The sequence below is a fragment of the Kutzneria chonburiensis genome (genome assembly GCF_028622115.1).
Lineage (GTDB): Bacteria > Actinomycetota > Actinomycetes > Mycobacteriales > Pseudonocardiaceae > Kutzneria > Kutzneria chonburiensis.
In genome coordinates, this window is record NZ_CP097263.1 from 1,248,147 (window position 1) to 1,304,072 (window position 55,926).

The 55,926-nt window shown below is 70.1% G+C and carries 52 protein-coding genes, 1 tRNA gene and 3 pseudogenes (2 of these 56 running past the window's edge); 36 read left to right on the top strand and 20 right to left on the bottom strand.

Features of this window, described 5'->3' with window-relative positions; all coding sequences use genetic code 11:
* Window positions 1–120 carry the 3' portion of a VOC family protein gene (locus M3Q35_RS05950; RefSeq protein WP_273940628.1) on the top strand. Its footprint begins 303 nt before the window's first position, so only the last 120 of its 423 coding nucleotides appear in the window; its start codon lies off the left edge, out of view; its stop codon occupies window positions 118–120.
* Here the strand turns inward: M3Q35_RS05950 and M3Q35_RS05955 are convergent.
* Window positions 113–3,961 carry a LamG-like jellyroll fold domain-containing protein gene (locus tag M3Q35_RS05955; RefSeq protein ID WP_273940629.1) on the bottom strand — a complete coding sequence of 1,283 codons (3,849 nt, stop codon included), beginning with the start codon at window positions 3,959–3,961 and terminating at the stop codon, window positions 113–115. The two genes, M3Q35_RS05950 and M3Q35_RS05955, sit on opposite strands and share 8 nt — an antisense overlap.
* A gap of 84 nt (window positions 3,962–4,045) precedes the next feature.
* Entirely contained in the window at window positions 4,046–4,594 is a 549-nt protein-coding gene (locus M3Q35_RS05960) for an Lrp/AsnC family transcriptional regulator (RefSeq protein WP_273940631.1), read from the bottom strand.
* Between the two features lie 111 nt (window positions 4,595–4,705).
* Here M3Q35_RS05960 and M3Q35_RS05965 point away from each other — a divergent pair, with 111 nt between their 5' ends.
* From M3Q35_RS05965 to M3Q35_RS05985, 5 genes are read left to right on the top strand one after another with little or no spacing between them, the layout of a single operon-like run.
* A complete protein-coding gene (locus tag M3Q35_RS05965; RefSeq protein ID WP_273940633.1) occupies window positions 4,706–5,902 on the top strand; it encodes an aminotransferase-like domain-containing protein in 1,197 nt (398 codons plus the stop codon).
* Entirely contained in the window at window positions 5,899–6,321 is a 423-nt protein-coding gene (locus M3Q35_RS05970; protein ID WP_273940635.1) for a cupin domain-containing protein, read from the top strand. Before M3Q35_RS05965 ends, M3Q35_RS05970 begins: the two co-directional genes overlap by 4 nt.
* A gap of 3 nt (window positions 6,322–6,324) precedes the next feature.
* Window positions 6,325–7,098: an SDR family oxidoreductase gene (locus M3Q35_RS05975; RefSeq protein ID WP_273940637.1), complete on the top strand. Its 774-nt coding sequence runs from the start codon at window positions 6,325–6,327 to the stop codon at window positions 7,096–7,098.
* A complete protein-coding gene (locus tag M3Q35_RS05980) occupies window positions 7,099–7,563 on the top strand; it encodes an HAD domain-containing protein (protein WP_273940639.1) in 465 nt (154 codons plus the stop codon).
* Window positions 7,564–7,596: 33 nt separating this feature from the next.
* The gene (locus M3Q35_RS05985) at window positions 7,597–8,397 is read left to right on the top strand and encodes an SAM-dependent methyltransferase (RefSeq protein ID WP_273940641.1); all 801 of its coding nucleotides are present in this window, start codon (window positions 7,597–7,599) and stop codon (window positions 8,395–8,397) included.
* On the opposite strand, the gene M3Q35_RS05990 is transcribed toward M3Q35_RS05985, so the two are convergent.
* Entirely contained in the window at window positions 8,394–9,266 is an 873-nt protein-coding gene (locus tag M3Q35_RS05990; protein ID WP_273940643.1) for an alpha/beta fold hydrolase, read from the bottom strand. The genes M3Q35_RS05985 and M3Q35_RS05990 overlap by 4 nt on opposite strands.
* An 87-nt stretch (window positions 9,267–9,353) precedes the next feature.
* Between M3Q35_RS05990 and M3Q35_RS05995 the strand changes: the two genes are divergently transcribed.
* From M3Q35_RS05995 to M3Q35_RS06005, 3 genes are all read left to right on the top strand, one after another.
* The gene (locus tag M3Q35_RS05995; RefSeq protein ID WP_273940644.1) at window positions 9,354–9,599 is read left to right on the top strand and encodes a hypothetical protein; all 246 of its coding nucleotides are present in this window, start codon (window positions 9,354–9,356) and stop codon (window positions 9,597–9,599) included.
* Window positions 9,596–10,891, top strand: coding sequence for a family 20 glycosylhydrolase (locus M3Q35_RS06000; protein WP_273940645.1), 1,296 nt, complete (start codon window positions 9,596–9,598; stop codon window positions 10,889–10,891). The genes M3Q35_RS05995 and M3Q35_RS06000 overlap by 4 nt, the downstream gene beginning before the upstream one ends.
* 78 nt (window positions 10,892–10,969) lie before the next feature.
* Entirely contained in the window at window positions 10,970–14,647 is a 3,678-nt protein-coding gene (locus M3Q35_RS06005; protein WP_273940646.1) for an nSTAND1 domain-containing NTPase, read from the top strand.
* On the opposite strand, the gene M3Q35_RS06010 is transcribed toward M3Q35_RS06005, so the two are convergent.
* Window positions 14,583–15,407 carry a helix-turn-helix domain-containing protein gene (locus tag M3Q35_RS06010; protein WP_273940647.1) on the bottom strand — a complete coding sequence of 275 codons (825 nt, stop codon included), beginning with the start codon at window positions 15,405–15,407 and terminating at the stop codon, window positions 14,583–14,585. The two genes, M3Q35_RS06005 and M3Q35_RS06010, sit on opposite strands and share 65 nt — an antisense overlap.
* Before the next feature lie 162 nt (window positions 15,408–15,569).
* On the opposite strand from M3Q35_RS06010, the gene M3Q35_RS06015 reads away from it, so the two are divergent.
* The 5 genes from M3Q35_RS06015 to M3Q35_RS06035 are packed head-to-tail and all read left to right on the top strand — an operon-like array spanning window position 15,570 to window position 20,138.
* On the top strand, window positions 15,570–16,484 hold the full coding sequence (locus M3Q35_RS06015; protein ID WP_273940648.1) for an NADP-dependent oxidoreductase: 915 nt from the start codon (window positions 15,570–15,572) through the stop codon (window positions 16,482–16,484).
* A 31-nt stretch (window positions 16,485–16,515) separates the two neighbouring features.
* On the top strand, window positions 16,516–17,427 hold the full coding sequence (locus M3Q35_RS06020; protein WP_273940649.1) for a LysR family transcriptional regulator: 912 nt from the start codon (window positions 16,516–16,518) through the stop codon (window positions 17,425–17,427).
* 56 nt (window positions 17,428–17,483) lie between these two features.
* The gene (locus M3Q35_RS06025; RefSeq protein WP_273940650.1) at window positions 17,484–18,377 is read left to right on the top strand and encodes an alpha/beta fold hydrolase; all 894 of its coding nucleotides are present in this window, start codon (window positions 17,484–17,486) and stop codon (window positions 18,375–18,377) included.
* The gene (locus tag M3Q35_RS06030) at window positions 18,374–19,357 is read left to right on the top strand and encodes an NADPH:quinone reductase (RefSeq protein WP_273940651.1); all 984 of its coding nucleotides are present in this window, start codon (window positions 18,374–18,376) and stop codon (window positions 19,355–19,357) included. The genes M3Q35_RS06025 and M3Q35_RS06030 overlap by 4 nt, the downstream gene beginning before the upstream one ends.
* 40 nt (window positions 19,358–19,397) lie before the next feature.
* A complete protein-coding gene (locus M3Q35_RS06035; RefSeq protein WP_273940652.1) occupies window positions 19,398–20,138 on the top strand; it encodes a dienelactone hydrolase family protein in 741 nt (246 codons plus the stop codon).
* Between the two features lie 53 nt (window positions 20,139–20,191).
* Here M3Q35_RS06035 and M3Q35_RS06040 read toward each other — a convergent pair whose 3' ends face one another.
* Window positions 20,192–21,052 carry a LysR family transcriptional regulator gene (locus M3Q35_RS06040; protein ID WP_273940653.1) on the bottom strand — a complete coding sequence of 287 codons (861 nt, stop codon included), beginning with the start codon at window positions 21,050–21,052 and terminating at the stop codon, window positions 20,192–20,194.
* Between the two features lie 68 nt (window positions 21,053–21,120).
* On the opposite strand from M3Q35_RS06040, the gene M3Q35_RS06045 reads away from it, so the two are divergent.
* Entirely contained in the window at window positions 21,121–21,993 is an 873-nt protein-coding gene (locus M3Q35_RS06045) for an EamA family transporter (protein ID WP_273940654.1), read from the top strand.
* Window positions 21,948–22,445 carry a methylated-DNA--[protein]-cysteine S-methyltransferase gene (locus tag M3Q35_RS06050; RefSeq protein WP_273940655.1) on the top strand — a complete coding sequence of 166 codons (498 nt, stop codon included), beginning with the start codon at window positions 21,948–21,950 and terminating at the stop codon, window positions 22,443–22,445. The genes M3Q35_RS06045 and M3Q35_RS06050 overlap by 46 nt, the downstream gene beginning before the upstream one ends.
* A 35-nt stretch (window positions 22,446–22,480) precedes the next feature.
* Here the strand turns inward: M3Q35_RS06050 and M3Q35_RS06055 are convergent, their stop codons facing one another.
* Both M3Q35_RS06055 and def read right to left on the bottom strand, forming a co-directional pair.
* Window positions 22,481–24,568, bottom strand: coding sequence for an ATP-binding protein (locus M3Q35_RS06055; RefSeq protein WP_273940656.1), 2,088 nt, complete (start codon window positions 24,566–24,568; stop codon window positions 22,481–22,483).
* Between the two features lie 35 nt (window positions 24,569–24,603).
* Window positions 24,604–25,146, bottom strand: coding sequence for a peptide deformylase (def, locus tag M3Q35_RS06060; protein ID WP_273940657.1), 543 nt, complete (start codon window positions 25,144–25,146; stop codon window positions 24,604–24,606).
* 56 nt (window positions 25,147–25,202) lie between these two features.
* On the opposite strand from def, the gene M3Q35_RS06065 reads away from it, so the two are divergent.
* Both M3Q35_RS06065 and M3Q35_RS06070 read left to right on the top strand, forming a co-directional pair.
* The gene (locus M3Q35_RS06065) at window positions 25,203–25,688 is read left to right on the top strand and encodes a helix-turn-helix domain-containing protein (RefSeq protein ID WP_273940658.1); all 486 of its coding nucleotides are present in this window, start codon (window positions 25,203–25,205) and stop codon (window positions 25,686–25,688) included.
* 71 nt (window positions 25,689–25,759) lie between these two features.
* A pseudogene (locus M3Q35_RS06070) lies at window positions 25,760–26,554 on the top strand (chloride channel protein); the annotation flags it as partial.
* Between the two features lie 168 nt (window positions 26,555–26,722).
* Here M3Q35_RS06070 and M3Q35_RS48755 read toward each other — a convergent pair.
* The 3 genes and pseudogenes from M3Q35_RS48755 to M3Q35_RS06080 form a co-directional block, all read right to left on the bottom strand.
* Window positions 26,723–27,070 (bottom strand): annotated as a pseudogene (locus M3Q35_RS48755) (hypothetical protein); the annotation flags it as partial.
* Window positions 27,071–27,113: 43 nt separating this feature from the next.
* On the bottom strand, window positions 27,114–27,713 hold the full coding sequence (locus M3Q35_RS06075; RefSeq protein WP_273940660.1) for a DUF4142 domain-containing protein: 600 nt from the start codon (window positions 27,711–27,713) through the stop codon (window positions 27,114–27,116).
* An 84-nt stretch (window positions 27,714–27,797) separates the two neighbouring features.
* Complete coding sequence (locus M3Q35_RS06080; RefSeq protein WP_273940661.1) at window positions 27,798–28,910, bottom strand: chromate transporter; 1,113 nt, start codon at window positions 28,908–28,910, stop codon at window positions 27,798–27,800.
* A gap of 162 nt (window positions 28,911–29,072) precedes the next feature.
* Between M3Q35_RS06080 and M3Q35_RS06085 the strand changes: the two genes are divergently transcribed.
* From M3Q35_RS06085 to M3Q35_RS06095, 3 genes are read left to right on the top strand one after another with little or no spacing between them, the layout of a single operon-like run.
* Entirely contained in the window at window positions 29,073–29,306 is a 234-nt protein-coding gene (locus tag M3Q35_RS06085; RefSeq protein ID WP_273940662.1) for a hypothetical protein, read from the top strand.
* Between the two features lie 56 nt (window positions 29,307–29,362).
* Window positions 29,363–30,274 (top strand): DUF3048 domain-containing protein, encoded by a 912-nt coding sequence (locus M3Q35_RS06090; protein WP_273940663.1) that lies wholly within the window; start codon window positions 29,363–29,365, stop codon window positions 30,272–30,274.
* Complete coding sequence (locus M3Q35_RS06095; protein WP_273940664.1) at window positions 30,247–32,184, top strand: HEAT repeat domain-containing protein; 1,938 nt, start codon at window positions 30,247–30,249, stop codon at window positions 32,182–32,184. Before M3Q35_RS06090 ends, M3Q35_RS06095 begins: the two co-directional genes overlap by 28 nt.
* A 66-nt stretch (window positions 32,185–32,250) precedes the next feature.
* Here M3Q35_RS06095 and M3Q35_RS06100 read toward each other — a convergent pair whose 3' ends face one another.
* From M3Q35_RS06100 to M3Q35_RS06110, 3 genes are all read right to left on the bottom strand, one after another.
* Complete coding sequence (locus tag M3Q35_RS06100) at window positions 32,251–33,501, bottom strand: glycosyltransferase (RefSeq protein WP_273940665.1); 1,251 nt, start codon at window positions 33,499–33,501, stop codon at window positions 32,251–32,253.
* A gap of 3 nt (window positions 33,502–33,504) precedes the next feature.
* Entirely contained in the window at window positions 33,505–34,125 is a 621-nt protein-coding gene (locus tag M3Q35_RS06105; RefSeq protein WP_273940666.1) for a TetR/AcrR family transcriptional regulator, read from the bottom strand.
* 76 nt (window positions 34,126–34,201) lie between these two features.
* Window positions 34,202–35,674: an FAD-dependent monooxygenase gene (locus M3Q35_RS06110; RefSeq protein WP_273940667.1), complete on the bottom strand. Its 1,473-nt coding sequence runs from the start codon at window positions 35,672–35,674 to the stop codon at window positions 34,202–34,204.
* Between the two features lie 115 nt (window positions 35,675–35,789).
* Between M3Q35_RS06110 and M3Q35_RS06115 the strand changes: the two genes are divergently transcribed.
* Together M3Q35_RS06115 and M3Q35_RS06120 are read left to right on the top strand one after the other, a co-directional pair.
* On the top strand, window positions 35,790–36,779 hold the full coding sequence (locus M3Q35_RS06115) for a quinone oxidoreductase family protein (RefSeq protein ID WP_273940668.1): 990 nt from the start codon (window positions 35,790–35,792) through the stop codon (window positions 36,777–36,779).
* Window positions 36,780–36,900: 121 nt separating this feature from the next.
* Window positions 36,901–37,707 carry a lysozyme gene (locus M3Q35_RS06120; RefSeq protein WP_379794134.1) on the top strand — a complete coding sequence of 269 codons (807 nt, stop codon included), beginning with the start codon at window positions 36,901–36,903 and terminating at the stop codon, window positions 37,705–37,707.
* A gap of 21 nt (window positions 37,708–37,728) precedes the next feature.
* Here the strand turns inward: M3Q35_RS06120 and M3Q35_RS06125 are convergent, their stop codons facing one another.
* Window positions 37,729–38,028: a hypothetical protein gene (locus tag M3Q35_RS06125; protein WP_273940670.1), complete on the bottom strand. Its 300-nt coding sequence runs from the start codon at window positions 38,026–38,028 to the stop codon at window positions 37,729–37,731.
* 125 nt (window positions 38,029–38,153) lie between these two features.
* On the opposite strand from M3Q35_RS06125, the gene M3Q35_RS06130 reads away from it, so the two are divergent.
* From M3Q35_RS06130 to M3Q35_RS06145, 4 genes are all read left to right on the top strand, one after another.
* Window positions 38,154–41,261, top strand: a complete 3,108-nt coding sequence (locus M3Q35_RS06130) for a transglycosylase domain-containing protein (protein ID WP_273940671.1) — start codon at window positions 38,154–38,156, stop codon at window positions 41,259–41,261.
* Window positions 41,262–41,510: 249 nt separating this feature from the next.
* A tRNA-Tyr gene (locus tag M3Q35_RS06135) sits at window positions 41,511–41,593 on the top strand.
* Window positions 41,594–41,675: 82 nt separating this feature from the next.
* The gene (locus M3Q35_RS06140; RefSeq protein WP_273940672.1) at window positions 41,676–42,398 is read left to right on the top strand and encodes a cupin domain-containing protein; all 723 of its coding nucleotides are present in this window, start codon (window positions 41,676–41,678) and stop codon (window positions 42,396–42,398) included.
* Window positions 42,395–42,592, top strand: coding sequence for a helix-turn-helix domain-containing protein (locus tag M3Q35_RS06145; protein ID WP_273940673.1), 198 nt, complete (start codon window positions 42,395–42,397; stop codon window positions 42,590–42,592). The genes M3Q35_RS06140 and M3Q35_RS06145 overlap by 4 nt, the downstream gene beginning before the upstream one ends.
* On the opposite strand, the gene M3Q35_RS06150 is transcribed toward M3Q35_RS06145, so the two are convergent.
* Window positions 42,556–43,107, bottom strand: a complete 552-nt coding sequence (locus M3Q35_RS06150; protein ID WP_273940674.1) for a flavoprotein — start codon at window positions 43,105–43,107, stop codon at window positions 42,556–42,558. The genes M3Q35_RS06145 and M3Q35_RS06150 overlap by 37 nt on opposite strands.
* Window positions 43,108–43,223: 116 nt before the next feature.
* On the opposite strand from M3Q35_RS06150, the gene M3Q35_RS06155 reads away from it, so the two are divergent.
* Window positions 43,224–43,868, top strand: coding sequence for an HAD family hydrolase (locus M3Q35_RS06155; protein WP_273940675.1), 645 nt, complete (start codon window positions 43,224–43,226; stop codon window positions 43,866–43,868).
* Window positions 43,869–43,911: 43 nt separating this feature from the next.
* On the opposite strand, the gene M3Q35_RS06160 is transcribed toward M3Q35_RS06155, so the two are convergent.
* The 5 genes and pseudogenes from M3Q35_RS06160 to M3Q35_RS06175 all read right to left on the bottom strand — a co-directional run bounded on the left by M3Q35_RS06160 (window position 43,912) and on the right by M3Q35_RS06175 (window position 47,736).
* Window positions 43,912–44,562, bottom strand: a complete 651-nt coding sequence (locus M3Q35_RS06160; RefSeq protein ID WP_420704770.1) for a zinc-binding dehydrogenase — start codon at window positions 44,560–44,562, stop codon at window positions 43,912–43,914.
* Between the two features lie 27 nt (window positions 44,563–44,589).
* Window positions 44,590–44,930, bottom strand: a pseudogene (locus M3Q35_RS48765) (alcohol dehydrogenase catalytic domain-containing protein); the annotation flags it as partial.
* Window positions 44,927–45,613, bottom strand: a complete 687-nt coding sequence (locus tag M3Q35_RS06165; RefSeq protein ID WP_273940677.1) for a TenA family protein — start codon at window positions 45,611–45,613, stop codon at window positions 44,927–44,929. The gene M3Q35_RS06165 and the pseudogene M3Q35_RS48765, both read right to left, overlap by 4 nt.
* Entirely contained in the window at window positions 45,585–46,469 is an 885-nt protein-coding gene (locus tag M3Q35_RS06170; RefSeq protein WP_273940678.1) for an FAD binding domain-containing protein, read from the bottom strand. The genes M3Q35_RS06165 and M3Q35_RS06170 overlap by 29 nt, the downstream gene beginning before the upstream one ends.
* Window positions 46,470–46,503: 34 nt before the next feature.
* A complete protein-coding gene (locus M3Q35_RS06175) occupies window positions 46,504–47,736 on the bottom strand; it encodes an MFS transporter (RefSeq protein WP_273940679.1) in 1,233 nt (410 codons plus the stop codon).
* A gap of 325 nt (window positions 47,737–48,061) precedes the next feature.
* Between M3Q35_RS06175 and M3Q35_RS06180 the strand changes: the two genes are divergently transcribed.
* The 8 genes in view from M3Q35_RS06180 to M3Q35_RS06215 are tightly spaced (at most 28 nt apart) and all read left to right on the top strand, a layout consistent with a single transcriptional unit that may run on beyond the window.
* Complete coding sequence (locus M3Q35_RS06180) at window positions 48,062–50,635, top strand: molybdopterin-dependent oxidoreductase (RefSeq protein ID WP_273940680.1); 2,574 nt, start codon at window positions 48,062–48,064, stop codon at window positions 50,633–50,635.
* Window positions 50,632–51,621, top strand: a complete 990-nt coding sequence (locus tag M3Q35_RS06185) for a thymidylate synthase (protein WP_273940681.1) — start codon at window positions 50,632–50,634, stop codon at window positions 51,619–51,621. The genes M3Q35_RS06180 and M3Q35_RS06185 overlap by 4 nt, the downstream gene beginning before the upstream one ends.
* Before the next feature lie 28 nt (window positions 51,622–51,649).
* Window positions 51,650–52,150: a nucleoside 2-deoxyribosyltransferase gene (locus tag M3Q35_RS06190; protein ID WP_273940682.1), complete on the top strand. Its 501-nt coding sequence runs from the start codon at window positions 51,650–51,652 to the stop codon at window positions 52,148–52,150.
* Window positions 52,151–52,178: 28 nt separating this feature from the next.
* Complete coding sequence (thiD, locus tag M3Q35_RS06195; RefSeq protein WP_273940683.1) at window positions 52,179–53,048, top strand: bifunctional hydroxymethylpyrimidine kinase/phosphomethylpyrimidine kinase; 870 nt, start codon at window positions 52,179–52,181, stop codon at window positions 53,046–53,048.
* Between the two features lie 28 nt (window positions 53,049–53,076).
* On the top strand, window positions 53,077–53,994 hold the full coding sequence (locus M3Q35_RS06200; RefSeq protein WP_273940684.1) for a glycosyltransferase family 2 protein: 918 nt from the start codon (window positions 53,077–53,079) through the stop codon (window positions 53,992–53,994).
* Window positions 53,991–54,401 carry a YciI family protein gene (locus tag M3Q35_RS06205; RefSeq protein ID WP_273940685.1) on the top strand — a complete coding sequence of 137 codons (411 nt, stop codon included), beginning with the start codon at window positions 53,991–53,993 and terminating at the stop codon, window positions 54,399–54,401. Before M3Q35_RS06200 ends, M3Q35_RS06205 begins: the two co-directional genes overlap by 4 nt.
* Window positions 54,402–54,410: 9 nt before the next feature.
* On the top strand, window positions 54,411–54,842 hold the full coding sequence (locus tag M3Q35_RS06210; RefSeq protein WP_273940686.1) for a cupin domain-containing protein: 432 nt from the start codon (window positions 54,411–54,413) through the stop codon (window positions 54,840–54,842).
* 8 nt (window positions 54,843–54,850) lie between these two features.
* On the top strand, window positions 54,851–55,926 hold the 5' portion of the coding sequence (locus M3Q35_RS06215; protein ID WP_273944267.1) for a class I SAM-dependent methyltransferase. Its footprint extends 124 nt past the window's final position; 1,076 of the gene's 1,200 nt are visible here — the first part of the coding sequence; its start codon is at window positions 54,851–54,853; its stop codon lies beyond the right edge, outside the window.

Here is a 55,926-nt window from a genome sequence, read left to right on the forward strand (position 1 = left end):
CCCTACCAGCGCTTTGCCGGCGAGCCGGGGGAGCAGTGGACCATGTTCCTGCACGACCCCGCCGGGAACGCCCTGGAGTTCAAGGCGTTCCGCGACGAGGCCCAGCTGTTCGCTAAGTGAGCAGGGCCGCCAGCTCGCTCGCGGACAACACACGCTGGTAGACCTGGGCTTCGCCGATGTCGCCGGCGAAGTACTGCCAGGTGGACAACGCGTCGCCGACCGTCGGGTCGACCCGTGCGGCGCCGAACTGCATATCGGTGTGGATCCCGGTCAACACCCCCTGGTTGGTGTCGTGGTGGGCCACCGTGGCACAGCCGCTGACGTACAGGTCGTTGTGGAAGGTCGTGCCGGCGGCATCGGCGGTGCTGGTGACGACGATGGTGTGCCACTGGCCGTCGGCGATCGAGCAGTCCGAGTTGAGCGGGTTGTCCATCACGTAGCTGCGAACCTTGCCGCCCACCACGCTGATCGCCGCCACCGACGCCGGACTGTTGGCGATGTAGGGATACGGCACCGACTCCGGATACGCGCCGTACTGCTCGCCGAGCACCGGGCCGCCCGCGCCGCCGACCGGCACGCGCACCCGGACGGCGACGGTCTCCGGCGCGACCACGGTGACGCTGCGCTTGGCGATGACCGGTGCCGTGCCGTTCGCGTCACCGGTGAAATGCAGACCGGTGCCGTCGGCCGGACGTGCGCTGTGCGCGGTCGTCAGGTCGTGTTCGGCGGCGCTGTCCCGGAACGTGGTGCTGCCGGCCGCCTCGTCGAACTTCCAGTCCGCGAAGGCCGGCGACGGCGGCTTCGGGGCCGCCAGCGTCTGGACGTCGGGCGCGGCCAGGGCCCGGTGATAGACGCGGACGTCGTCGAGTGCGCCGATGAACGGCATGTAGCCGCCGGTGGTGCCGGGCCAGACGAAGTCGTGGTTGCTGTGATCTGTGGTGAAGCCGGTGCCCAGCACGGCGAAGCTCTGGCCGAGCGGCGCACAGGCGTTGTTGCCCCACAGCTTGCCGTCGAGATACAGGAACGAGTCGTCGCCGAGGGTGCGGGTCATGGCCACGTGATGCCAGTTGCCGTCCCGCACGTTGACCGGCGCGACCATCTCCGGGCACACGGTGGAGTTTCCGCCGCTGTGCAGCCAACCCTTGTCGGTGTTGTCCACGTACAGCAGGGGCGCGGCGGCCGTCGGCGGATGGGAGGCCGGCCGGGCCGGATCGGTGTTGACCATGCCGTCGTTCTGCGTGCCGAGGATGACGCCGGCCGTGGAAGTGCGGAACCACAACGACACCGAGTCGCCGGTCTGCGAGGTGAACAGGTTGTCGGCCGTGGCACCGTTGGTGTTCTTGGTGAACACGATGTACTGCGTGCCGTCGAAGGACAACGCGCCGTTGCGTGGACCGCTCGGGAGCTCGGCCGGCGTCTTGGGATTCAGACCGACCCGGATTCCCCAGTGGTCGCCCGGAGTGCTGTCGGCGATGTAGCGGAAGTGCTGCCGCTGCGCGTCGAGCTTCCACCACGCCACCAGATCCTGGGTGGTGGAGACGCCGTTCCAGGTGAAGTCGCCGGCGGTGCTGCCGGTGCCGGGATCGCTGCCGTAGCGGCGCACGGTGCCGTTGCTGAACACGAAGCGCTGGTTGGTCTCGTCGCCGTCGTCCTCGGCGTAGACGTAGTGCCGGCCGTCGGTGTTGGTGAACGCGGCCATCGACAGACCCATGTCGATCTCGCCGGTGTTCTCCCGGGGCGGCGTGGCGGCGGCGTGCCCGACCGGCAGGCCGTCCCAGGTGCGCATGTCGACTTCCTGGCCGCGGTGGGTGAAGTTGGTGGTGTAGAGATAGCCGCCGGTCGAGTCGAGCGCGATGGCGTCGATCGTGTCCCGCGTCGCGACCGGCGTGCCGTCGAGCGGGGAGCGGCCCGGGATCAGGAAGCGCTTGCCGGTCGACAGGCTCACCACCGACACGGTGTTGCCCATGTAGCCGCCGAACTGGTTGAAGCTGCCGGTGTCCGCCTCGGAATAGACGAGGTCGCTGCCGGCGTTGTGGCGGACCTGCTGGCCCAACGGGGATCCCGCGCCGGTCGACGGGTCGAACTCGTGCTGGCCGGCCTGAGGCACGGCGAAGTCGGCCAGGTCGTACAACGCGGTGCCGGTGTGGTGCATCTTCAGCGTGCCGATGCCGACGGTGGCGGGCTGGCCGGTGTGGTACTGGCCGGCCTCGGCGAACCAGAGGTCGCCGTTGCCGTCCACCCACAGCGACGGATTGCCCATCACGAAACCCGAGGTGTTGGTGTGCGTCTCCGGGTCGCCGGCCTTGATGCCGTCCCGATCGGTGGTCAGCCGGAGGAAGTCGCCGTCGGGTGCGCCGGACAGCGGCGTGCCGGTGGCGATGACCCGCAGCTGGGCCACCCTGGTCGCGCCGCGGCCGCCGTTGTCGCCAAGGCGGTAGACGATGACGCCGCCGTGCGGGAACTCGGGGGTCTGGGAGCCGCCCATGTCGATCTCGTACAGGTACTGGCGGCCGTCGATGGTGCGGATCACCGAGCCGTTGGCGATGTAGGCCGCGTCGGCGTTGTCGTCCGGGGTCCAGTTGGCCGCCAGCTGCCACGGATGCCCCGGCAGGTCGTATCGCACGGCGAACTGGAGGCCTTTGCTGTTCAGCACGCCGTTGTCGACGTCAGGGGCCGGGTTGAAGACGCCGCCGAACCGCTCCGGCCGGGCCTTGCCGGTCGTGGTGTCGAAGAACAGCGTGCGCTGGTTCCAGATGTCGGTCACCACCAGGGTCGTGCCGTCCGGCGAGACCGCGATCGACGCGCCGTGCCTCATGGCCGACAAGGTGTCCAGCTGCCAGCCGAAGTGGTCGTCGTCGACCGGTCCCGGGCCGTTCATCAGGCCGAGGTGGTCGAACTGCGCCGGCTTGGTGTCGCGCGGTGCGGCCGACACGTCGAAGACGCGGATCTTGCCGGTGCCGGCGTCGGAGACGTACAGCAGGGAATGCGTGTGGTCCCAGGCGACTCCGTACGGCTGGTTCAGGCCGCTGATCGTCTGGCCGGCGGTGAAATGGCCGGCGCTGTCGAGTGTGTACTGCTGCACCGTGGTTCCGACGGCGATCCAGTAGGTGCCGGCGCCGTCGGTCGCGATCGCGTGCGGCGCGGCGCTCAGGTGCAGCGACGACTGTCCATTGAGGACTGGTGCCGGCGCGCCGGTGGTCTTGTCGTACGCCAGCAGGTTGTTCGTGTTGTTGTCCGACACCAGCAGATAGCGCTGGTCGACGGCCATGCAGCTGACCACGGGCCGGCCGTAGGTCCACTGCCCGTTCACGACGATGTACGGCGTGCCGGCCGAGAACGGCGCGTTCGCGCCGGTATGGGCATCGGTGCGGTAGATGACCAGCTGGTTCGCGTTGGCCCCGTCGAGCCGGGCCGCCACGTAGATGTGGTCGTTGTCGGCCGCGACCGCGTAGCCCCGGTGGCCGGTGCCGCCGGGCATGTACCAGGACCGCTGGCCGTCGGCGACCGTGCCCGGCGGGTACTTCCGCAGCGGGTCGAACTCCTCCGACTGGGACTCGGTGAACAGGTTGCCGGCGGGGTCGTAGGCCACGCCCGCGGTCAGGCTCGGCGTCTCGGTCGCCGCGAACGGCTTGTTGCCGACCTGCTTGCCGGGGTCGCCGACCTGGTTGTCATAGGCGCCGGTCACCGTGCTCACCGCGGCGCGCCAGCTGTACCTGCCCGGCGGCATGTCGTCGCCGTTGTCGTCCTTGCCGTCCCAGCTGACCGGGCGCTGGCCGGTGCGTTCGCTCAGGTCGGCCAGCTGGCGAACGACGTTGCCGGCTTCGTCGTAGATCGAGACGGACAGCCGCTGGCCGGCCTGCACCGGCACGGTGCCCAGCACGGTGGCGGCCGAGGCCGTCACACGCGCGACCATGGCCGCCACCGCCATGGTCGTTGTCAGTAAAGCAATGCGTGCGCGCATCTCGCTCCCGTCCGGGTCGTGATCAGGCAACGATCGCCGGGACGGGGCGGGAAATGCCGTCTGCTGCACGAAAAGGCGGTTTTGTCAGCCCTGCTCGGTCCGACGGAGCATGTCGGCCAGCAGCTCGCTGGCCGAGTTCTTGGGCTTGTTCTCGGCCACCGACAGCGAGGTGTCGGTGCGCTGGATGCCCTCGATCTGCCAGACCCCGTTGATCAGCAGTTCCCGCAGGTGGGTGTGGTCGCGCACGCGCACCCGAACCACCATGTCCACCCCGCCGGTGACGATCATGACCTCCTCGACCTCGGGCAGCGCGGCCAGCTTGGTCATGATCGTGCCCTGCTCGAAGCCCTGGCCGGCGGTGACGGTCAGGTAGGCGATGGTCGGATAGCCCAGCGCGCTCCAGTTGAGCCGCACGCCGTAGCCCTCGATGACGCCCTGGCGGTGCAGGCGGGCGATCCGGTCGGCCACGGCCGGCGCGGACATGCCGAGCTCGCGGGCCAGGCTGCGCTGGGAGATCCGCGCGTCCTGGCTGAGCAGCAGCAACAGCTGGAGGTCGATGGCGTCGAGCTGGGCCGGTTCGACGGGCCGGGCCGCGTGCTCGCCGATGCCGCCGAGCGGCTTGACCCACTCCATTGTCACTCTCCGTCACTTGATTGGCATCTGGACGTCATTGGTTGGGATATGTAAGGTCGATGACGGAACTCTCCTGGCAAACGTAACCGACTGTCAAGCGAGGGGTGACATGTGATCGACTGGACGACCCGGCTGGCCCGTCGCACGAGCACGACGCCGGACCTCATCGGCGGCATTCTGGCGCTGGCCGGCGCCAAGGATCTGATCAACTTCTCCGGCGGGTTCCCGGACCCGTCGCTGTTCGCCACCGACGTGGTCGGCGACATCGCCCGCAAGCTCATCGACAGCGACGCGGCGGTGGCGCTGCAGTACTCGTCCAGCGAGGGCATCGCCAGCACCCGCGAGGCGCTGGCCGACCGGGTGGCGCAGACCGACGGGCGTCGGCCGGCCGACGACGAGCTGATGGTCACCAGCGGCGGCATCGACGCGATCACGTTGATAGCCAAGAGCATGCTCGACCCCGGTGACGTGGTCGTGGTCGAGGAGCCGAGCTATCTCGGCGCGGTCTCCGGCTTCATGGCCTTCGACCCGGCGCTGCGTGGCGTGCCGCTGGACGCCGACGGCCTGGACGTGGACGCGTTCGCCGCCCTGCTGTCCGGGCTGCCGACGCCGCCCAAGCTCGTCTACACCATCCCCGACTTCCAGAATCCCAGTGGCCGCACCATGTCCGTCGAGCGGCGGACCGCGCTGGTGGAGCTGTGCCGGCGGCACGGGATCCTGATCGTGGAGGACGTCGCCTACAGCCAGCTCGGCTTCGACGACACGCCGCGGCCCAGCCTGTGGTCGCTCGGGCCGGACGTGGTCGTGCAGATCGGCACGTTCTCCAAGGTGTTCTTCCCCGGCGTGCGACTGGGCTGGGCCGTCGGGCCGTCGGCGATCATCGGGCAGCTGACGATCGGCAAGCAGAACTCCGACCAGTGCGCCGGGGCGTTGGGGCAGCGGATGCTGGAGGAATACCTGCGGGGCGGGCATCTCGACGAGCACCTGCCGCTGGCCCGTGCTCTGTATCGTCGGCGCGCGTCGTTGTTGACCGACGCGCTGGCACGGCATTTCGACGGGCTGGCCACGTGGACCGTGCCGCAGGGCGGGTTCTTCAGCTGGCTGCGGGTGCCCGGCGTGGACACCATGGCGCTGGCCGCCGTGGCCCGGGAGAGCAAGGTCGCCTTCGTGCCGGGCGCGGGATTCTTCGCCGCCGGCCGGGACGACGAGCATCTTCGGTTGTCCTACAGCAGGATCAGCGAGTCCGACATCGAGGAGGGCGTCGTCCGGCTGGCCGCCGCCGTCCGAACCATGCGGGAGAGGCCATGACCACCAGCTCCGAGCACTTCAAGACCGACGGCTGCGGCACGCCGACCGCGGTTGGGCGGTTCGTGGACGTCCAGGCGATCAAGGCCATGACTCTGGTGCCGGGGCTGGACTTCCAGCCTGTGTTGGGCGAGAGCCTGTTGCTGAACTTCGCCTCGTACGAGCCCAATACCGAGGCTCCCATGCACAGTCATGCCGAGGAACAGATCGTCATCGTCACCGAGGGCGAGTTCGAGTTCACCATCGACGGCGTCACGCGGACCATGCGGGCCGGCGATGTCGCCGTTGTGCCGCCGTGGGTTCCGCACGGCGCACGGACTCTTGACACCACGTGCAAGGAGATCGACGTCTTCACGCCGCCGCGGCCGACCCTCGTGGACTACGCCGCCACCCAGGTCGAGCCGTCGAAGGCCGAGGACTGACCCGTGGATCTTGGTCTGACCGGCCGCCGGGCCATCGTGACCGGCGGCTCCAAGGGCATCGGCCTGGCCGTCGCCGCCGAGCTGGTGGCCGAGGGCGCTTCCGTTGCCATCTGCTCCCGCTCCGCCTCGGAGCTTGCGGCGGCCGCGTCTTCCTTGGGCGACAACATCTTCCACCAGGTCTGCGACGTCACCGACGCCGCCGCCGTCAAGTCCTTTGTGGACTCGGCCGCGGCGGCTCTCGGCGGCGTCGACATCCTGGTGAACAACGCCGGCCGCGCCCATCCCGGCAACTTCGAGACCTTGAGCGACGAGGACTGGCGGGCCGATCTCGACGTCAAGCTCTTCTCCCAGATCCGCTGCTTCCGCGCCGCCCTGCCGCACCTTCGCGCCAGCACTTCGCCTCGGGTCGTCAACATCAACGCCGTCTACGCCCGTCAGCCCGATCCGGCGTTCTTCTCCACCACCGTCGTCCGCGCCGCGTGCCTGAACCTCAACAAGGTGCTCGCCCAGGAGTTCGGGGCCGACGGAATTCTGGTCAACAGCGTCAACATCGGCTTCGTCGACACCCCACAGTGGGGCAACATCCACGCGCGGCGGGCTCCCACCCAGGACCGCACCGAGTTCCTCGACGGCCTCGCCGCCGCCGAGGTCCCCCTCGCCCGCTTCGGCCGCGTCGACGAGGTCTCCGGCCTCGTCGCCTTCCTCGCCGGCGCCCGCGCCAGCTACATCACCGGCGCCGTCATCGACGTGGCCGGCGGCATGGGCAAGTATGTGTAGGTGTTGCTCTTCCTCGACGTCGACGGGGTCCTGATCCCGTTCGGCGGTTCCGGCTATCCCGTGTATCCCACCGATTCCGCCAATCCGCTGCTCGCACGCGTCGACCCCGCCCATGGCGCTCGCCTGTCCGCGCTGCCGTGCGACCTGGTGTGGGCCACGACGTGGTTGTCCGACGCGAACGACCAGATCGCGCCGCTGCTCGGTCTGCCGCCGCTGCCCGTCGTCACGTGGCCGGACGTGGACCCGCTGGTTCCTCACGGCGTGCACTGGAAGACGCCGTTCCTGGTCGAGTTCGCCGCCGGCCGCCCTTTCGCGTGGGTCGACGACGAGCTCGGACAAGCCGATCGCGCCTGGGTTTCCGCACGTCACCGCGGGGACGCCCTGCTGCACAAGGTTGATCCCCGGGTCGGTCTCGCCGCCGCCGACTACGCGATCTTGGCCAGCTGGTTCGAGGGGTGCGGGTAGCCGGGGGAGCGGTGGTGATCCAGAATGTCGGGCATGCCCGAGTTCGACGAGTCCGTGGACATCAGCCGGCCCAACCCGGCCCGGATGTACGACTACTACCTGGGCGGGGCACACAACTTCGCGGTGGATCGGGAGGCGGCGGACCGGGTGCTGGCGATTCTGCCGGAGACACGCGAGTTCGCCATGCGCAACCGGGAGTTCCTCCAGCGTGTGGTGCGGTTCCTGGCCGGCGAGGTCGGCATCACGCAGTTCCTCGACCTGGGCTCCGGCATTCCGACCGTGGGCAACGTGCACGAGGTGGCTCAGGCCGCGCATCCCAACAACCGCGTCGTGTACGTCGACCACGAACCGGTGGCCGTGGCCCAGTCCCAGCGCCTGCTGGCCGACAACCCCTACGCCGCCGTCATCCACGCCGACATCCGTGATCACGAGAAGGTCCTCAACCACCCGGAAACGCTGCGCCTGCTGGACTTCTCCAAGCCCGTGGCCGTCCTGATGCTCCAGGTCCTGCCGTTCATCCCGGACGCCGACGACCCGGCCCAGGTGGTCGCCGGCTATCGCGACGTCTGCGTTTCGGGCAGCTATCTGGCCCTGGCCCACAGCCTGTCGTTCGACTACTGGCCCGGCGCCGTCGCCGAGGCCGTCGAGATGTACACCAAGAGCACCCATCCGCTCAATCTCCGCACCCCCGACCAGGTCGCGGCCTTCTTCGACGGCTACGACCTGGTCGAACCCGGCGTCGTCTTCACCGCCGTGTGGCGACCGGAGCGGCCGGTCGCCGACGACGAGGCCATCGGCAGCCGCGCCGTCGCCGGCCTCGGTCGGTTGTCCTAGCCCGGCTCAACCCACTCCCGCACGACGGCCGCCACCCGGTCCGGCACCTCGATCTGCGGCAAATGTCCTACGCCGTCCAGAAACAAGGCCTTCCACTGTGGATTGCGGCGCGCGGCCTCCCGGGCCGAACCGACCGGCACGAGACGGTCCTGCTCGCCGTGGATCAACAGCACGGGAACCGTGACGTCGCGCAGGGCGGCCCAAGCGGTGCGGCGGTTGATGGCCAACAAAGTCCGTGCGGAGGCAAGGAAAGCGTCGTCGGCGCCGGGACGGGCGGCGCGGTGCTCAAGGAGCTCGGCGACGGCGGTGACAAGAGCGTCCGGAACTCGGGAAGGGTCGAAGCAACACCGCCTGTAGGTCTCCAGAACCTGCCGGCGAGCGGTACGGCCACGACGGGAGAAAGCAAGCGCGGACCGCCCCAACACAGGCAACGCCAACCGGCCAAGAGTCATCACCAGAGCGACGTCGGGACGGTAGGGCAAAGCAGGGTCGATCAACACCAGGCGGGAAACTGAGGGACCGCCGACCCGGGAAGCGATGAGCCCGCCCATGGAGTTGCCGACGAGCACGACGGGCCCACCGACGACCTCGGTGATGAACCGGCGGACCAGGTCGGTGTTGGCGGCGATCGTGGAGTGCCGGTGATCGGGGGCGTTGAGGCCGTAACCGAGCAGGTCCGGCGCGAAGACGCGGAAGCGGTCGGTGAGGTGACCGGCCAGCAACACCCAGTCCAGGTGGGAGCCACCGAGACCGTGCACCAACACGACGGCGGGCCCGTCGGCCGGGCCGCCGAAGTCCACATAGTGGACGGGGCCGTCGAGATCGACGTGCCGGCTCACGCCGCCCCAACGGCTCAGTGAGGAAACCACTCCGCCAGCATACGTTCCAGTACGTGAACACGAGATCGATCGGTCGGCGGGTATCCGGCACCGCGATCACGCCGATAGCCTGCGGCGATGACCCGAAAACTGTTGTGCCTGACGGTGTCCTGCCTGGCGGCACTGCTGTTCGCGCCGATCGCGACAGCCGCGCCGCCACCGCCACCGAAGGTGGTGCCCGAACCGTCCTCGATCGTCACGCTGCCGGGCCAGACGTTCACGCTCAAGCCCACGGCGAAGATCGTCGCGCCGGCCGGGGCGGCGGCGACGGGGAGTACCTGGCGACGCTGCTGCGGAAGTCGACGGGATTCCGGTTACCGGTGACGACAACCGGCCTCCCGGGCGACATCCGACTCACCCTCGGCGGCCCGCAGAGCCTCGGCACCGAGGGGTACCGGCTGACGGTGACGGCCGTGAACGTCGACATCAGCGCGAAGGCCGAAGCGGGGCTGTTCTACGGCGTCCAGACGCTCCGCCAGCTGCTGCCGGCCAAGATCGAGGCCAAGACGGTCCAAAGTGGACCATGGACGGTGAAAGCCGTGACGGTGCAGGACACGCCCCGTTACGCCTGGCGTGGCGCGATGCTGGACGTGGCCCGGCACTTCTTCCCGGTCCCGCAGGTCGAGCAGTACATCGACCTGATGTCGATGTACAAGATGAACACGCTGCACCTGCACCTGAGCGACAACGACGGCTGGCGCATCGACATCAAGTCCTGGCCCCGGCTGGCCCGCTACGGCGGCAGCACGGACGCCAGCCGCGGCCCGGGCGGCTTCTACACGCAGGACGACTACACCGCGATCGTGCGCTACGCGGCCAGCCGGCACGTCACGATCGTGCCGGAGATCGACACCCCTGGCCACGTCACGGCGGCGCTGGCCTCTTACGCGCCGCTGAACTGCGACGGCGTCGCGCCGCCGCTGCTGAATCCGGGCTGGAGCTCGCTCTGCGTGCCGCTGGACATCACGTACAAGTGGCTGGACGACGTGATCGGTGAACTGGCGGCCATCACGCCGGGCGATTACATCGACATCGGCGGCGACGAGGCCGTCAACACCAGCGCGGCCGACTACAAGTACTTCGTGAACCGGGTGCAGGCAATTGTCACCGCGCACGGCAAGAAACTGATGGGCTGGCACCAGGTCGAGGCGGCCGACCTCGCCGGATCGGCGGTCGCCGACTATTGGGGAACGGCCGGTTCAAAGGATGACGAGGCATTGGCCAAGGTGGCGCAAAACCGTGGAAACAAACTGGTGCTCTCGCCGGCCGACAAGGTCTATCTGGACATGAAATACGACGCCAGCACGCCGATCGGCCAGGACTGGGCCGGTTACAACAGTGTGCGGGATTCCTACGACTGGGATCCGGCGACCTTCGTGCCGGGTGTCGCCGACGATGTCGCCGGCGTCGAGGCTCCGCTGTGGACCGACGTGTTCCCGAACTGGGACGACGTGCAGTTCATGGCCTTCCCACGGCTGCCCGGTATCGCCGAGATCGGCTGGTCGGCGCAGCGGACGCATTCCTGGGACGACTACCGGGTGCGGCTGGCGGCGCAGGGACCGCGCTGGGATGTGCTGGGCGTGAAGTACTTCCGTTCGCCCGAAGTGCCCTGGTAGCGGAAATGCGGTAGAGGGGCCGCCACCCCGCCACATCCCGGCATACTGTGCGCCAGCGTCGAACCACTGGAGCATGGAATGCCGAGGAGAGAACGTCCCATCGAGACCGAGGACGTCCCCGCCCGCTTCGCCGCCGGCTTGCGTGACCTGCGGGCCAAGGCCGGCAACCCGCCCTATCGCGAACTCGGCCGCCGCGCCCACTACTCCGCCGGCACGCTCTCCGACGCCGCCGCCGGCCGCAAACTCCCGAGCCTCGCCGTGACCCTGGCCTACGTCCAGGCCCTCGGCGGCGACAGCGCCGAGTGGGAACGCCGCTGGCGCGACGCCGCCGCGGCCATCCCGGCGCCCGAGCCGACCGCGGACACCGCGACGGACTCGCCCTACGTCGGCCTCGCGGCCTTCCGTACCGACGACGCCGACCGGTTCTTCGGCCGGGAACGCCTGGTCGACCTGCTGGCCACCCGCCTGGAACAACACCGCCTGATCGGCGTGTTCGGCGCGTCCGGGGCCGGCAAGTCCTCGCTGCTGCGCGCCGGCCTGATCCCCCGGCTGCTGGCCGACGACCCGGGCCGTGCTGTCCGGATCATCGCCCCCGGCGCGCATCCCCTCAAGCAACTAGACGACCTCGACACCGAGGACGTCATCGTCGTCGACCAGTTCGAGGAGCTCTTCACGCTCTGCGAGGACGCCGAGGAACGCACACAGTTCATCGACCAGCTCCTCGCCACTGACGCCCTCGTGGTGCTGGGCGTCCGTGCCGACTTCTACGGCCACTGCACCGCCCACGCCGAGCTGGTCGAGGCGCTGCGTGATGCTCAGATCGCCGTCGGCCCGATGACGGTCGACGAGCTGCGCCAGGCGATCACGCAGCCGGCCATCGCCGTCGGCTGCACGGTCGAAGGCGCGCTGCTGGCCGAACTCGTCGTCCACACGCACGGCCAGGTCGGTGTCCTGCCGCTGCTGTCCCACGCCTTGCGCGAGACCTGGCGCCGCCGCCGCGGCAACACGTTGACCCTGACGGCTTTCCAGGCGGCCGGCGGCATCGAAGGGGCCCTCGCGAACACGGCCGAGTCGCTGTACGAAGAGCTGAGGGCCGACCAGCAGGACCTCGTCCGCGGCCTGTTCCTGCGGCTCACCGCCCTCGGCAAGGGCACGGAGGACACCAAGCGCCGCCTCCCGCTGGCCGATCTCGGCGACGACGAGAAGACGGTGCTGGACAAGCTCGTCGACCGGCGGCTGCTCACGGTCGACGGCGACACCGTCGAGATCACGCACGAGGCCCTGATCCGCAGCTGGCCGCGCCTACGGGACTGGCTGGCCGACAACCGTGAGGGCATGCGGACGCACGCCCAGCTCGGCGAGGCGGCGGCCGGCTGGATCGAGCTCGGTCGGGAGAAGGCCGCGCTGTACCGGGGAACCCGGCTGGCCGTGGCCCGCGACTGGGCGTCCACGAGCGGAAACGCCCTGAGCGCCAAGGAAAGGGACTTCCTCGACGCCAGCATCGCCGTCGCCGACGAGGAACAGCGGTCCACGAAGCGAAGAACGCGCCGCCTGCGCCAGCTGGTCGCCGGTCTGACGGTGCTGTTGCTGGTGGCCGCCGGGGCGACCGGACTGGCCGTCAACGCCCAGAATTCGGCCAACGAGCAGCGGGACATCGCACTGTCGCAGAAGGTCGCCGGCCAGGTGGCCCAGCTGCGCATCGCCAACCCCGCGCTGGCCGCGCAGCTCGCCCTGGCCGCGTACCGGCTGCAACCGACGGTCGAGGCCCGCTCGGCCCTGCTCTCGGCCTTCGCCACGCCGTACGCCACCAAGCTGCTCGGCCATGACAACAACGTCTGGTCGGTGGCCTACAGCCCGAACGGCAAGCTGCTGGCCAGCGGCGGCGAGGACAACAAGGCGCAGCTGTGGGACGTCAGCGGTGCGACACCGAAGGTCGCGGCCGAGCTGCACGGCTACGGCAGCATGGTCAACGTGGTGGCATTCAGCCCCGACAGCAAGATCCTGGCCACCGGCAGCAACGACAACACGGTGCGCCTGTTCAACGTCACCGATCCCCGGCGCCCGCAGGAGATCGCCACCGCGGTCGGCCACACCGGCGGTGTCGACGGCCTCACGTTCAGCCGTGACGGCAAGCTGATGGCCACCGGCAGCGATGACCACACCGTCCGGCTGTGGGACGTGTCGGACCCGAGCCATCCCACGACGATCTCCGTCCTGTCCGGGCACACCGAGCGCGTCAACGCGGTGTCGATCAGCCCGGACGGCCACACGCTGGCGTCGATCAGCTACGACGGCACCGGCCGGCTCTGGGACATCAGCGATCCGCGGCAGCCGCATGAGCTGCCCTCGCCGGTCAAGCACGACAGCGACATCCGCGCCGTCACCTTCAGCGGCAACGGCAAGCTCCTGGCCAGCGCCGGCAACGACAACGCGGTGCGGCTGTGGGACACCAGCGACCCCGGCAACGTGAAGCCGCTGGCCGTGCTGCCGCACGACAACCAGGCCACCGCCGTCGCGTTCAGCCCGGACAACCGGATCCTGGCCACCGGCAGCGCGGACACCACCGTGCAGCTGTGGGACCTGGCCGATCCGACCAAGCCGGTGCGGCTGGACGCGCTGACCGGGCACACCAACTTCGTGATCTCGCTGGCCTTCAGCCCGGACGGCAAGTCGCTGGCCAGCGGCAGCTGGGACCGCACGGTCCGGATCTGGGACCTCGGCAGCCTGCCGCTGGCCGGGCACAGCACGACCGCCAACGCGGTGGCCTTCGCGCCGGACGGTCGTCTGTATACAGGCGACAATGACGGCACGATCCGGTCATGGGATCCGAACGCCACCGGCGTCCCGGAGTCGAAGGCGAGCTTCTCCGGCAACGACAAGCCGGTGCGCGAGCTGGTCGTCAGCCCCACCGGCACGTTCCTGGCCGGCGCCGGCAACGACAACTCGACCGAGCTGTGGGACCTCGGCGGCACGAAGCTGGCCGACCTGCCCGGCCACACCAACATCGGTTTTCAGGACACGGTGTTCTCGGCCGCGATCAGCCCGGACGGCAAGCTGCTGGCCAGCACCGACAACGACCGCATGGCGCTGCTGCGCGACATCTCCAACCCGGCCGCCCCGCGCGACCTGGCCGAGGTGAGCGGCCCCGGCAAGGTGGTGCACGACATCGCCTTCAGCCCGGACGGCACCATGATCGCGGTGGCCAGCGGGGACAACACCGTGTGGCTGTCGGACGTCAGCAACCCGAGCGCGCCGACGACGCTGGCCACCATCAAGGGCCACACCGACGAGGTCTACGCGGTGGCCTTCAGCCCGGACGGCAAGACGCTGGCCACCGGCAGCGGCGACAACACGGCCCGGCTGTGGGACGTGTCCGACCGCCAGCACCCGACGCCGATCGCCACCCTGACCGGGCACAGCCACATCGTGTACTCGGTGGCGTTCAGCCCCGACGGCCGGCTGCTGGCGACCGGCAGCAACGACGGCACCGCCCGGCTGTGGGACATGGCCGACCCGCACAACCCGACCCCGTACGCCGTGATCACGGGGCACGAGGCCGGTGTGCGTGGCGTTGCGCTCAGTGCCGACGGGCACACGCTGGCCACGGCCAGCAACGACGGCACCGCGCGGCTGTGGAACACCGATCCGGAGCAGGTCGCGCAGCGGATCTGCGGCCGCGTCTACCCGGAGATCACGCCGGCCGAGTGGGAGCAGTACCTGCCCAATGTGGGCTATCAGCCACCGTGCCGGCGGTGAACGGGCTCTGGCGGCGCAGCCGCGCATCGACCTCCGCGTGGCGGCCGAGCCGCCGGCCGAGGTCGGCGTACTCGATGGCCACGGCCACGCGCTGATCGGCCAGCGTGACGGCGGCGGGATGGTGCCGCAGCCGGGCGTCGAAGCCGACCAGCGGCGATCCCCGCCAGCAGTCCAGGCTCGCCGCGTACAGCTCGTACGCCCGGACCAGGTCGCCCGCGCCGCGGGTGGCCGTGGCGCGCGCGGCCAGCGCCCGGAATTCCAGCAGGTCGAGCTGGCCGGGCTCGACCTTCAGCACGTAGCCGGTCCTGGCCGCCGACGACAACCACGGCGTCTGACCGAGCAGTCGCCGGACGGCGTCGGCGTGCCCGCGCAGCAGCCGCAGGCACGAGGCCGGCGGCGTGTCGCCCCACAGTGTGTTGATCACCTCGTCCCGGCTGACCTCCCGGTTGGGCTGTAGCGCCAGCACGGCCAGCAGCGCCGCCGCCTTCGGCCGCAGCAGGCCGAGCTCACGGCTGCGGCCCTGCACGGTCAGCGGTCCGAGCACGCCGATCCGCACCCGGTCGGGGCTGTGCGCCGGCGCGCCGTCGAGCACCTGCTGGATCTGCTGCCGCGACGCCATCCGCGGCGTGTTGATCTTGCCGTTCTCCCAGTAGCGCAGCGCCCGCACGCTGACGCCGGCCCGCACCGCGAGCTCACGCTGCGTCATCCCCGCGGTCTGCCGCTGCTGCCGCAGCGATCTGCCGAACTGCCCATCGTCCACGATCCGCTCCCCACCTCAGTTCCGACAGGCCAAGCAGTAGTCCGAGCGGCAAGTTCGATGTCGCCGGTCCGACGGCGAACGACAAAGACCGAACATCTGCGGAACAAGGCGGCAACCGGCAGGGTTGGGCTGAACAGCTGAGCAGCCGCGAAGGGAACGTCGATGTCGAACACGTATCGGGCCGTCGAATACCGCGAGCACGGGGACTCCTCGGTGCTCGAGGTGGGCGAGCGCGAGGTGCCGGAGCCCGGCCCCGGCCAGGTCCGGCTGGCGGTCAAGGCCGCCGGGGTGAACCCGTTCGACTGGAAGGTGCGCCGCGGTTTGTTCGGGCCCTCGATGCCCGGCACCTTCCCGGCCGTCCCAGGATCGGATGTCTCGGGCGTGGTCGACGCCGTCGGTCCGGGCGTCACGGCGTTCACTGTCGGTGACGAAGTGCTGGGCGCGGCCTCCGGTTCGTACGCGGAGATGGCGCTGGCCTCGGCCGACAATCTGGTGGCCAAGCCGGCCGAGCTGTCCTGGGCCGACGCCGCCGCGCTGAACACCGGCGTGACCACGGCCTACCGGGCGTTGGCGCTGCTCAAACTGGTCGCGGGGGAGACGTTGCTGATCGACGGCGCCGCCGGCACGGTCGGCAGCGTCGCCGCCCAGATCGCCGTCGCGCGCGGCCTGACCGTGATCGGGACCGCGAGCGAGCGCAACCACGAGTACCTGCGTTCGCTCGGCGTCATCCCGGTGCGTTACGGCGACGGTTTTCTCGACCGCGTGGACGCCATCGGCCAGATCGACGCCGCCCTGGACGCGTCCGGCCGTGGCAACCTGCCGGCCCTGATCGAGCTGACCGGCGGCACCGAGCGGGTGATCACCATCGCCGACGGGCAGGCCGGCGAGCTCGGCGTGCACTTCACGTCGGGCAGTGCGGAGGAGCAGGTGCCGGGGGCGCTGGCCGAGGGCGTCGCGCTGGCGGCCGCCGGCAAGCTGACCCTGCCGGTGACCACGTATCCGCTGGCCGAGGCCGCCGAGGCGCAGGACGAGAGCGAGGAAGGCCACGTCCGGGGCAAGCTGGTGCTGCTCACGTGATGACCGAGCCGGGTGGTGAGACACTCGGCTTATGATCAGTTCGCGTCAGCTGGAGTACTTCCAGGCGGTGGCCCGGGAACTGCACTTCACCCGGGCCGCCGAGGCGCTGCGCATCGCCCAGCCGGCGCTGTCCCAGCAGATCCGCAAGCTGGAGCGCCAGCTGGGGCTGGACCTGTTCGAGCGCAACAACCACAAGGTGGCGCTGACGCCGGCCGGCGTCGCGCTGCTGGCCCACACCGAGCGCATCCTGTCCGACCTGGTCGCGGTCGAGGAGGAGATGCTGGGCTGGGCCGGCGGCGTGCGCGGGCACATCCGGCTCGGCGTGGCCCGCGGCCTGACCGCCCGGCTGGCGGTGGTGTTCGCCGCCTTCTCGGCCACCTATCCCGCGGTCGAGATCGAGCTCCAGGAGCAGAACACCGTCGAGATGCTGGCCGGGCTGCACGCCGGCCGGCTGGACGTGGTGACGCTGGCCGCCCCGCCACCGCCCGGCGACCGCAGCCTGGTGTCGTACTCGCTCGGCGCGGAGCCGCTGGTGCTGGTGGCCGGGGAGAACACCGCGCTGGGCAGGCGCTGGCGCATCAAGGTCGGCGACCTGGACGGCGTCGACCTGATCAAGTATCCGCCCGGCTCGGCGGTGGGGGAGATCATCGCCGGCGCACTGGCCGCGGCCGGCGCGGAGCCACGGGTGCGCTTCGAGACGCGGGACTACACCACGGCTCGGGCGCTGGCCAACGTCGGGCTGGCGGCGGCGATCATGCCGCGTTCGGTGGCCGAGTCTCCGGGTCCGGCGGTGCGGGTGGTGGAGCTGACCCCGGAGCCGGTGTGGACGCCGGCGCTGGCCTGGTCGGCCAACCGGCGGCCGGCGCCGGCACTGGAGACGCTGATCGACTTCATGGTCGGGCACCCGTCGCTGGCCCTGGACGGTGATATCTCGCAAGTCTGACCATCAGCTTTTTCAGGTCTTGGACATATGGCCGGCGACCGTCGAATCTGGTCGACATGACCGTCACATCGTTGGCCGACGCACGCATGCTCGGCCTGGCCAAACGGATGTCGCTCGACACCGGCTTTCCCCGAGGGCTCGACACCGTGACGATGGTCGACGCCCACCCGCCGGCCCAGCTGCACCGGGTGCGCCTGGCCGACCATGACACCGTGGTCGCGCAGCGCGGCGACGCCGGGCCGGCCGTGCTGCTCGTGCACGCCCTCGGCCTCGATCACCAGATGTGGGAGCCGGTGATGGACGCGCTGGCCGTCGGCCGCCGCGTGTTCGCCTACGACGTGCGAGGCCACGGCGCGGCCGCCGGCTCGCCGAACCCGTACACGATGGCCGACACCGCCCGCGACCTCATCGGGGTTCTGGACGCGATCGGCGTGCAGCGGGCGCACGTCGTCGGACTGTCCTTCGGCGGCGGCATCGCGCAGACGGCGGCCGTGCGGGCGCCGGAGCGGTTCGCCTCGCTGGCGCTGCTCGCGACCACGGACTTCCCGTTCGACGCCTTCGAGGGGCGGGCGTTGTCCGGGGAGAACGACGGCATGGCGGCGCAGGTCGCCCCGTCGCTCACGCGGTGGTTCACCGCGGACGCCCTCGCCGTGAACGGCGAGAGCGTGCAGTACGCCAGGGAACGCGTGCTCGGCGGCAATCCGGTCGACTGGGCTGCCGCCTGGCGCGCGTTCAAGAGCCTTGACGTGCAAGGAAAGTTGGCTGACCTGGGCGTGCCGACGCTCGTGTTGGCCGGCGAAGCCGACGTGTCGACGACACCGGAGATCATGCGGGGCATCGCGACCAGGATCCCGGGCTCGCGGTTCCGGGTGCTGCCCGGCACGCCGCACATGCAGGTGCTGGAACAGCCCGCGCTGGTCGCCGACGCGCTGGCGGAGTTCTGGAGATGAGAGCCGCCTGGTACGAGCGGGTCGGCCCGGCCGAGGACGTGCTCGTGGTCGGTGAGCTGCCCGACCCGGAGCCGGGCATCGGCGAGGTGCGGGTCCGGTTGTCGGCGACCGGGATCAACCCGGCGGACGTGAAGCGGCGGGCCGGCGCCGGCGGTCGAGCCATGACCTATCCGCGGGTGATTCCCGGGGACGACGGCGCCGGCGTGATCGACCGGATCGGCCCGCGCGTCCCGTACACCCGGCTCGGCGAGCGGGTCTGGCTGCACTGCGCCAATCAAGGACGGCCCTACGGGACGTCGGCCGACTACGTTGTGCTGCCGTCGGATCGGGCCATCGCCTTGCCGGACAACACCGAGTTCGAGGTGGGCGCGTGTCTGGGCGTGCCGGCTCTGACGGCTCATCGGGCAGTCTTCGTCGACGGCCCGGTGTCCGGCAAGACGGTGCTGGTCACCGGCGGGGCCGGGGCGGTCGGCCACTACGCCATCGAACTGGCCAAGCACGGCGGGGCCACGGTGGTGGCCACCGCCAGCACGCCGGACAAGCAGAAGGCGGCGCTGGCCGCCGGCGCGGACCACGTCGTGGACTACCGGTCGGCCGACGCGGCGGCGGAGATCCTGGCCCTGTCCGGCGGTGGCGTGCAGCGGGTGGTGGATGTCGCGTTCGGGGCGAATCTCCCGTTGACGTCGGTGGTGATCGCGACGAACGGGACGATCGTGGCCTACGGCTCCGATGCCGTGACCGAGCCGGCGCTGCCGTTCTATCCGCTGATGCGACGAAACGTCACCATTCGCGCGGTGCAGGTGTTCACCATGCCGCTGCCGGCGTTGCGGGCCGCCACCGAGCACGTGAACCGGCTGCTGGCCGACACCGCGCTCACCCATCCGATCGCCGACCGGTACCCGCTGGAAGAGATCGCCGCCGCGCACCGGCGGGTGGAGAGTGGCGACGTGGTCGGCAAGGTCCTGATCGAGCAGCGGTAGGTTGGCAGCACAACGTTTTCCCGACCGCGAGCGGAGTGACATGCGCAAGGGCATGGTGGACGTGGCGACCCCGGACGGCGTCGCCGACTCGTACCTGGTGGTGCCGGACGGCGGCGGCCCCGGGGTGCTGCTGTTCATGGACGCCTTCGGCCTGCGGCCCCGTATCGAGGAGATGGCCGACGCCATCGCCGCGCGCGGTTTTGCCGTGCTGGCCCCGAATCTGCTCTACCGTGGCGGCCGCGCGCCGCAGTTCGACCTGGCCGACCTGGGCGACCCGGATAAGCGCGGCGCGCTGTTCGGGCAGATCATGCCGCTGATCGGCGCGCTCACCCCGGCCGCGATCGCCGCCGACGCCGGCGCGTACATCGACTTCCTGACCGCGCAGGACGGCGTCGAGGCCGGCCCGGTGGTGATCACCGGCTACTGCATGGGCGGCAAGAACGCCCTGCTCGCGATCGAGGCGCTGCCCTCGCGCGTCAAGGCCATCGCCTCGTTCCACGGCGGCCGGCTGGCCACCGACCAGCCCGACAGCCCGCACCTGTCGGTCGGCAAGATCACCGGCGAGGTCTACTTCGGACACGCCGACCACGACCACTCCATGGACGCCGACCAGATCAAGCTGCTGGAGAACGCCCTGGACGAGGCCGGCGTGACCTACACCTCCGAGGTGTACGAGGGCGCGGAGCACGGTTACACCATGACCGACACCGCCGCGTACCAGGAGGCCGGCGAGCGACGGCACTGGGAGAACCTGTTCGCGCTGCTCGAGCGCACCCGTTGAGATCACCGGTGGATCCCGCCTCGTGCCGCGGCGGGATCCACTGTGGACAGACGCTAGGTGTTTCCTGGTGAGTACAGCTCCGTGAGCAGGGCGATCGCCGCGTGGGTGGCCGGATGCGGATCGTGGCGGCGCCAGACCAGCTGCACCGGTACCGGCGGCGCGTCCCGCACGCGGCGGTAGACGATCCCGTCCCGGCGGTACTGGGTGACCGTGGCCTGCGGCGTGATGCCGACGAAGTGGCCGGCCGCGATGGTGGCCAGCCAGTCGTCGACGTCGTTGATCGGCGTCAGTTTCGGGCGGTGCTCCGGCGGCCAGAGATCGGCGGTCGTGGTGCCGGTGCGGCGGTCGACCAGCAGGTCCCGGTCGGCGATCTCGGCCAGCGTGATCGACCGGCGCTTGGCCCACGGGTCGTCGGCCGCCATCACGCAGTAGCGGGGCTCGCTGCCGACCGTGGCGTGCGAATAGCGTTGGCGGTCGATCGGCGTGCGGACGACGGCGAGGTCGCACAGGCCCTCGGCCAGACCGCCGGTTGCCGTGTTCGTACGGATGAACAGCAGCTCGACGCCGGGGTAGCGGGCCGCCCAGCGACGTTGGAACTCGGCCGTGTGGCGGCCGATCGCCGACCAGGCGTGGCCGATGCGCAGCCGCGTGTGGCCGGTCGTGGCCTCGCGGACCAGGTTGTCGGCCTCGGCCAGCAGTTGCCGCGCGCGGGCCAGCACCTGCACGCCCGCGGTCGTCGGCGTGACGGAACGGCTGGTGCGGTGCAGCAGGCGCACGCCGAGCACCTGTTCAAGCGCCGACAGCGTGCGGGACACCGCCGCCTGGGACACGCCCAGCTCGATCGCGGCGTCGGTGAACGTGCCGGTGTCCACGATCGCGACCAGGCAGCGGAGCTGACGCAGTTCGAGATCCATGCGTTTATCGTATAGATGACGTGTCGGATGCATTTTGCGTATGCGTCGGCCCGGCGCAGGCTGCCGTCATGGCGACGGAACGGGTCGGGGGCATGGCGATGATGCTGGGCGGCGCGCTGTCCAGCCAGGTCGGGGCCGCGACGGCGGCGCTGGCGTTTCCGGTGATCGGGCCGGCCGGTGTCGTCGCGGTCCGGCAGTGGGTGGCCGGCGCGGTGCTGCTGGCCGCCGGCCGGCCGCGATTACGGTCGTTCACCGGTCGGGAGTGGCGGCCCGTGCTGGCATTGGCTTTGGTGTTCGCCACCATGAACCTGTCGCTGTACACCGCCATCGACCGCCTCGGCCTCGGGCTCGCGGTGACTTTGGAGTTCCTCGGGCCCATCGCCGTCGCGCTGGCCGGTTCGCGGCGTCTGGTCGACGTGATCTGCGCTCTCATCGCGGCTCCCGCCGCCATCGTGCTGGCCCGTCCGCAGGCCAGCACCGACTATCTCGGCATCGGGCTGGCGTTGCTCGCCGCCACCTGCTGGGCGTGCTACATCTTGTTGAACCGGACCGTGGGGGAGCGGTTGCCCGGTGCGCAGGGATCTGCCGCAGCCGCCCTGATTTCCGCCCTCGTGTATGTCCCCGTTGGACTCGTCGTGCTGGTTCTGCACCCGCCGACCCCGTATTCGCTGGGCGAGGCCCTGGCCGCCGGTGTGCTGTCGTCCGCCATTCCCTTCCTGGTCGACCTGTTCGCCCTCCGGCGCGTGCCCACCCAGTTCTTCGGGCTGTTCATGAGCGTCAACCCCGTGTTGGCCGCCTTGGTCGGTTTCGTCGTGCTCGGTCAGCGGCTCGCGTGGCTCGACTGGGCCGCCATCGTCGTCGTCGCCGGGGCCATGGTGGTCGCTAGTGTGGGGTCATGGGCGTTCGGCACACGATCACGGAGTCGCCCGTCGGACCGCTGACCTTGGTCGCCGACGGCTCCGCCTTGATCGGCCTCTACTTCTCCGACCACAGCCGCACACCCCGCATCCCGTTGGGCGAGCGCGACGACTCCGGCTTCTCCTCGGTGATTTCCCAGCTGGGCGAGTACTTCGCGGGTGCGCGGACCTCGTTCTCCCTCGAGCTGGCCCCTCGCGGCTCCGCCTTCGAACTCGCCGTCTGGGCCGCCCTCGTCACGATCCCGTACGGCGAGACCCGCACCTACGGCCAGCTCGCCGCCGCCCTCGGCGACCCCGCCGGCGCCCAGGCCGTCGGCAACGCCAACGGGTGGAACCCCATCAGCATCATCGTCCCTTGCCACCGCGTCGTCGGCTCCTCCGGCCGCCTCACCGGCTACGCCGGCGGCCTGCACCGCAAGCGATTCCTGCTGTCCCTGGAGGAACCGCCCGCCGAAGACCTCGGCCTGCTGTTCTAACCGATGGTCTGTCGTCGCAAACCGGACCCCTTGTCCTATTTCCCGGACCGGTCCGCCAGCTTCTCGCGGACCGCATCGGCCTCCGAGGCCAGCCGCTGTGCCCGGTACAGCTCGGCCGCCCGTTCCCATGCCTGGACCGCCTTGGCCGGGTCGATCGCCACGGCCGCGTCGCCGAGGTGGTCTAGCACCCTTGCCTCGGACTTGGCGTCGCCGAGCCGCTGCGAGATCGCCTGTGATTCCTCGTACTGGCGAATTGCCGCAACGGGGTCGCCGATACCGTTGGCGATGAAGCCGAGGGTCATCAACGCCTTGGCCTCGCCGCTGGCGTCCATCCGCTCTCGGCATTGCGCGAGGGCGGCCGTCGAGCGCGTGCGTGCCTCCTCGAACCGGCCGAGTTTGGCCGTGTACCAGCCGATCTCGTCGAGCGCGTGCGAACCGCTGAGCGCCTGGCCCAGCCGGTCATAGAGTTCCAGTGCACGGATGGAGTGCTTGAGTGCCTCCTCGTCATCGCCTCGACGTTCACACGCCCGGGCGACGGCTCGGCGCGTATGTGCCTCGCCCAGTTCATCGCCACATTCCCGGGCCCAGGCCAGACCCTCGAGGCCATAGTGGTAGGCGTCTTCGTACCGGCTGAGATCGGAGCAGGCACGGCTGAGATGCCGATAGGCCCGGGTCCTCAGGTCCTTGTCCAGGTGCTTGGCCGCTTCCACGCCGGACACCCACGCCGTGAAATTGTCATGTAGATGTCCCTGGCGGAGATTGAACGTCGTCATGGTCCAGGCCAGCGCCCACACTGTTGCAAACCAGCCGCGCTTGAACGCCTCTTGCTGGAGTGCCATCACATTGGCCCGCTCGGTGACCAGCCAGTGCCACGCTTGGTTCTCCTGCTTCAGATCGGGCAGTGTGCAGTCGGGCGGCAGTTCACCAAGCGTGATTTCCTGGTGGTGGGCGGCGATAAGCCGGTCGGCGGCATGTGAGGTGTGGCTGGACGCGGCCGCGAGGCGCAGCAGCGCGTCAGTTGTCTCCTCCGGAGTGGCCAGCGAGGCCGCGTATAAGCGCACCAGGTCGTGCAGCCGCACACTCGTCGTGAAATGACCTTGGACCAGTGATACCCGGGCCAACGCCTGCAGGGATGTCGACAGGAGCTGCTTGGACAGGCCCGTGAGATTGGCCGCCTCGAACCGGCTGATGTCCGCGCCGGGTGCGGTGCCGAGCAGCCGGAACACACGGGCGTCCTGCGGCGTCAGTGCGTGATACGACCATGACAGCACCGCCTGCAGTGCGGTTTTGCCGCCGCCGTCGAGCGCGCTCAGCCGCGACGAGGCGTCGCGTAGCTCCTCGGCGAGGGTCGCTAGGGGAATGTCCACGTTGATCTGCGCCTGCCCGGCGACGATGCTGAGCGCCAGCGGCAGTCCGGCACACCAGCGGATCAGCTCGTCGACGGCGTCCGGTTCGTCGGCAAGCCGTTGGGCGCCAAGCCGTTGGGTCAACAGATCTCGGGCGGCCGCGTCGTCCAGCGCCGTGACTGCGACCGGACGCGCATGGTATCCGGTGACCAGCGCGTCCATCCGGTCCCGGCTGGTGATGAGAACGGTGCCAGACGCGCCGGGGAGCAGCGGCTCGACCTGTTCGCTGTCCCGCGCGTTGTCCAGCACGATCAGGATCCGCTTGTCGGCGGTCAGTGTTCGGTAGAGCCCGATCTGCGCCGCCGGGTCCTGCGGCATGTCGTCCGGCGGAACCCCGAGCGCATCCAGGAAACCGCGTACTGCTTCGTGCGGTGGCATGGGCTTCTCGTGCTGGTCGAAGCCGCGCAAGTCGACGAACAGTTGGCCGTCAGGGAACCGGTCGAGATTCCGGTAGGCCCAGTGCAGCGCCAACCATGTCTTGCCGATCCCGCCGACGCCTCCGAGCGCGGAGATCACCACCGTCGGGCTGGTGTCGTGCGCCACGGTGAGCTGGTGCAACTCCGTCTCACGGCCGATGAAGTCCGCGGACGGCAGCGGCAGCTGCCGGGGGATGGCGCGGTTGTGCGGTGCAATGTGCTGGATCACGGTGTCGACGTATCCGGCCTGCACGCCTGAGATGGACTGTGCTTTGTTCCGGATCTCTGACGCCCCAGTCATGACGATCAGTTTGCCGCACGGGCATTTTGTGTCTGTCAGCGCTGCCAGAACGGGCCCGCGTGGGGGGAGATCTTCACGGTGGGCGGGGTGTTCCAGTCGGCGGCGAGGATCTCGCGGAGGGCGGCGCGGCGGCGTTTCGGGTCCATCCGGTCGATGAACAGGACGCCGTCGAGGTGGTCGGTCTCGTGCTGGAGGCAGCGGGCGAGGTCGCCGCTGCCGACTATTTGCAAAGGATCGCCGTGCATGGTGTAGCCCTTGGCGACGACGTTGAGACGACGTTTGGTGTCGAAGTAGAGACCGGGCATGGACAGGCAGCCCTCGGGACCGTCCTGCTCCTGCTCGTCGGGGAAACGCAGGGTGGGATTGACGAGGTGACCCCGGGTGCCGCCCATGTTGTAGACGAAGACTCGGCGGGAAATCCCCAGCTGGGGAGCGGCGATAGCGGCACCTTGCTGCGCGGCGAGGGTGTCGTGGAGGTCCCGGACGAGCTTGTGCAGCTCCCGGTCGAAGTCGGTGACGGGGGCGGCGGGCTGGGTGAGGACGGGGTCGCCGAACAGGCGTACGGGCAGCACGGTCATGGCGACGAGAGTAGGGCGGCAGCAGATAGTTTGCAAAGAGAGTAGACTTTGCAAACATGGAGAACCATCCGGTCCGGGAAGCCTTGTTGGAGCTGCTGCGCACCCGGGACGAGCTGACGTCGACGGACGCGGCGAGGGAGCTGGGCGGCAACACCGGGCTGTACTCGTTCCACCTGCGCAAGCTGGCCGAGCAAGGCCTGGTGGAGGACGTGCCGGGCGCGACGGGGCGGATCCGGCCGTGGCGGCTGGCCCGGGGTGGGCCGAAGGAGCCGGAGCTGGCGGAGCTCAACCGGCGCCTGGAGGACGAGAGCTATCAGCGCTGGCGCGACAACCGCGCCCAGGCGCCGGCCGAGTGGCGCGTCGACGAGGCGTTCAGCGAGGTCGTCTACCTGACGCCGGAAGAGATGGCGGCGATGGGTGATGCCATCCGCTCGATGATCACCCTGTTCCGCCACCGGGAGACGCAGCCGGCGGCGCGGCCGTCAGACGCGGCGCCGGTGGCGGTGGTGGCCCGCCTGTTCCCGATGCTGGATCCCGAATGACGTCGTGACCGAACGGGTAAGCGAGGCGGGCCGATGACCTTCACCGAAGAACACCGGACGGTCGCGGTGTCATGCTTGCACCGGACCTCGGGTCCGTACCGGGACCGGCGTCCGACGCGTTGGCGCTGGTCCCGGGCCTGACCGGCGGCCTGCTGGCGATCGGCGCGACGGCGCTGGTGTACTTCGCCGAGGACCTGTTCGCCCGCCTGCCGGTGCACTGGATGTGGTGGCCGGCGCTGGGCGGCCTGATCATCGGCATCGGCGGCCTGATCGAACCGAGGGCGCTCGGCGTCGGCTACGACGTGATCGACCAGCTCCTGACCGGCCACGCCACCCAGGCACTGATCGTCGGCATCCTGGTGGTGAAGACGGCGATCTGGTCGCTGTCACTGGGATCGGGCACCTCGGGCGGCGTGCTGGCGCCGGTGTTCATGATCGGCGCCTCGCTCGGCGCTGCGGAAAGCGGCTTCCTGCCGCACTGCACGCCGGGGTTTTGGGCCACGCTCGGCCTGGCGGCGGTGGTCGGCGGCGTGATGCGTTCCCCGTTGACGGGCACGTCGGTGTCGGCGTACGCGCTGTCGGTGTTGCTGCTCAAGCGATCCGTGTTGACGGAGAAGATCGCCCGCCGCCGGCTGCACCTGACCCGTGAGTACACCACCGACCCGCTGGAGTCGTTCTTCGCGCACGAAGTGATGACGCCCGAGCCACGTGCCGACTTCGCCACCCCGGCCCGGGTGTTCGTACACCCGGACGAGACTCTGCGCGAGGTGGCCAACAAGCTGGCCGAGAACTACGTGACCAGCGCGCCGGTGGTCGACCGCGACGACCCGACCAGCCACCTTGGCGTGATCACGCTGGCCCAGCTGCTGCACGCCCGCCGGCGCGACCTGCACGAGGAGCACCACCGGGAACGCCTTTGCCCTGACCAACTCGGTCAGCACGCCGCGGTTGAGCCTTTGCACCGCGTCGACGGCTGCCGCGCCGAAAAAGCAGGCGGTGCGGTTCCAGTGCTGGGCGAACACGCCGAAGCCGTGGTCGCGGCCGACGAAACCGAGCAGGTGGTGGCGGTCCGGGTAGTGCGAGCGCTCCCAGTCCTTCAGTTCCGTGATGTCGTCGACGCGGTGCGGGCGGTACTGGCCGGGCCAGTGCAACTCGATGTGGTGGAACACCGAGTCCCAGTCCTCCACACACGCTCGCAGCACGTCGTTGACCAGCTGGGCGAAGGGCTGTCGTGATTCGATCTCGGGCAGCCGGTAGGTGAGCGAGGGCGCTGGCTCGACGTAGCCGCGTTCGTCCCAGCTGACGGCGAAGTCCTCCTTGAACTGTCGGATCAGCTCGTAGCGGGTGTCCCAGTCCAACTCAACCCAGGCGAACTCCGGCATGGCTCAAAGGGTAAGGGAGCCTTCAGGAATGCCGGCTGCTGCCCTAGGAGGCGTCGGGCACCGGCAGCTGCCCGTAGTCCACGTCGCCGGTGGTCTCCAACACCTGCATGTGCATCTTGATGAAGTTGTTGGCCGAGTCGGCCAACGGGCGCACCACGGTGTTGCGTGTGTCGGCGCGCACCTGGGCGATCAGGATGAATGCCTCGCCATGGGCCTGCCGCAGGGTGTTGGCGTAGTCGGTGTCGAAGGTCTTGCCGTTCTCCTTGGCCATCCGGTCGATGCCGATCTGCATGTCCTCGGCCGGCTTGTCGGGCAGCGTGAGGCCGAGCTGGGCGGCGGCTGCCAGGTCCTCCTTCTGTAGCTGCACGTGCTGCGTGACGATCATCTGCGCGGCCGCCCTGACCTGCGGGTTGGCCGAGCGCTGGAGTGCCCACTGGGACAGCGTGATCTCGCGGATGCTGGTCTCCTGCACCAGATTCATCAGCTTCACGTCGGCCGCGCTGAGCGGCCCGTACTTCGAGTCGGTCAGCGCCGCCGGCTTCGGCGTCGGCGGCGTGGCGGCCATGGTCTGCTGCGGGGCGGCGCATGCCGTCGTCAGCGCGGCGAGCGCGCCGAAAATGCCGAGAATTGACCGAGTCCTCATCGTCCCACGCTCCACATCGGACCGTTGCATGATCACACTGTTGTGCACTGCTAGTGTCCGATACGCGACGGAACGGCCGTTGGTTCAGCCGACGGTCAAACCGGCCAGGGCGGCGCCGACGCCGAGGACGGCCGCGCCGAGCAGGGCGGGCACGACGCCGCGGCGTAGCAGCAGGAGCCAGAGGGCGGCCAGTGCGAGCACGATCGCCTGCCACGGGTGGTGCAACGTCAACCCGAGCGGTACGGCCGAACCGGCGATCGCGCCGATCGCCGCTGGTCCGGCACCGTCCAGAAAGGACTGTGCGGCCGCGCTGGCCCGCAGCCGCTCGAACCGGGGCCCGCCGATCAGCACGAACAGCAGCGACGGCGCGAAGGCCAGCAACGACGCGAGCAGCCCGCCGGACAGGCCGCCGGCGGCGTAGCCGACCACGGCGACGGTCTGCACGACCGGGCCGGGCGTGATCTGGCCGAGGGCGACGGCGTTGAGGAACTGCGCGCCGGTCATCCAGTGGTAGTGGTCGACGGCGTCGGCCTGCATCAGCGGGATGATCACGAAGCCGCCGCCGTAGGACAGCGCCCCGACCTTCAACGCCACCCACGGCAGCCCGCCGGCGATGCCGCCGACCAGCGGGAAGGCGAACGACCGCGCGGTTCGCGTACGCCACGTGACCTCGACGAACCCGCACCCGGCCAGCACGAGCACCACCCATGGCCCGAACAGGACGGTCGCGGCCGCTCCGAGCAGCAGATACGCGATCCAGCGCCCGTGATTCCGGGCTCGAGTCCAGCTGGCCGGGATCAGCCCGACCGCCGCGTGCACGGCCACCGCCGCGACCGCCGCCCCGGCCCCGGCCGCCGCACCCGTCACCCACAGTGGCGGCGTGCCGCTGAGGAACAGCGCCGCCAGCGCCAGGATGACGACGAGCCCTGGGCAGATGAAGCCGACCGCGCCGACCAGCGCGCCCGGAATGCCCCGCAGCCGCCACGCGCAGAAGATCGCCAGCTGGGTCGAGGCGGGGCCGGGCAGCAGGTTGGTGGCGGCGATGCCGTCCTCGAACTCCTCGGCGGTCAGCCAGCCCCGCCGGTGTACGCACAGCTGCCGCAGCAACAGGATGTGCGTCGGCGGGCCGCCGAAGCCGATGCAGCCGATCCGACCCCACTGCGCGAGGATGGTGCCAAGGCCGACCCGTTCGTCCACGAGCTAACACTATGACTTCAGTGCCGATCGAAATCAATTCGTTCCGTCAAACCTTGCTCAAGTCCCGTGGAGTTGCGGGGGTGACCCGGACAACACTCCTGGAACAGGTCGCGGACCCGGGGTCAGGGGGACACCGCCGAGGCGGCCGCAGGAGGTGACGTGATGGCGTTCAGCCTGCTCATCATGGTCGGAATCGCCCTGCTCATCGTCGGTATCGTCCAGTCGGCCACCGCCGGACGGCGCCGTCGCCGCGACTTCGGCGGCGACGGCTACTACGACTCCGGTTCGTCGAACGGCCACCACCATCACCACCATGGGTCCTTCGGAGGCCACCATCACGACGGTGGTGGCTGGGGCGGTTTCGGTGACGGCGGCGGTGGCGGCCACCACGGCTGACCTGATCGTGTGATCAGCACGGCCGCGGCGGGCCCGGATGGCGTTAGATGGGGGACATGGCGCGATTCCGGCTGGTGCCCGCCGCGGCGGTGCTGCTGCTGATGACGGCGTGCTCCGGCCAGGCCCCGGCGCCCGCGCCGACCACCACCACGACGACAGCGGTGCCGGCCGGGTCGGCCCTTGTCGTGAAGATCGACAACGTCGCCGCGGCCCGGCCGCAGACCGGCCTGGCCGCGGCCAGCGTGGTCTACGTCGAGCCGGTCGAGGGCGGCCTGACCCGTATCGCGGCCGTCTACCTGAACCAGATCCCGGCCGAGATCGGGCCGGTGCGCAGCGCCCGCGAGACCGACATCGATCTGCTCGGCCAGTACGGCAAACCGACGCTGGCCTGCTCCGGCTCGGCCCCGCAGCTGGTGCCGCTGCTGCAGAGCGCCGGTCTGGGGACCGGCTGCCAGAGCGCGGTGCCCGCCGCGTACTTCCGGAACACCAGCCGGCAGGCGCCGCATGATCTGTACGTGCACCCGGACAAGCTGCCCAAGGGCACCGGGCCGGTCGACCTCCAGGCCGTCGGACCCGCGCCGGCCGGTGGCACGCCGACGACCAAGCGACACGAGCAGGTGGCGCAGGTGGGCTTCGACTTCGAGTGGTCGGACCAGAAGTGGCTGATCTCCATGGACGGCAAGCCGTTGACCACCACCGACGGCGGCCAGGTCGGTGCGGCCACGGTGATCGTCCAGAAGATCACGACCCGCGCCGGCACGGTTCCCGGTGATGTGGCCGGCAATCCTTCGCCGGTCGGCGTGACGGTCGGCAGCGGGGCGGCAACCGTGCTTCGGGACGGAAAGCTGTTCGAGGCCACGTGGTCGCGGACCACCCGCACCACCGCGACGATCTTCGCCGACGCCGCGGGCAACGCCGTGCCGGCGGCCGAAGGTCCACTGTGGATTCTGCTGGCCCCGGTGTCCTGACGGTGGCGAGCCGGCAGTACACGCCCCTGGACGGGCTGGACGACATCCCGTGGGCGCAGTTACACCATGCTTACGGCAACGCATCGGACATCCCGGGCCGGTTGCGTGCGCTGGCCAGCAACTGGAACATGCGCGAGCAGCTGGACGGTATCGAGGGCGCTCTGTTCTCGTTGGACGGGGGCATCTGCTCGGCGACCACGCCGACTCTGCCGTACCTCGTGGAGCTCGTCAGCACGCCGAAGGTCCGCATCCGGGCCGACATCGTGGAGATGTTGGGGCGCCTGGTGATGCGCCTCAACGACCCGCGGTGGCGGTCGGAGCCCGACGCGGTGGCCGGCCGTGAGGTATTGATCTCCTTGCACGACAAGGTGATCGCGCTGCTCAAGGAACGCAACGCCAATCTGCGCCGGGAAGTCGTCGGCCTGCTCTGGCAGTACGCGGCGATAACGCCGCGGGCCAAGGAGATCGAGAAGGCGTTGCTGGCCAAGGACTCCCGGGAGAAGGAGCTGCGGATCCGGGTCAAGTCCCGGTTGGAGGGCGCCGGCGCCGGACGGGCCGCCGCGCTCCGGTTGGCCGAGACGCCGGAGCTGCGGTTCGCGAACCTGGTGGCCCGCCGCATTCTCGACCGTGATTCGGTGTCCGTGCCGGAGTTGATCACTGCCGCCCTCGCCCCGGAGGTGCCGCGCGGGGCGTACGACATGTGGGCCGGCGATGGCCGCTACCTGTGCGACGCGCTGTGCCTCGACGACGATGTGCCGGCCCGGATGGAGATCATCCGGCCGCTGCTCATCCACGGCTCCGACGGAGTGCTGACCGGAGCCGTGGAGGCGGCCGGCGACGTCATGCGGCGGTCGCGTTCCGCCACCCGGTCGTTGCTGCCGCTGGTCGGAAACCTCTTGTACGACAGCAATGCCTACAACCGCGCCCGCGCCGCCGACCTCCTCGCCGCCGTCGGTGACGCGGGCACGCCGTACGCCGACCGGCTGGCCGCCCTGCTGGCCGACGGTGATCCCATGGTCGAGGCGGCCGCCACGTGGGCCTTGGCGCGGCAGGGCGATGAGCGCGCGGTGTCGGTGGTTCTCCGTGCTGTCAAGGAAAGCAGTCGACAGCGGTCCGTCTTCGCCGCGAATCTCGGCGACATGGTCATCACCTGCGCGCGACTCAGCCCGAAGCGGGTGATCCCCGTGCTGCATGCCGCGTTGGAGAAGTCCGGTCCCGAGCCGACTCCGTTGCAGGAGAACCTGTGGCGCGCCCTCGCTTCGTGCGGGCCGGCCGGCTACGGCGCCGAGGACTCGTTGCTGCTCATGTTGGCGTCCAAGGAACCTGGGCTGGCGCTGACCGTCTTCGCGGGCTTCGGCTCCGCCGCCATCCACCTGGCGCCGTGGATCGAGGCCTTGGTCCGGGTCGTCGATGATCCCTACGTCGAGCTGCGCGCCGCCGGGGTGCACTGCCTCGTCACCGGCGACAACACCGTGCTGACCGAGGTGATCGACCGGCTCGGACCGCCCGAGCACTGGCGGTTCGCCCACGCCTTCGCCTCGGCCGCGCCACTGCTCGACCCGCCCGACCGGGCCGTCGTGCTCAAGCGGGTCGAGAAGTGGGTCCGGGACAATCCCGCCTATTGGGGCGGCTATGGCGTGGCCGAGAGCGTCGTCGCCTGCGGTGACACCGACCTTGCCGTCGCCGTGCTGACCCAGGCCCTTGACGCCCCCGAACACGAGACCGCCGTCCTGACCGCGCTGCACGCCATCGCCAAGATCGGCCCGCCCGCCGCCGTCCTTCGGTCTCGCGTGTTGGCCCTGTTGGAACGGGACGAGCGGCTCGTTCCGCTGTTCGACGTCGGCACCATCGAGACCGACGACCGGATCCAGGCCGCCGCCCTCGACGCGCTGGCCGCCATCGGCCCTTGAGTCGCCGGCACGGGCGGTGCCGGGCTTGGAGCGCACGGCGCGAGAGTCGACCCCGAGGCCGCCGGCTCAGACCGTGAGGCGTGCGACGGCCTTGGCGACCTCGCCAGGGCCGTCGTCCTCGGCGAGCTTGGTGGCGACGATCTTGGCGTTGACGCGGAGCTCGTCGTCGGTCATGGCCCGGGTGATGGCGGCGGCCAACTGGTCGGCGGTGAACTTGCGCTGGGACAAGGTGCCGGCGCTGACGCCGAGGCGGCGCAGGCGGCGGGCCCAGAAGGGCTGGTCGCCGGCGAAGCCGGGAAGGGCGATGGCGGGCACACCGGCGCGTAGCCCGGCGGCGGTGGTGCCGGCGCCGCAGGCGTGGGCGACGACGGCGACGTGGTCGAACAGCCAGTCGTGGGGGATCTCGTCGATGGTGATGACGTCGTCGGAAGAGACGGCGAGCTGGGCCCAACCGGCCTGCACGATGCCGCGAACGCCGGCGGTGCGCAGGGCTTCGGCGATGAGGCCGGAGACGCGGACGGACTCGGCGGTGGGCATGGGCATGCTGCCGAAGCCGATGTAGACGGGCGGCGGGCCGGATTCCAGGAACTGGACGACATCGGCGGGCGGCGACCAACCGAGCGGGCGCGTGGGCCACCAGTAGCCGACGACGTCGAGGCCGGGGCGCCAATCCTGGGGACGCGGCACGACCGAAGGGGAAAACCCGTGCAGGACGGGCCATTCCGCCGCGGCGCGGCGTTTGCTGAGTGCTCGTGCCGACACCTGGGGCAGGCCCAGCTGGGACCGGAGCGCGGCGAGCGGCTTGCGGTAGTAGTGGTCGAGCCACGCGGCGCCGAACCGGCCGACGGCCCGGTTGAGCACCGGGCCGGCCGACCAGCCGCCCACGGTCGACGGCGTGAAGTCGGCGGTGGCGGACCACGGCTGGAGGCGGATGCCGAGACTCGGGATGCCTCGCGCCTCGGCCAGCGGATGGCCGGCCAGCTCGGCCAACGGCGACAGCAGCAGGATGTCCGCCGGCTCGTCGGCCATGGCCGTCAGCAGTGCCTCGCCGGCCCGCTGCATGCCCCTCGGCGACATGAACTCCATGACCGCCTTGGCCGGGTTCTCCACCTCGCCCATCCGGCTGAGGTCGCCGGCCGCCATCGACATCGCCTCGTGCGGCCGGAAACGCAGGCCGCAACTCGTGATCAGTTCCTCGAAAACAGGTAACGCTGTCAGCGTTACGTCGTGTCCCTCGGCTTGCAGCCGAGTGCCGATCCCGATCAGTGGCGCGGTGTCACCCCGCGAACCGACCGCCGCGATCACCACCTTGGCCATGCTCTACCCCCTTCGTGTCGCCAGGTCGAACGTCGTCACCAACTCCCCGGCGTACCCGTCCATGTCGTAGTTCGGATTGAGCGCCAGCTCCAGCAGCGGTCCGTTGCGGACCGCGCCGTTGATCGCCGACGCCATGTGTGCGACGTCGAAGTCGCGGAACTCCCCGGATTCCTGGCCCTCGCGCAGAATGGTGGCCAGGTCGAGCTTGGCGATGTCGGCCACCAGCTCCGGGTCGAGCGCGATCGCGTTCATGCGGTCGCCGCCGGCCGTGCGATAGCTCATGCCGATGTCGAACACCGCCGAGTACTGCGTGCGGTGCGACAGCATGAAGTCGGCGTTGGCCACGATGTACGCCCGCAGCTTCCCGCCGGCCGTCCGCTCCATCTCCAGCGCCGGCACGATCGCGTCGAGCGCCTCCCGGAACGAGTGGTGCACGATCTCCCGGACCAGGTCGTCCTTGTTGGCGAAGTGGTACAGCACCACGCTCATCGCCACCCCCACCCGCTCGGCGATCTTGCGGATCGAGGCCTGCGCGTACCCGATCTCGGCGATCACCTCGATCGCCGCCAGCGTGATCTGCTTGCGTCGGGCGTTGTCGGCGAAGGTCCGGCCGTTCGATCGCACGATCTAAGATTAGATCGATCGATCGAACGACGTCAAGGCGCACCGGGGCGCTGCACCTGAGTGGCTCACTTGGCTTTCAGCGCCAAGTGAGCCACTCAGGTGGGGTCAGAACGCCAAGTGAGCCACTCAGGTGGGGAGAGGGGTGGGCCAGGTGCCGGGGGTGGTGAGGCGGGCGGCGATGTAGCCGTCGGGGCGGACGAGCAGCGCGTCCTGGGGGCCGAGGTCCCATGCGGTGACCTGCTGGATGCGGACGGGCCAAGGAGCCGGGGACTGCCAGGCGTCGGGGGAAGGCGTGAAGACGGTGAACCACTCGCCGAGGGCGTCGAGGGTGGAACGGCCGTCGGGGAGCCGGAGGTGGGGCATGCGGTGCCCGGGTAGGGGTGGGCACGTAGTCGGTGCCGGGTTCGACGGTGGAACCGTAAGCGACGCCGAGCACGAGCCCGAGCTGGTCGAAGTACTGCTGAGACCAAGGAAGCTCGACGTCGTCAGGAGGAGTGCCGGCGAGGAGCTGGGCGCGGCGGCTGGCGGCGGCGGACTCCATGAGGCGGCTGTTGGCTACGGCCTGGCGGAGGGTGATCTGGGCGACGGGCAGGCGCTCGGACTGGTAGGAGTCGAGCAGCGAGCCGGAAGCCCAGCCCTGCAAGGACGCGGCGAGCTTCCAACACAGGTTGTGCACGCCGGCGAGACCGGTGTTCATGCCGAGGCCGCCGGCGCCGGGCACGGTGTGGGCGGCGTCGCCGGCCAGGAACACGGGGCCCACGCGGAAGGACGACGCGACGAAAGCGGTGATGGTCCACTGCTGCACCCGCTGGACCTTGATCGCGACGGGGGAGCCGATGGCCTGGGAGACAAGGGATTCCCAGTCGGTGTCCGAAGTAGACGGAGAGATCCAGGCCCAGCCGCCCTCGGGGTACACGGGCAGGAACATGCCGTGGGCGGTGGCGTAGACACCGGCGGGCTCGGCGGCGGACCATTCAGACAGGTCGGCGTCGAAGACAACCGTCGTCATGTCGGACAGGGCACCGGGACCGTCGGTGCCGATCGACAACAGTGAGCGCACGGTGGACTTGGCGCCGTCGGTGGCCAGCAGGTAACGGGCGTGGATCGTCTGGTCGCCGACGACAGCGGTCACGCCGTCGTCGGAGATGGACAGACCCGTCAGCTCGGCGCCGAAGACCATCGGATCGTCGGCGGCGGCAAGGAGGGTGGGCTCCAAACGGTCCTGGGAGGTGACGACGCCGAACTCGGGGCTGTCGGGGATCGGCGCGTGCACGCCGGTCATGGCGGCGGTGCCGAAATCGGGGCCGAACAGGGTGTCGCGGAAGCGGATGCGCCCGAAGCGAGGGGCGAAGGCGCGGGAGCGCACGGTGTCGGCGATGCCGAGCTGACGGAAGATCTCCATCGAGCGCACGTTGACCAGCCGCGACCGTGGGAACGGCGACAGCTTCTCGCGCTTCTCCACCAGCAGCGTCCGCACGCCCCAGCGCGCCAGCAGCGCGCGGGCGGTGAGTCCGACGGGTCCCCCGCCGACGATCAGCACGTCGGTCATGGCTCCAAGGTCGCGCAGCCGGCGGCCGGCGGCAACGGTCGATCGGGCACCTGATCAGGCGAGTGAAAGGAGTGAACGTGCTACGGTTATTTCACCGACGAGTGAGGAGCCCGACATGCGAGCCATCCAGTACCACCAGTTCGGCGACTACGACGTGCTCGGCGCGGCAACCGTCCGTGAGCCGGTCGCGCCCGAGGGCTGGGCGGTGGTGCGGATCGTGCTGGCCGGTGTCAGCCCCCTGGACAACACCGCCCGCCTGGGCAAACTCCCGGCCGGCGCGATCAAGCCGTTCCCGGTGGTCCCCGGCGTGACCGGGGTGGGCGTCCTGGTCGAGCCGGGCACATCGGACCTGCCGGTCGGGACCAGGGTCGTGCTGGGCGGCGGCCGTTACGGGCTCGGCGTCGACGGGACGTGGGCCGAGCTGGTGGCCGCCGATCCGGCCAACCTCGTGCCCGTTCCGGACGCCGTCGACGACACGGCGGCCGCGGCGCTGACCACCGGCGCCGGCCACCTGACCGCGTTGCTCACCCTCACCGATGTCGTCGACTTCCGGCCCGGCGGGACGGTCCTCGCACCCGGCGTCGGTGGCGCGGTCGGCCAGGGCGGCGTGGAGATCGCCCGCGTGCTCGGGGCGTCGCAAGCCATCACCACGGCCACCTCCAGCGCCAAGGCCGCGAAGGGCCGCGAGGCCGGCTTCGAGGTCATCGACCTGACCCGGGAATCGTTGCGTGACGGGGTAAAGCGCATCACCGACGGCAAGGGGGTCGATGTCGTGCTGGACGGGGTCGGCGGCGCGATCACCGGCGAGGCGCTGGGAAGCCTTGCGGCGCACGGTTCGCTGGTCAGCATCGGTTACTCGGCGGCCATGACCGCCACGATCGACGTCACCGACCTGATCTGGAAGAACGCTCATGTTCACGGTTTCCGGGTGGCGGCGTACACACCGGAGCAGACGCGCGCGGCCAACGCGAAGCTGCTGGATCTGGTGGCACAGAAGGAGATCAATCCGATCGTCGACAGCGTGTTCCCGTTGGCCGACGCGGCGCGGGCGCAGCGGCACCTGATCGAGGGCGGGCCGTTCGGTCGGGTCTTGCTTGCCGCATAACGGTCACGGAGCGTCCACAGTGCACACGAAAGAAGTAAAGTAGGCGGCGAAATGTGCAGTTCGACCGCCGTCGGGTAGGCCTCGGTGAACAACAGTGGCTACTAGCTTCCTGGAGGTCACCATGGTCAACCCCGGTCGGCTGGCGGTTCTGTGCTCGGCGCTCGTACTGGCGGCGACCGGCGCGGCCGCCGCGAACGCCGCACCAACCGCCGCTTCCGACAACGACCACGAGATGGGTTCGCAGATCGCGCTGGTGGAGGGCCGGGCCATGCCGGCGGCCCAACCGCTGACCGCCCAGGTCGCGCAGACCTCCGGTATGGACGTCAGCAGCCACCAGGGCAACATCGACTGGAAGGCGGTGGCCGGCAAGGGCGGCAAGTTCGCCTATATCAAGGCGACCGAGGCCACGACGTACACCAACCCGTTCTTCGCCCAGCAGTACAACGGGTCCTACGGTGCCGGCCTGCTGCACGGGGCCTATCACTTCGCGGTGCCCAACCAGTCCGGCGGCACGGCCCAGGCCGACTACTTCGTCAATCACGGCGGCGCGTGGTCGCGCGACGGCATGACGCTGCCGCCGGCGCTGGACATCGAGTACAACCCTTACGGCGCAACCTGTTACGGGCTCAGTCAGGCCGCGATGGTGGCGTGGGTGCGTGACTTCAGCAGCCGGGTGCTGGCCAGGACCAAGCGGTTCCCGACCATCTTCACCAGCACCAAGTGGTGGGCGCAGTGCACCGGCAACAACGGTGGCTTCGGCGCGGACAATCCACTGTGGATCCCGTTCTACGGCAGCTCGGTCGGCGCGCTGCCGGCCGGCTGGGGCTTCCTGACCATCTGGCAGTACGCCGACAAGGGCACGTTCCCCGGCGACCAGGACCGGTTCAACGGCGCGTACGACCGGCTCAAGGCGCTGGCCAACGGCTGATCACCCGCTGAAGAGGCCCGCTCACCAGGAGTGTGAGCGAGCCTCGTTTTCTATCTTCTGCGCGTAGCGCAGGGCTTCCAGCCGGATGCGGTTGGCCTCGTCGCAGACCAGCCGCAGCAGCCGGCTGGGCACGTCCGGTCCGGCCGCGCTGTCGGCCAGTCGCTGGTAAGCGCCGATCAGCTGGCTGCGCATCGCCGACAGCTCCTCGACGAGCTCCGCCCGCTCGGCTTCCAGCGCACGGACCTGTTGGCGCAGCTCCCAGACCCGGCGGGCCGGCGCTGACATCGGCACGGCGTCGTCGTACGCCTCGCTGACGGACATGTCGCAGCGTGCCCCGGCCGGCGGCGACTACTCGGCGCGAACCGCAAACCACCCGATCGAGGAACCCTCAGTTGTTTTCGCACGCAACCGCCGTGGCATTTCACAGAGGGAGAAAGGGGGCGGCCGTGCGGCGGACGTGGTTGCTGACCAAGCTGATCCTGGCCTGTGTGCTCGGCGGCGTATGCCTTGCCGGCATGGCCTTCCCGGTGGCCGGCGGGCTCGGCCTGCTGTCCAACGCGACCGGCGACGCGGTGCATTCGCTGGCCATCGCGCTGGAACGCGGCCGGCCGCCGTTCGCCTCGGTGCTCGAAGCCACCGACGGCACGCCGATCGCCTACCTGTACGACCAGTACCGGCTGGACACGCCGTCCGACCGGATCTCGCCCAACATGAAGGTCGCCATGGTGGCGATCGAGGACAAACGGTTCTACAGCCACCACGGCGTCGACCCGGCCGGCACGATGCGGGCGCTGATCAGCAACGGGGCCACCGGCGAGACCTCGCAGGGCGCATCGACGCTGACCCAGCAGTACGTGAAGAACTACCAGATCCTGGTCACCGCGCGGCACGACAAGAAGGCCCAGCAACGGGCCCGTGAGGTGACCGCGGTGCGCAAGATGCGCGAGGCGCGGGTGGCCGTCGAGCTGGACAGCCAGCTGAGCAAGGACGAGATCCTGACCCGCTACCTCAATCTCGTGACGTTCGTGGGCAATGTGGACGGTGTCGCCGCGGCGGCGCAGGTGTTCTTCGAGACCACACCGGACAAGCTGACCGTAACGCAGGCGGCGCTGCTGGCCGGTGTGGTGAACAATCCCGTCGCCTACAACCCGTGGAACCACCCGCAGGCCGCGATCGAGCGCCGCGACATCGTGCTCGACGCGGAGGTGTCGATCGGCAAGCTCGACCAGTCCGACGCCGACCGAGCCAAGAAGCAACCGCTGGGTATCGTGGCCGAGCCGAGGATTCCGGGCAGCGACTGCGTCGGGATCAAGCCGGGCTACGGCTTCCTGTGCGCCTACGTGCGGGATTACCTGCGGGCCAACGGCTTCACCACCGACCAGCTGCGCACCGGCGGCTACCGCATCAGGACGACGGTGGACGCCAGGCTCACCGGGCTGGCCAAGCAGGCCGTCGACGCCAACGTGCCGCCGCGGACACCGGGCATCGCCAACACCATGGTCGTCATCCGGCCCGGCGCCAAGCACGAGGTCGCGGCGATGGTGGCCAACCGGGAGTACGGGGTCGACGCGGCCGCCGGCCAGTCGATGACCAATCTGCCGGTCGAGGTCAGCGATCCGTTCGGCGCCGGCTCCATCTTCAAGCTGTTCACCACCGCGGCGGCGATGGAGCAGGGCAAGGTCGGGCTGAACACCAAACTGTCCAATCCGGACAGTCAGTGCTTCATGCCGCCGATCATCTTCGACGACACGGTGTGCCACACCGTGCAGAACGACTACGTCGGCTATCCGAACCCGATCTCGCTCGAGGAGGCGCTGGCCACCTCGCCGAACGTTGCGTTCACCGATCTGGAGCTGCGCGCGGGAATGCAGCCGGTGCTGACCATGGCCTACCGGCTGGGATTGCGCCGCACCATGGACGCCTCCGAGGCCGGCAGCCCGCCGAACACCGACCCGTCCGACGAGCGGTACAAGCAAGCCGAGTACAACTCACCTCAGCGGGAGTACTTTCACAACAACCCGTCCTTCACGCTGGGCGTGAGTGCGGTGAGCCCGCTGGAGCTGGCCAACGTGATGGCCACTCTGGACGATGGCGGCAAGTGGTGCCCGCCGACGCCGGTGCGGCAGGTGTTCGACCACGACGGCCGGCCGATCTCGCTGCCCGACCAGGGATGCGAACAGGTCGTCGCGCCGGCCCTGGCCGACACGATGATCAGGGGACTGGCCAAGGACACCGTCTCCGGCACCTCGGCGACTTCGGCGCTGCGGGCCCACTGGCAACGCCAGCTGGCCGGCAAGACCGGGACCACCGAGTACAACGAGTCGGTCGGCTTCGTCGCCGGCATGCGGGGCTACGCGGCCTCCTCGCTGGTCTTCGCCGACGGTTCCGCCCCCGCGCCGATCTGCGCCTCGAAGCCGCCGCGGTTGGACTCGAACGACACCGGTTGCGCCGGCGCGTTCGGTGGTTCGCTGGCGTCGCCGCCGTTCTTCGCCGCGTTCAGCAAGCTGCTCGGCACCGCGCCCGACCGAGGGCTGCCGCCCGCCGATCCGTCCTACCTGGACGCGATGCCGCACGGGCCGACCGTCCCGTGGGTCGTCGGCAGCGGCACGCAACATGCGCAGGACACCTTGCGTCAGGCCGGCTACGTGCGGGTGGACGTGACGCCGCGGGCCTCGGACCGTCCGAAGGGGACGGTGCTCGGGCAGTCGCACGCCGGGGCGTTCCCCGCCGACACCGCGATCGAGCTGATCGTCAGCGCCGGCCACGACGTCCCCGTTGACCACCCACACGGGTGGCATGCGAGTGGGTTTGACGGGGAAACCACCTGGTGGACGAAGGAGCACAAGATGCTGATCGATGAGGTATCGAAGCGACAGCCGCGCGTTTTCCGGGTCCGGTTCCGGGGATATGCCCGCAACCAGGTCGACGACGAGATGACCGCGGTGGACGAGGAGCTGCGGACCGTGCGGGCGGACCTGGAGGCCACCACCCGCCGGTGCGAGCACCTGAACGAGACGCTGGAGCAGACCCGGTCCGACCGGGACGCCGTGCTGCGGCAGTACCAGGAGCTGGCCCGGCGGGCCGAGCAGATGCAGTCCGAACTGGACCGGCTGCGGCCGGACCCGGACAAGCGGCTGGCTCAGACGCCGGCCGCGCAGCACATGCAGGTGATGATCGAGAACGCCGAGCAGGAGGCCAACCTCATCCGCAAGGCGGCCATCGAGCAGTCCGAGCAGCTGCGGGACCGGGCCGAGGAGCTGCTGCGGCAGCGGGTCGAGCTGGTCGAGCAGACCGAGCAGGAGACCCAGCGCTGCCTGGCCAAGGCGGCCGAGCAGGCCAGCCACATCGTGCAGCAGGCGGTCGAGCAGTCCCAGCTGCTGCTGGCCGAGATCCAGGAGCGGCAGGCGGCATTCGACGCCGGCTACTCGTCCTACGAGTCCGGGCCGTCGGTGCCGGTGCAGCGCCAGGACATCCCGCCGCGCCAGGAGGTCCAGCCGTATCAGGAGGTTCAGCCGCGCCAGGACGTGCCGCGGCAGCATCCGGTGGACGTCTGAAATCGCGTTGACGGCAAGCCCGGGTGTCGGAAAGGATCTCGGCACACCACGAGCGAGGGAGCAGGCGATGGGCAGCACGCGACAGCACGGGGCGCAGTCCGCCGCGGCCGTGTCGCGCGCCTATCGGCCCTGACCTCGATCGGTGTTCTGAAGCCATTTTCCGACGCCCGTCTCCGCCGCGCCTGGCCGCGGTCGACGCGGGCTGTGGGTCCGGCCGCCCCTGACGTGGGGCGGGCCGGACCCGACCACGGTGGAGACGGGGCGGTGGCGCCTCAGCCGGCTGTAAACCGGACGCCCTCCGGGCATTGCAGGTTCGACTCCTGCCTCCACCACCGGCCGCACGGGCGACAATCGTTGCCCGGTCCGTGCGCTGGGTGGCGCGGCGCTGTCGGCCGTGCTTAGCCTGGGCGCATCATGAACGACACCGTCACGCTGTCCACTTCGGACGTCGATGGCCGGGACGCGGCGGCGTACTGGCGTGATGTGGTGTGTTCGGCCTTTGTCGAAGTGGCGGTGCGGCCGACCGAAGAGGACGGGTTCGCCGGGGTGGTGCGGCATCGGGACGTGGCCGGCATCGGGTTCGCGCGGCTGTCCTCCTGCGGACAGCGGGTCGACCGTACGAGAGGCTATGTGGCCCGGAGCAACGAACATCACCTGCTGGCGAACATCCAGATCAGCGGCCAAGGGCTGCTGGCGCAGGACGGTCGCGGTGCGGTGCTGACGCCGGGGGTCCTGGCCTTCGTGGACAGTGCGCGGCCGTACACCATGCACTTCGGCGGGGAGTTCGCGCAGCTGGTGGTCCGGATCCCGGTGTCGATGCTGCCGCGCCGCACGCTGCGCGATGCCACCTCGACGGCGCTGGACGGTCCGGCCCGCCTGGTCACGGACTTCCTGTTGGGAATGGAAAACCTCGGCGCGGACGAACTGGTTCCCCACGCGCTGGGCCTGGTCGACACGGCCCTGGGGTGGGCGGCCGGGCGGACGGGGAGTCGCCGTTGGCGATCACACGGGAACGTGTGCGCAGGTTCGTTCGTGACAACGCCGGCAACGCGGACCTCGACGCCGATGCGGTGGCGGCCGGCTGCCGCATTTCCCGGCGGACGCTGTTCCGGGCGCTGGCGGACGACGAGTCGTTGACGGCGTTGCTGCGCCGGATCCGCGTGGAACGGGCGCAGCAGGTGCTGCGCTCCAACCCGCGGCTGCCGGTCGCGGTCGTCGCGCAGCAGTGTGGGTTTGCCGGGGCTGCGCAGCTGCACCGGGCGTTCCGGCGCGTGACCGGCGGCACGCCGGGCGATCACCGCAGGCGCTCGACGACCTTCGACACGAACTGAGGCGGGGACGGCGGGGTCGGCCCTGTGACGACCCGGCCCAGCGACACGTCATACCGCGGGCCGTCAGCCGGTTCGACGACCTCGTGCCCGTCCGACCGCACCTGCGTGACGTTGCGCTGCACCGACGCCTTGGTCCACATAAGCCCGGACATCGCCGGGAAGAACACCACCGGCGACGGGAATTCCAGCACCGTGGTGGTCAGCAGGTTCGGCGCACCGCCGCCGGCCACCGCGGCCAGAGTATTGGCCGTCGCCGGCAGCACCACGAACAGGTCGTGCTCGTCGGCCAGGCTCACGTGGTTGGCCCGCGCCCACGTCGCCGGATCCACGGCGGTGACCACGCGGTCGGCGAACAGCGCCATGGTCGACGCGGGTAGGAAGGTCGTCGCGGTGTGCGTCATGAGCACCGTGACGGTGCCGGTGAACTCCGCCCGCAGCGCGGACAGGTACATGGGCAAGAAGGCGACGCCGCCGGAACCGCTGGCGCCGATGAGCAGATTGCCACCGAAAGTCATGCGGCCATGGTCATTGCGATCAGCCGAAAGAGTGTCATCATGAGTGCCAAGGTTCGTGACGATCCGTGCCCTGCGTTTCGAGCGGAACTCTAGTGCGAGGTCAGTACCATTGTGGAATGGTTGCCGTATTGTATGACTTCGACGGTCTTCTCATTGACAGCGAAACAGCCGGACTGATCTCGTGGACCGAGGTGTACGAGTCGTTCGGGCATTCGATCGACCGTGACCACTGGCTGGCCGAGACGCTGGCCGGACGTGGGCCGTGCATGCCGAAGGAGCAGCTGGCCGCGCTCGTGACCGAGACGATCGACTGGGACACGGTCGAGGCCCTAAGGCTTAAAAGGCGGGATGAGCTGCTGGTTCTCCGGCCTGGGGTGCGCGAGCACCTGGCTCAGGCCGAGGAGCTCGGGGCGCTGACCGGCATCGTGTCCAACGCGCCGGACTGGTGGATCAGCCAGCGGCTGGCTGCGGTGGGCCTCGAGGAAAGCCGATTCGACGTCGTCATCACCAAATCGGCCGGATTGGCCAAGAAACCGGCGCCGGACGCCTATCTGGCGGCGCTGGACAAGCTGGGTGCGACGGCCGCGGAGGCCATTGCGTTTGAGGACAGCCCGATCGGAATTCGGGCCGCGCGACAGGCCGGAATTCGCTGTGTGGCGGTGCCCAATGCCGTGACGGAGAATTTCGACCTGACCATCGCCGATCTGGTGCTCGACCGGATCGACGCTGTTCCGCTGGCCGAGCTGCTGGACCGGCGGTGACGGTGCCCAGCGCCGCCGAGTGCGCGGCGGCGCCGGGCACCGCTCACGGGCGCAGCACCAGCCGCCCGGCCACCTTGCCCGAGTGCAGGCGGTCCAACGCCTCGTTGACCTGCGACAACGAGTACCGGTCGGCGATCGGGATGCGCAGCGCGCCGGCCTCGGCCAGGCGCAGCACCTCGGCGGTGTCGGCCAGGGTCGCGCCGACGGACCCGAAAAGCCGGACCTCGCGGGTCACCGCCGTGGCGACGTCGATCCGCGCGGGCGCGTCCGTGTAGCCCACGAGCACCACGCGCCCCTGCATGCGAACCATGTCGATCGCCTGCGCCGGAGTGTGGTCGTTGCCGACGGTGTCCACCACAACGTCGACACCGTCGCCGCCCACCAGCGCCCGAACAGCCTCGACCGCGTCAACGGCGAACGGGTCGACGCTGTGCGCAGCCCCCAACGACTCCGCGACCGCCCGGCTGTCCTCGTGCGGATCCACGGCGATCACCCGAGCGCCGCGTGCGGCCGCGACCTGCACGCACGCGAGGCCGACGCCGCCAACGCCGATCACCGTCACGGTCTCGCCCGACTGCACCTTCGCGACGGTGTCGACGACGTGCACACCGGTCGTGCCTGAGCAGCCCAGCACCGCCGCCTCGTCCAACGGCACGGACGACGGGACCGCCACCAGGCACCGGTCCGGCACCACGAGGTACTCGGCGAAGCCGCCGTCGGTGTCGAAGCCCCACTTGGCGTTGGCCTGCCGGCACAGGTTCTCCAGCCCCTGCGCGCACCAGCCGCAGCGGCCGCACCCGTCGTAGTAGTAGACGAGAACCCTTGTGCCGGCGGCAAAGCCGCTGACGTCACGACCTCGCCGGCGATCTCGTGCCCCAGCACCAACGGAAACGACGGGCTGGTGGGCACGCCGGCCGACAGGTGCAGGTCGGTGTGGCACACACCGGCCGCATGCACCCGGATCAGCGCCTGGCCGGGCCCGGGCGTGGGCACCGGCCGGGTCTGGATCTCCAGCGGACCGTTCAGGGCGGTCAGCGCGGCCACCCGCATCTGCTCACTCATCGGCGCTCTCCCGGCCAGGCGATGTCCAGCTCCCACGCGGCGTCGAAGACGTCCACCTGGTGCTGGAGGCTCCGCAGGTAACAGAGGTACATGTGCTCGCGACCGGCTTCGTCGGTGCGCGCGGACTCGGTCTCCATCACCTCGGCGTGCGCTTCGGCCATCCGGTGCACTGCCCGCTGGACGTAGATGTCGGCCCACTTCTGGTACGCCGGCGGCCCGGCGATCTGCATGCCGCGGAACCGCGCCCCGATCACCTGGGTGAACATGGCGCAGGGCAGCAGGGCCGACGCGATCTGGCCGATGTCGCCCTCCAGCGCGGTGCGGACCAGGTGGTTGGCGTACGCCTCGCGGGCCGGGATGTAGGCGTCGCGGCCGATGCGCAGCTCCTCGGTGTACCCGAGGTCGGCCAGCAGCACCCGCTTGGTGTCGATCTCGTTGTGCACCCACACGTCGTCGATGACGGTGGCCGCGGCCTTGGCCCACGGCGTGCCGGGCGCCTTGGCCACGCCGAAGGCCAGGCTGCGATGCAGGTCGACGATGTACGGCGCGTCGTTGACCTGGAAGGACACGAACTTCTCGACCGGCAGCCGGCCGGCGGCCATCGCCTCGATCCAGGGGTGATGGCGGTAGGCGTGCCACACGTCGGCGGCGCGCTCATGGCAGTGGTCGACGAATGAAGCCATCGGTGGTGGTGCCTCCGTTCCTGACGGTGTTCAGGGCCTGGTGGAGCGCACGCCGGGTGAGGACCTCGACGGCGTGGCGCCGGTAGTCGGCCGTGGCGGTGGCGTCGGACACCGGCCGCACGGCCGAGGCGGCAGCCCGGGCGGCAAGATCCACTGTGGACTCATCGGGTCGTGCATCGACGAGAACGTGTGCGGCGTCGAGGAGTTCGCCGCCGGGATGGCCGAGGGTGTAGGCGGCGATCCGTGCCGTACGGCAGCGGCCGTCGAGGTCCAATGCCACCCGCGCGGCGACGCCGGCGAGCTGGGGGCCGGTGTGGCGGTGCGCGACGCGCGCGAAGCCCCAGCCCTGGTCCTCGGGTTCACGGGCGAAGGTGATCGACGTGACGAGTTCGCCGTGGCGCAGCGGTTGGCCGGTGAAAAACGCTGCCGCGGCAAGGGTTCTCGGGCCGCCCGGGCCGGTGATCGTCACGTCGATGTCGCTGATCGCGGCCACGGCGGCGAGCTGCAAGCCCGGATCACCATGCGCCACAATGCCGCCGATGGTGCCGCGTCGCCGCGTGAGCATCGTGCCGACGGATCCGAGCGCTGCGGCCAGTAAACCGTCGGCCGCGGCCAGCACGTCGGCCTGCCGGGCCGCGGCGCCCGCGACGAGTCCGCGGGCGCCCACCCGGACACCGGTCAGCTCGGCGATCCGGCCGATGTCCACGACCAGGTCGGGCTGCCGACGCCGGGTCCGCAGCAGCGGCACCAGCGACTGGCCGCCGGCCAGTACGGCCGGATCGGTGGCCTGGGCCAGCGCCGTGACGGCGGCCGGCACGTTTTCGGGCGCGTGAAAGCAGAACGAGGACGCGTGCACCGCGCCCACCCCCCGGGTCAGGCGATAGGGAAGATCAGGAAGTGGCGAGCGCCTCGGCCGGCTCGTCGGTCGGCAGGCGCTTCTCCAGCAGCCGCATGGCAATGGTCGCCACCGCGGCCAGCGCGCCGAGCACGATCCACGGCAACGCCGGGCCCTGGGCGTACAGGGCGGTGAAGAAGGTCGGCGCGACGATATTGGCGACGGTGAAGCAGTACTGGAACATGGCCAGGTAGCGGCCACGCACGTGCTCGGGCGCGGCCGCGGCGGCCAGCGCGTTGGACACGGGCGCGTGCAGCAGCTCGGCCGCCGCGTAGAAAGCCACGCTCACCAACAGATACGGCACCAGCACGACCTGCGGCACGTCAAGCGCGAAGGCGAAGCCCACCGACCACACCACCCACAGCCCGCCGGCCACCGCCATGGCCCGCACCCGAGTCAGCGGCCGGGCCAGCTTGACCACCACGCCCTGGCCGGTGGCCAGCAGCAGGGTGTTGACGGCGAGCAGCGGGCCGACCAGCCAGCCCATCCCGGGCAGGCCCTTGACCAGGTACACCGGCACCGCGATGCCGACCATCACGCTGCACAGGGCGAAGACCGTGTTGGCTCCGATCAGCAGCAGATACGGCCGGTCGCGCAGCAGCACGCCGTAACCGCCGACGGCCTTTTCCTTGGTGCCAGAGGACTTCTTGGCCAGCGGCACGCGGAACATGAGCAGCGCGGAGAGCGCGAAGGACACCGCGTTGGCGTAGGCCACGAGCTGGTAGGTGCCGACCGAGGCATCGACCACGGCCAGGCCGCTGATCAGCGCGCCGAGTCCGGTGCCGGCTGCCTGGACCATGCCGACCAGCGCGAACCGCTGGTCGTTGCGGCGGCTCTCCTCGCCGGCCTCGGCCAGGCCGGCGACCACCGTGAAGAACGAGGACCAGAAGATCCGCTGGCCGACCGCGACGACGACCACCACGACCAGCATGGTGACCGGCCCGCTGACCCAGCCGTACGCGGCGAAGCCGACGGCCTGCACGGCCTGCGCGATCAACACGACGTTGCGGGCGTTCCACTTGTCGACCAGGTAGCCGATGAAGATCGGCACTGGCAGCGTCGAGATGGTCGCGACGCTGAGGAGCAGGCCGACGGTGGTGAGCGGCAGCTGGGTCACGGCGGTGAAGTAGAGCAGCGAGATGGGCATGAACAGGCCGCTGCCGAGCATGTCGACGGCCAGCGCCGCCACCAGCGGCCGGCTGCCTTTGCCCTTGATGACGTCGAACACGCAATGCCCCCATGATCGCTGTTGTCGGAACCGGACGGTGGAACCGGTTTCGACTTTATAGCACGGTGGCCAATACGCCCTCAAATTCACCTCAATAGGTGGACCTCGAATGGCGGTCGAGACAGGCTGGAGAATCACTATCGCCGAAACCGGTTTCGGCACGGCTTGTGGTTCTCTGGTCGAGCCAGCGGGACGGGGGGACCGGAGCTGAAGATCCGGATGTCGGAAGCGGTACCGCGACCGGCAGCCCGTTCGTCCGGGTACCCCGCCCGCTGGGTCAGCGCGCTACCTGACCGGAAGCACCGGCACGACCGGGGGAAATGCTTTGCGAGTCAATTATCCGGACGTCGGACAATTCTCCGATGCCGTCACCGTCGAATGCGTCGTCGATGACGCGGAACTGTCGGCAACCGTGCCGGCGGCGACCGCGCTCAATTCTTTTCTGAGCGGGAACGGCCACCCGGTGAACACCGGCTGCGACGCCGGCCAGTGCGGCCACTGCCTGGTCCGGCTGGACGGCGAGCTGGTGCGGTCCTGCCTGGTGCTGGCCGCCCAGTGCGACGGCAGCAAGGTCGAGACGGTCCGCAGTGCGGACCCGGGCCTGGCGCCGGTGCGCGACTGGATGGCCGCCAGCTCGGCGTTGCAGTGCGGGCACTGCAGTCCGGCGTTCGTGCTGGCCATGGCCCCCGGCGGCCCGCTGCGGTCGTGCCCCGAGGACGTGCGGTCGGCCATCAGCGACGTGATCTGCCGCTGCACCGGCTACACGGGCCTGGCCCGCGCTGCGGCCGGCGTGCTTTCCGGGGAGACACCGGAGCCCAAAAGCCGCGTCGAGGACGCTCGCCTGCTCAACGGGCGCGGCACCTTCGTCACCGGCCAGCACGTGCCCGGCCAGCTGTGGGCCCGGATCGTGCGCAGCACCGAGCCGCACGCCCGGATCATCGCGATCGACACCACCGCTGTCGAAGGCATCGTGTTCACCGGCGCCGACCTGCCGGCCGGTATGCGCGACTTCGGCCGTGACCTGGCCGGGCCGGCCGAGCCGGTGCTGGCCACCGACACCGTGCGCTATGTCGGCGAGCCGATCGCCCTGATCCTGGCCGAGAGTCCTGCCGCCGCTGAAGATGGCGCGGCGGCGGTCACCGTGCGGTACGAGAAGCTGCCACTGCTGACCACGCCGGAGAACTACACCGAGCTGGCCGACGATGATCCGTGCTGGCTGCCGGAACAGAGCCAGCTCGTCCCGGCCGACTGGACCGGGCCGCAGCCGGAGGACGACGTCGTCACCCTGACCCGTCGGTTCACGCTGGCGCGGCAGACCGGGCTGCCGATGGAGACCCGAGGCATCCTCGCTATCTGGGAAGACGACACGCTGACGTTGCGCGGCATCACCAAGATGCCGCGGGCCCATGCCGCGGCCGTGGCCAAAGCGCTTGGCCTGCAACCGGAACAGGTCCGTACGCCCACCGATGACGTCGGCGGCGCGTTCGGCGTGCGCGGCGAGCTGTACCCGGAGGAGCTGCTGGCCGCCTGGGCCGCCCATGAACTGGGCCGGCCGGTCAAGTGGCAGGAGGACCGGGCCGAGCACCTGGTGGCGATCAACCATTCGCGCGGCCAGGTCTGGGACGTCACGATGTCGGCGACCCGCGACGGTCGGCTGCTCGACGAGGACGTCGTCATCGTGCAGGACGCCGGCGCCTACGCCCGGCCGCTGACCGCGCTGGTGCCGTACCTGGCCTCGGCGATGTTCCCCGGCCCGTACCACTTCCGTGCCTACCGGGCGCGGGTGCGCAGCCTGCTGACCAACCGGACGCCGATCGGCCCGGTGCGCGCGCCGGGCCGGTTCGAGACGAACTTCGTGCGCGAGCGCATGATGGACATGCTGGCCGAGCACCTCGGTCTGTCCCCGGTGGAGTTCCGCTCGAGGAACCTGTTGTCGGCCAAGGACATGCCCTACGATACTGGTACCACCAACGAGGGGCCGGTGCACTACGACAGCGGCGACTTCCGCGCTGCCTACGAGCAGGCTCTGTCCGAAGTGGACGTCCAGCCTGATCCGGGCGACGGCCTCCGCCGCGGCACCGCGGTCGTGCCGTACGTGGAGAAGGCCGGCCTCGGCGGCCGCGAACGCGTCACCGTGACGGTCGAGGACGACGGCACGGTCGTCATCGAGTCGGCCAGCTCGCCGTCCGGCCAGAGCCACGAGACGGCGTTGGCCACGGTCGCGGCCAACGAACTCGGCGTCCACCGCGACCAGGTTCGCGTGGTCTTCCCCGACGGGGACGGCCCGGCGGCCGGACTGGGCACCTTCGCCAGCCGCACCGCCATGCACACCGGCAACGCCGTGCTCGACGCGTGCCGGAAGTTGAAGGCGCAAGGCACAAAGCGCGCCGAAGGCGGGTACGACGTCGACGCGCACACCTATCCGTACGGTGCGGTGACCTGCGCCGTGGCCGTGGACCCCGAGCTGCTGACGGTTCGGGTCGAGCACCTGGCGCTGTCCTGCGACGTCGGTGTCCCGATCAACCGGGATGTCGTGCACGGACAGCTGATCGGCGGCCTGGTGCAGGGCGTTTCGGCGGCCCTGTACGAGCAACTGCCCTACGACGAGGACGGGATGCCGCTGGCCAAGGGGCTGGAGCACTACCTGGTGGCGCTGGCCGCGGACCTGCCGGACGTGCGGATCACGCTGATCGACCCCGCGCCGCCGACCGCCCAGAGCCCGCGGAACCCGTTGGGCGTCAAGGGAATCGGCGAGGCCGGCATGGCCGCGGCGGCCGCCGCGGTTGCCGCCGCGATCTGCACGGCCGTGCCGGAGTTGAACCCGCGGCTCACCGCGACACCCATGACCCCCAGCCGCCTACTGGAGGCCGCCCACACCGACCAGGGGGAGAACCGATGACCACCTCGTTCGCGTCCTTCCAGGACGCCTACCTCCACCACCTGCGGGCCGCGTTCGAACGGCCCGAGTACCGCAACGCGCCGCGCGGCAACAAGAGTTCCGAGCTGCTCGGCGTCGGCTACCGGCTGGACAACCCGGTGCAGCGGCTGATCACGTTGCCCAGCCGCAAGACCAACCTGGTGTTCAACTTCGCCGAGGCGCTGTGGTACCTGTCCGGCTCGGACCGCCTTTCCCACATCGGCTACTACGCCGGCAGCATCGCCCGGTACTCGGCCGACGGTGAGACACTGACCGGAACCGCTTATGGGCCACGGATTTTCGACCACGGCCGAACGGGACTGGACCAGTGGCGCAGCGTTGTGCGAACCTTGGCCGAGGACCCGGACAGCAAGCGCGCGGTGGTGCAGATCTTCGACGCGCGTGAGCTGCTGGTCGCCGACAACATCGACGTCGCCTGCACACTGGCGCTCCAGTTCCTGATCCGTGACGGCCGGCTGTGCTGCGTGGGCTTCATGCGGGCCAACGACGCCTTCCGCGGCATGGCCAGCGACGTCTTCTCCTTCACCTTCCTGCTGGAGGTGCTGGCCCGCCAGCTCGGCGTCGAGGTCGGCACCTACCACCACCAGGTCGGCTCGATGCACGTCTACGACACCGACGCCGAGTGGGCGGCCCGCGTGCTGGCCGAGGCCGGCACGGAAAATCAAGCGCCCCAAGACTTTCCGGCCATGCCGGACGGCGACAACTGGCCGTACGTCCGGACGGTGCTCGACTGGGAGCGCGAGCTGCGGCTCGATGCCACCCGGCTGACCGCGGCCCAGCTGTCCCGGCTCGACCTGCCCGACTACTGGCGGCACGTCATCGGCCTGTTCGAGGTCCACCGCCAGCTCCGCCACCGCACCGGCATCGACACCGCGGTGCTCGACCAGCTCCCGGCCTCCTACCGCGAGCTCGTGCTCAACCGCTGGCCCGACTACGCCGGCTTCTAGGAATCCGTTGTCCACGAAGGGAAACATCATGACCACCACGCAACGTGTCACCCCGAGCTCGGTGTTCGTCGGCGGGCCGTTCTACGGCCTGGTCAACCCCGAGACCGGCGTCATGGCGCCGCGTGACCAGAGCAAGATCAACCGCATCATCGAGCACTTCGAGCAGGGCGGGGCCAAGGTCTACAACGCCCACCGCCGCGAGCAGTGGGGCGCGCAGTTCCTCACCGCGCCGGTGTGCACCAAGCTGGACTACACCGAGATCGCCCAGTCCGACGTGTTCGTCGCCTACCCCGGCGTGCCGGTCTCCCCGGGCACCCACGTCGAGGTCGGCTGGGCCAGCGCGCTGGGCAAGCCGATGGTGCTGCTGCTGGAGCGCGACGCCAAGCACACCTTCCTGGTGATCGGCCTTGAGACCGTGGCCAACGTCGAGTTCATCTACTTCGACGAGGTGGACGAGATCCTCGAGCAGCTCGACGACGCCGTGCACAAGGTGCTGACCCGCACCGGCCCGGTGCGGACCGACATCTGACGAACGGCCGTCGATCGGGGCGATCTTCATGTCCGACCAGGTTCCGGTCTGTCTGACCATCGGGTCCAGCGACTCCGGCGGCGGCGCCGGTGTGCAGGGCGACATCAAGGCGTACGCCTCGGTCGGCTGTTTCGCCACGACCGTGGTGGTCGGCATCACGGCGCAGAACACCGCCGGCATCGCCGGCCGGTGGACGGTCCCGGTGCCGGCGGTGCTGGCCCAGCTCGACGCCGTGCGCACCGGATTTCCGCTGCGGGCGGCCAAGATCGGCACGACCTGGAGTGAGGAGCTGCTGCTCGCGGTGGCCGGCCCACTGCGGGAGCTCGCCGCCGACGGCGTGCCGATCGTGGTCGACCCGGTGATGGTGACCACCGCCGGCTCGTGGCTGTCGGACCTGGGCCGCACCCGGGCCCTGGTGGCCGAGACGCTGTTCCCGGTGGCGACGGTGATCACGCCCAACCGGCGGGAGGCCGAGCTGCTGGCCGGCGTGGAGCCGGGCGGCTCGTCCCGGCGGGCGCTGGCCGAGAAGCTGGCCGGCCTTGGCGCGCCGGCGGTCGTCGTCACCGGGGGACCGCGGGAGCACGGCGACTGGTTCTTCGACGGCGTCGAGCACCACCACATCCAGGGCACGCACCACGACAACGGCGCCGAGCACGGGGCGGGCTGCGCCCACTCCGCGCTCGTCGCGGGCCTGCTGGCCCAGGGCCTGACGTTGACCAGCGCGGTCGGCGAGGCCCATCACCGGGCCGCCGAGAGCGTCCGCAACGGGCACGTCCACCTGGGCGACGGCCCGCATCCGGTGGACGTGCTCGGGATCGGCGCCGAGACCGGCCGGTTCGGCGGGCCGGGACTGCGGTTCCCGCTGTCCTGGGCCCGTCCGCTGGACGTGCCGCGCTAGCACCGAATCCGAGGAAAGGAGGTCGCGGGTGGCTCCCCGGCTGAGCGTGATCATTCCGACGCGGGACCGCGCGGGCAGGCTGCGCACCGCGCTCACCAGCGTGGCGGCGCAGGGCCGTGCCGATGTCGAGGTCGTGGTCGTCAACGACGGCGGCGCACCGGTCGAACCGGTCGTCGCCGAGTTCCGGCACCGGCTCGACGTCCGGCCGCTCACGCTGTCCGCCGAGGCGGGGCCGTCCGCGGCCCGCAACCACGGCATCGAGGCCGCCGAGGGGGAGTTCCTGAGCTTCCTCGACGACGACGACGTGTATCTGCCAGGCCACCTCGACTCGGCGCTGGCGGCGCTGGACGAGGGTGACGTTGACGTCGTCTACGCCACGGCCGGGGTCAGCGACACCTGGGTCGACCCACTCGCCGCCGACCCGCCGGACCTGGTGGAGTCCTTCGATTTCGCCTGGCACGACGGGTTTCTCTCGGTGCTGTGCTACATCCCGCCGACCGGCGTGGTGCTGCGCAACAGCGCGCAGGCGCGGTTCGACACCGGCGTGCGGATCGCCGAGGACTGGGACCTCTGGCTGCGGCTGGCCCGCCGCCAGGGGTACCGGTTCCGGCACCTCGACCGCGTCGGCGTCGTGTACCACCGCATTCCGGCGCACAGCGTCTCCGACGACCCGGTCGGCAACGGCCGGCGGGCGCTGGGCATGTTCCACGCCGGCTACCAGCGCATGTGCGCCCGCTGGGCGGTGCCTCTGGATTCGCCGGAAGCCGCGTACCGGGATCTGGTGTTGCAGGTCTACCAGCATGCGTTCGCTCGTTACGACCGAGGCCGGACGCTGGGCTCGTTCTGGTACGAACGAATGGTCCGCACCCTGCACACCGGCTTCCTCGCCGGCACGCCCGCGGCGGAGCTGGCGCCGGGCCTGGCCGCGCTGCTGGAGCACCGGTGACCGCGCACCTGACCGCCGAGCAGGTCTACGCCCGGATGGCGCGCCTGCCGTTCTTCGTCGTGCTGATGCGGCCGACCCCGCTGTACAACTGGGACAGCGACGCCGGCCGCGAGCTGATGCGGGCCCACCTCCAGTGGCAGCTCGAGCTGGAGGACGAGGGGCGGCTGCTGGCCGCCGGCCCGCTGAACTACGGCCGGCCGACGACCGAGGACCACCCGATCGTCAATGCCGGCGGCATGTACATCATCGCCGCCGAGTCGCTGGCCGACGCCGAGCGGATCGCCGCGCAGGAGCCGTTCGGCGTGGCCGGCTGGCGCACCCACGTCGTCTGCACCTGGCTGCTCAACGAGGGCGTCGTGCGCGACAGCGCCGCCCCGGTCGTCGACCGCTTCGGACCACGGACCTAGGAGACCACCATGACCCTGTCCCACGACCACATCCTGTTGCCGGAAGGCATCTACGCCGACGCGCGCGGGCGGATCATCGCGCTGCCCGACTTCCCGACCAAGCACGCGATGATCATCGAGTGCACCACCGGCGCGGTCCGCGGCAACCACTACCACCACCACGAGAGCCACCTGATGTACGTGGTGTCGGGCCGCATGATCTACCTGGAGCACCAGGCCGACGGCGAGATCCTGACGCTGGACGTGAAGCCGGGCGAAGCCGTGGTCAGCCCGGTCTCGCTGGCCCACACCACGGTGTTCCCGGAGCCGACGGTGATCGCCGTGCTGTCCGATGTGGACCGTGGCGGCGAACGCTACGAGAACGAGGTCGTGCGGGTGGAACCGTTGCAGCACCAGGTGGACATCTCCCACCTCTACGACGGCCCGCAGGTCACGCCGTGAGCGCCTGTGTGCTGTGCCGGGTGGCTGACCCGGCGCCGGTGGTGCTGCTGGAACCGACGCCGCCGGCCAACCACCTGGCCGCGACGCCGGAGCAGGCGCGGGCACTGCCCCGCTATCCGCTGGACCTCATGCGCTGCAACGCTTGTGGGTTGGTGCAGCTCGGCGATGTCGTCGACCGCAAGGAGTTGTTCAGCGACTACCGTTACGCCACCGGCGCGGTTCCCGCCCTGGTACGGCATTTCGGTCAGCTGGCCGATGACGTGATCGAGCGGCTTGGGCTGCCGGCCGGGGCGAAGGTCACTGAGATCGGCTCGAACGACGGCACGCTGCTGTCTTTCTTCGCCCGGCGTGGGATGAAGGTGCTCGGCGTCGACCCCGCCGTGCCGCTGGCGGCCGAGGCCGAGCGGCGTGGCGTGCCGACCGAGGTGGCGCTGTTCGACGACGAGGTCGCGGACGGAATCGTTGCCCGGCAAGGGCATTCCGACGTCGTGTTGGCGGCCAACGTGATCGCCCACGTGCGGGACGTTGACGCGGTGATCCGCGGCATCGCCCGGCTGCTCGGGCCGACCGGCACCGCGGTGGTCGAGGTGGCGCACGTGCTGCCGATGGCGGTCGACGGCGTCTTCGAGTTCATCTACCACGAGCACACCGCGTACTACTCGCTGCATGTCCTCCGAGACGCCTTCGCCCGGCACGGTCTGGATGTCGTTGACGTGCAACAGATCGACACCCAAGGCGGCTCACTGCGGGTCTGGGCTCGACGGGACGGCCAGCCGGACAACGCGGTGACGGAGCTGCTGGCGGTGGAGCGCGAAGCGGGCGTGGAGGACGGTAGTTTCCTCGACGGCTTTGGCGATCGCGTCCGCCGCGTGGCCGACCGCCTGTACGACGTCGTGGCCGGATTGCGCGCGCAGGGCAAGGTGATCGGCGGCTACGGCGCGTCGGCGCGGGCCGTGACGCTGCTCGGCCAGTCGCGCATCGGCCCGTTCCTGGAGTGGATCGTCGACGACAATCCGCGCAAGGTCGGCCTGTTCACGCCGGGCGACGGCATCGAGGTCGTCGACCGCGGCCGGCTCGACGAGCG

Bases quoted from the DNA above. Each gene is read 5' to 3' on its own strand.
- M3Q35_RS05955 (WP_273940629.1), bottom strand. From the start codon at position 3,961: ATGCGCGCACGCATTGCTTTACTGACAACGACCATGGCGGTGGCGGCC.
- M3Q35_RS05960 (WP_273940631.1), bottom strand. From the start codon at position 4,594: ATGGAGTGGGTCAAGCCGCTCGGCGGCATCGGCGAGCACGCGGCCCGG.
- M3Q35_RS05970 (WP_273940635.1), top strand. From the start codon at position 5,899: ATGACCACCAGCTCCGAGCACTTCAAGACCGACGGCTGCGGCACGCCG.
- M3Q35_RS05985 (WP_273940641.1), top strand. From the start codon at position 7,597: ATGCCCGAGTTCGACGAGTCCGTGGACATCAGCCGGCCCAACCCGGCC.
- M3Q35_RS05995 (WP_273940644.1), top strand. From the start codon at position 9,354: ATGACCCGAAAACTGTTGTGCCTGACGGTGTCCTGCCTGGCGGCACTG.
- M3Q35_RS06005 (WP_273940646.1), top strand. From the start codon at position 10,970: ATGCCGAGGAGAGAACGTCCCATCGAGACCGAGGACGTCCCCGCCCGC.
- M3Q35_RS06015 (WP_273940648.1), top strand. From the start codon at position 15,570: ATGTCGAACACGTATCGGGCCGTCGAATACCGCGAGCACGGGGACTCC.
- M3Q35_RS06020 (WP_273940649.1), top strand. From the start codon at position 16,516: ATGATCAGTTCGCGTCAGCTGGAGTACTTCCAGGCGGTGGCCCGGGAA.
- M3Q35_RS06025 (WP_273940650.1), top strand. From the start codon at position 17,484: ATGACCGTCACATCGTTGGCCGACGCACGCATGCTCGGCCTGGCCAAA.
- M3Q35_RS06030 (WP_273940651.1), top strand. From the start codon at position 18,374: ATGAGAGCCGCCTGGTACGAGCGGGTCGGCCCGGCCGAGGACGTGCTC.
- M3Q35_RS06035 (WP_273940652.1), top strand. From the start codon at position 19,398: ATGCGCAAGGGCATGGTGGACGTGGCGACCCCGGACGGCGTCGCCGAC.
- M3Q35_RS06040 (WP_273940653.1), bottom strand. From the start codon at position 21,052: ATGGATCTCGAACTGCGTCAGCTCCGCTGCCTGGTCGCGATCGTGGAC.
- M3Q35_RS06045 (WP_273940654.1), top strand. From the start codon at position 21,121: ATGGCGACGGAACGGGTCGGGGGCATGGCGATGATGCTGGGCGGCGCG.
- M3Q35_RS06050 (WP_273940655.1), top strand. From the start codon at position 21,948: ATGGGCGTTCGGCACACGATCACGGAGTCGCCCGTCGGACCGCTGACC.
- M3Q35_RS06055 (WP_273940656.1), bottom strand. From the start codon at position 24,568: ATGACTGGGGCGTCAGAGATCCGGAACAAAGCACAGTCCATCTCAGGC.
- def (WP_273940657.1), bottom strand. From the start codon at position 25,146: ATGACCGTGCTGCCCGTACGCCTGTTCGGCGACCCCGTCCTCACCCAG.
- M3Q35_RS06065 (WP_273940658.1), top strand. From the start codon at position 25,203: ATGGAGAACCATCCGGTCCGGGAAGCCTTGTTGGAGCTGCTGCGCACC.
- M3Q35_RS06075 (WP_273940660.1), bottom strand. From the start codon at position 27,713: ATGAGGACTCGGTCAATTCTCGGCATTTTCGGCGCGCTCGCCGCGCTG.
- M3Q35_RS06085 (WP_273940662.1), top strand. From the start codon at position 29,073: ATGGCGTTCAGCCTGCTCATCATGGTCGGAATCGCCCTGCTCATCGTC.
- M3Q35_RS06090 (WP_273940663.1), top strand. From the start codon at position 29,363: ATGGCGCGATTCCGGCTGGTGCCCGCCGCGGCGGTGCTGCTGCTGATG.
- M3Q35_RS06100 (WP_273940665.1), bottom strand. From the start codon at position 33,501: ATGGCCAAGGTGGTGATCGCGGCGGTCGGTTCGCGGGGTGACACCGCG.
- M3Q35_RS06110 (WP_273940667.1), bottom strand. From the start codon at position 35,674: ATGACCGACGTGCTGATCGTCGGCGGGGGACCCGTCGGACTCACCGCC.
- M3Q35_RS06115 (WP_273940668.1), top strand. From the start codon at position 35,790: ATGCGAGCCATCCAGTACCACCAGTTCGGCGACTACGACGTGCTCGGC.
- M3Q35_RS06120 (WP_379794134.1), top strand. From the start codon at position 36,901: ATGGTCAACCCCGGTCGGCTGGCGGTTCTGTGCTCGGCGCTCGTACTG.
- M3Q35_RS06125 (WP_273940670.1), bottom strand. From the start codon at position 38,028: ATGTCCGTCAGCGAGGCGTACGACGACGCCGTGCCGATGTCAGCGCCG.
- M3Q35_RS06140 (WP_273940672.1), top strand. From the start codon at position 41,676: ATGAACGACACCGTCACGCTGTCCACTTCGGACGTCGATGGCCGGGAC.
- M3Q35_RS06150 (WP_273940674.1), bottom strand. From the start codon at position 43,107: ATGACTTTCGGTGGCAATCTGCTCATCGGCGCCAGCGGTTCCGGCGGC.
- M3Q35_RS06155 (WP_273940675.1), top strand. From the start codon at position 43,224: ATGGTTGCCGTATTGTATGACTTCGACGGTCTTCTCATTGACAGCGAA.
- M3Q35_RS06165 (WP_273940677.1), bottom strand. From the start codon at position 45,613: ATGGCTTCATTCGTCGACCACTGCCATGAGCGCGCCGCCGACGTGTGG.
- M3Q35_RS06185 (WP_273940681.1), top strand. From the start codon at position 50,632: ATGACCACCTCGTTCGCGTCCTTCCAGGACGCCTACCTCCACCACCTG.
- M3Q35_RS06190 (WP_273940682.1), top strand. From the start codon at position 51,650: ATGACCACCACGCAACGTGTCACCCCGAGCTCGGTGTTCGTCGGCGGG.
- thiD (WP_273940683.1), top strand. From the start codon at position 52,179: ATGTCCGACCAGGTTCCGGTCTGTCTGACCATCGGGTCCAGCGACTCC.
- M3Q35_RS06210 (WP_273940686.1), top strand. From the start codon at position 54,411: ATGACCCTGTCCCACGACCACATCCTGTTGCCGGAAGGCATCTACGCC.